General features: G+C 45.6%; 48 protein-coding genes, 1 tRNA gene and 3 pseudogenes. 10 read left to right on the forward strand and 42 right to left on the reverse strand.

Features of this window, described 5'->3' with window-relative positions:
• Window positions 1-76: pseudogene (locus J5I83_RS14510) on the reverse strand (IS66 family insertion sequence element accessory protein TnpB); the annotation flags it as partial.
• A gap of 70 nt (window positions 77-146) precedes the next feature.
• Window positions 147-443 carry an IS66 family insertion sequence element accessory protein TnpB gene (locus J5I83_RS05720; protein WP_304054062.1) on the reverse strand — a complete coding sequence of 99 codons (297 nt, stop codon included), beginning with the start codon at window positions 441-443 and terminating at the stop codon, window positions 147-149.
• Between the two features lie 72 nt (window positions 444-515).
• Here J5I83_RS05720 and J5I83_RS05725 point away from each other — a divergent pair.
• Both J5I83_RS05725 and J5I83_RS05730 read left to right on the forward strand, forming a co-directional pair.
• Window positions 516-823 (forward strand): annotated as a pseudogene (locus tag J5I83_RS05725) (IS5/IS1182 family transposase); the annotation flags it as partial.
• Window positions 824-892: 69 nt separating this feature from the next.
• Window positions 893-1,180 (forward strand): transposase, encoded by a 288-nt coding sequence (locus J5I83_RS05730; RefSeq protein WP_304054156.1) that lies wholly within the window; start codon window positions 893-895, stop codon window positions 1,178-1,180.
• 98 nt (window positions 1,181-1,278) lie between these two features.
• Here the strand turns inward: J5I83_RS05730 and J5I83_RS05735 are convergent.
• The 8 genes from J5I83_RS05735 to J5I83_RS05770 all read right to left on the reverse strand — a co-directional run bounded on the left by J5I83_RS05735 (window position 1,279) and on the right by J5I83_RS05770 (window position 8,885).
• A tRNA-Thr gene (locus tag J5I83_RS05735) sits at window positions 1,279-1,354 on the reverse strand.
• A 72-nt stretch (window positions 1,355-1,426) separates the two neighbouring features.
• Entirely contained in the window at window positions 1,427-1,858 is a 432-nt protein-coding gene (locus tag J5I83_RS05740; RefSeq protein ID WP_304054065.1) for a ClpXP protease specificity-enhancing factor, read from the reverse strand.
• A complete protein-coding gene (locus J5I83_RS05745) occupies window positions 1,855-2,454 on the reverse strand; it encodes a glutathione S-transferase N-terminal domain-containing protein (RefSeq protein ID WP_304054067.1) in 600 nt (199 codons plus the stop codon). Before J5I83_RS05745 ends, J5I83_RS05740 begins: the two co-directional genes overlap by 4 nt.
• 42 nt (window positions 2,455-2,496) lie before the next feature.
• Window positions 2,497-3,228, reverse strand: a complete 732-nt coding sequence (locus tag J5I83_RS05750) for a cytochrome c1 (protein ID WP_304054069.1) — start codon at window positions 3,226-3,228, stop codon at window positions 2,497-2,499.
• Window positions 3,225-4,472, reverse strand: coding sequence for a cytochrome bc complex cytochrome b subunit (locus tag J5I83_RS05755; protein WP_304054072.1), 1,248 nt, complete (start codon window positions 4,470-4,472; stop codon window positions 3,225-3,227). The genes J5I83_RS05750 and J5I83_RS05755 overlap by 4 nt, the downstream gene beginning before the upstream one ends.
• A 1-nt stretch (window position 4,473) precedes the next feature.
• Window positions 4,474-5,073: a ubiquinol-cytochrome c reductase iron-sulfur subunit gene (gene petA, locus J5I83_RS05760; protein WP_304054074.1), complete on the reverse strand. Its 600-nt coding sequence runs from the start codon at window positions 5,071-5,073 to the stop codon at window positions 4,474-4,476.
• A gap of 540 nt (window positions 5,074-5,613) precedes the next feature.
• Window positions 5,614-8,337 carry a preprotein translocase subunit SecA gene (gene secA, locus J5I83_RS05765; RefSeq protein ID WP_304054076.1) on the reverse strand — a complete coding sequence of 908 codons (2,724 nt, stop codon included), beginning with the start codon at window positions 8,335-8,337 and terminating at the stop codon, window positions 5,614-5,616.
• Window positions 8,338-8,654: 317 nt separating this feature from the next.
• The gene (locus tag J5I83_RS05770; RefSeq protein ID WP_304054079.1) at window positions 8,655-8,885 is read right to left on the reverse strand and encodes a hypothetical protein; all 231 of its coding nucleotides are present in this window, start codon (window positions 8,883-8,885) and stop codon (window positions 8,655-8,657) included.
• 360 nt (window positions 8,886-9,245) lie between these two features.
• Between J5I83_RS05770 and J5I83_RS05775 the strand changes: the two genes are divergently transcribed.
• On the forward strand, window positions 9,246-9,578 hold the full coding sequence (locus J5I83_RS05775) for a hypothetical protein (protein ID WP_304054081.1): 333 nt from the start codon (window positions 9,246-9,248) through the stop codon (window positions 9,576-9,578).
• Window positions 9,579-9,590: 12 nt separating this feature from the next.
• Here the strand turns inward: J5I83_RS05775 and J5I83_RS05780 are convergent, their stop codons facing one another.
• From J5I83_RS05780 to J5I83_RS05825, 10 genes are all read right to left on the reverse strand, one after another.
• Entirely contained in the window at window positions 9,591-10,904 is a 1,314-nt protein-coding gene (locus J5I83_RS05780; RefSeq protein ID WP_304054082.1) for an adenylosuccinate synthase, read from the reverse strand.
• Window positions 10,905-10,941: 37 nt separating this feature from the next.
• The gene (locus J5I83_RS05785; RefSeq protein ID WP_304054085.1) at window positions 10,942-12,114 is read right to left on the reverse strand and encodes an ATP phosphoribosyltransferase regulatory subunit; all 1,173 of its coding nucleotides are present in this window, start codon (window positions 12,112-12,114) and stop codon (window positions 10,942-10,944) included.
• Between the two features lie 62 nt (window positions 12,115-12,176).
• Window positions 12,177-12,362 carry a DUF2065 domain-containing protein gene (locus J5I83_RS05790; protein ID WP_304054087.1) on the reverse strand — a complete coding sequence of 62 codons (186 nt, stop codon included), beginning with the start codon at window positions 12,360-12,362 and terminating at the stop codon, window positions 12,177-12,179.
• A 71-nt stretch (window positions 12,363-12,433) separates the two neighbouring features.
• A complete protein-coding gene (gene hflC / locus J5I83_RS05795) occupies window positions 12,434-13,309 on the reverse strand; it encodes a protease modulator HflC (RefSeq protein ID WP_304054090.1) in 876 nt (291 codons plus the stop codon).
• A gap of 1 nt (window position 13,310) precedes the next feature.
• Complete coding sequence (gene hflK / locus J5I83_RS05800) at window positions 13,311-14,486, reverse strand: FtsH protease activity modulator HflK (RefSeq protein ID WP_304054093.1); 1,176 nt, start codon at window positions 14,484-14,486, stop codon at window positions 13,311-13,313.
• Window positions 14,473-15,684, reverse strand: a complete 1,212-nt coding sequence (gene hflX / locus J5I83_RS05805) for a GTPase HflX (RefSeq protein WP_304054094.1) — start codon at window positions 15,682-15,684, stop codon at window positions 14,473-14,475. The genes hflK and hflX overlap by 14 nt, the downstream gene beginning before the upstream one ends.
• Window positions 15,677-15,922 carry an RNA chaperone Hfq gene (gene hfq, locus J5I83_RS05810; protein ID WP_304054097.1) on the reverse strand — a complete coding sequence of 82 codons (246 nt, stop codon included), beginning with the start codon at window positions 15,920-15,922 and terminating at the stop codon, window positions 15,677-15,679. Before hfq ends, hflX begins: the two co-directional genes overlap by 8 nt.
• A 249-nt stretch (window positions 15,923-16,171) precedes the next feature.
• Window positions 16,172-17,683 (reverse strand): threonine ammonia-lyase, biosynthetic, encoded by a 1,512-nt coding sequence (gene ilvA, locus J5I83_RS05815; RefSeq protein ID WP_304054098.1) that lies wholly within the window; start codon window positions 17,681-17,683, stop codon window positions 16,172-16,174.
• 364 nt (window positions 17,684-18,047) lie between these two features.
• Window positions 18,048-19,046, reverse strand: coding sequence for a cytochrome-c peroxidase (locus tag J5I83_RS05820; RefSeq protein WP_304054101.1), 999 nt, complete (start codon window positions 19,044-19,046; stop codon window positions 18,048-18,050).
• Window positions 19,047-19,182: 136 nt separating this feature from the next.
• Complete coding sequence (locus J5I83_RS05825) at window positions 19,183-19,743, reverse strand: RNA pyrophosphohydrolase (protein WP_304054158.1); 561 nt, start codon at window positions 19,741-19,743, stop codon at window positions 19,183-19,185.
• A 233-nt stretch (window positions 19,744-19,976) separates the two neighbouring features.
• Between J5I83_RS05825 and J5I83_RS05830 the strand changes: the two genes are divergently transcribed.
• Entirely contained in the window at window positions 19,977-21,686 is a 1,710-nt protein-coding gene (locus J5I83_RS05830) for a proline--tRNA ligase (protein ID WP_304054102.1), read from the forward strand.
• Window positions 21,674-22,279 (forward strand): lytic transglycosylase domain-containing protein, encoded by a 606-nt coding sequence (locus tag J5I83_RS05835; protein WP_304054103.1) that lies wholly within the window; start codon window positions 21,674-21,676, stop codon window positions 22,277-22,279. Before J5I83_RS05830 ends, J5I83_RS05835 begins: the two co-directional genes overlap by 13 nt.
• A gap of 218 nt (window positions 22,280-22,497) precedes the next feature.
• Here J5I83_RS05835 and J5I83_RS05840 read toward each other — a convergent pair whose 3' ends face one another.
• The 10 genes from J5I83_RS05840 to J5I83_RS05885 all read right to left on the reverse strand — a co-directional run bounded on the left by J5I83_RS05840 (window position 22,498) and on the right by J5I83_RS05885 (window position 36,558).
• The gene (locus J5I83_RS05840; RefSeq protein ID WP_304054104.1) at window positions 22,498-22,956 is read right to left on the reverse strand and encodes a TlpA disulfide reductase family protein; all 459 of its coding nucleotides are present in this window, start codon (window positions 22,954-22,956) and stop codon (window positions 22,498-22,500) included.
• A 3-nt stretch (window positions 22,957-22,959) separates the two neighbouring features.
• Entirely contained in the window at window positions 22,960-24,492 is a 1,533-nt protein-coding gene (locus J5I83_RS05845; RefSeq protein WP_304054161.1) for a 2-isopropylmalate synthase, read from the reverse strand.
• 243 nt (window positions 24,493-24,735) lie between these two features.
• A complete protein-coding gene (gene pssA, locus J5I83_RS05850) occupies window positions 24,736-25,518 on the reverse strand; it encodes a CDP-diacylglycerol--serine O-phosphatidyltransferase (protein ID WP_304054105.1) in 783 nt (260 codons plus the stop codon).
• Between the two features lie 118 nt (window positions 25,519-25,636).
• Entirely contained in the window at window positions 25,637-26,284 is a 648-nt protein-coding gene (locus J5I83_RS05855; protein ID WP_304054106.1) for a phosphatidylserine decarboxylase, read from the reverse strand.
• 108 nt (window positions 26,285-26,392) lie between these two features.
• Window positions 26,393-27,409: a ketol-acid reductoisomerase gene (gene ilvC / locus J5I83_RS05860; RefSeq protein WP_304054108.1), complete on the reverse strand. Its 1,017-nt coding sequence runs from the start codon at window positions 27,407-27,409 to the stop codon at window positions 26,393-26,395.
• Window positions 27,410-27,515: 106 nt separating this feature from the next.
• Window positions 27,516-28,007: an acetolactate synthase small subunit gene (gene ilvN, locus J5I83_RS05865; protein ID WP_304054110.1), complete on the reverse strand. Its 492-nt coding sequence runs from the start codon at window positions 28,005-28,007 to the stop codon at window positions 27,516-27,518.
• Between the two features lie 3 nt (window positions 28,008-28,010).
• Window positions 28,011-29,714, reverse strand: coding sequence for an acetolactate synthase 3 catalytic subunit (locus J5I83_RS05870; RefSeq protein WP_304054112.1), 1,704 nt, complete (start codon window positions 29,712-29,714; stop codon window positions 28,011-28,013).
• A gap of 341 nt (window positions 29,715-30,055) precedes the next feature.
• Window positions 30,056-31,519: a metalloprotease TldD gene (gene tldD / locus J5I83_RS05875; protein ID WP_304054114.1), complete on the reverse strand. Its 1,464-nt coding sequence runs from the start codon at window positions 31,517-31,519 to the stop codon at window positions 30,056-30,058.
• A 137-nt stretch (window positions 31,520-31,656) separates the two neighbouring features.
• Entirely contained in the window at window positions 31,657-32,520 is an 864-nt protein-coding gene (locus tag J5I83_RS05880) for a carbon-nitrogen hydrolase family protein (RefSeq protein ID WP_304054115.1), read from the reverse strand.
• Window positions 32,521-32,679: 159 nt separating this feature from the next.
• Window positions 32,680-36,558 carry a YhdP family protein gene (locus J5I83_RS05885; protein ID WP_304054116.1) on the reverse strand — a complete coding sequence of 1,293 codons (3,879 nt, stop codon included), beginning with the start codon at window positions 36,556-36,558 and terminating at the stop codon, window positions 32,680-32,682.
• Between the two features lie 202 nt (window positions 36,559-36,760).
• On the opposite strand from J5I83_RS05885, the gene glnE reads away from it, so the two are divergent.
• Window positions 36,761-39,559 (forward strand): bifunctional [glutamate--ammonia ligase]-adenylyl-L-tyrosine phosphorylase/[glutamate--ammonia-ligase] adenylyltransferase, encoded by a 2,799-nt coding sequence (glnE, locus tag J5I83_RS05890; protein ID WP_304054119.1) that lies wholly within the window; start codon window positions 36,761-36,763, stop codon window positions 39,557-39,559.
• Between the two features lie 171 nt (window positions 39,560-39,730).
• Window positions 39,731-40,150 carry a prepilin-type N-terminal cleavage/methylation domain-containing protein gene (locus tag J5I83_RS05895; protein WP_304054121.1) on the forward strand — a complete coding sequence of 140 codons (420 nt, stop codon included), beginning with the start codon at window positions 39,731-39,733 and terminating at the stop codon, window positions 40,148-40,150.
• Window positions 40,151-40,822: 672 nt separating this feature from the next.
• On the opposite strand, the gene J5I83_RS05900 is transcribed toward J5I83_RS05895, so the two are convergent.
• The 6 genes from J5I83_RS05900 to J5I83_RS05925 form a co-directional block, all read right to left on the reverse strand.
• Complete coding sequence (locus J5I83_RS05900; protein WP_304054123.1) at window positions 40,823-40,981, reverse strand: hypothetical protein; 159 nt, start codon at window positions 40,979-40,981, stop codon at window positions 40,823-40,825.
• A complete protein-coding gene (locus J5I83_RS05905; protein ID WP_304054125.1) occupies window positions 40,959-41,489 on the reverse strand; it encodes a transposase in 531 nt (176 codons plus the stop codon). The genes J5I83_RS05900 and J5I83_RS05905 overlap by 23 nt, the downstream gene beginning before the upstream one ends.
• Window positions 41,490-41,573: 84 nt before the next feature.
• Window positions 41,574-43,958 carry a GspE/PulE family protein gene (locus J5I83_RS05910; RefSeq protein ID WP_304054126.1) on the reverse strand — a complete coding sequence of 795 codons (2,385 nt, stop codon included), beginning with the start codon at window positions 43,956-43,958 and terminating at the stop codon, window positions 41,574-41,576.
• A gap of 372 nt (window positions 43,959-44,330) precedes the next feature.
• Window positions 44,331-44,756, reverse strand: coding sequence for a universal stress protein (locus J5I83_RS05915; RefSeq protein ID WP_304054128.1), 426 nt, complete (start codon window positions 44,754-44,756; stop codon window positions 44,331-44,333).
• A gap of 45 nt (window positions 44,757-44,801) precedes the next feature.
• Window positions 44,802-45,527, reverse strand: a complete 726-nt coding sequence (locus J5I83_RS05920; protein WP_304054131.1) for a TerC family protein — start codon at window positions 45,525-45,527, stop codon at window positions 44,802-44,804.
• Window positions 45,528-45,539: 12 nt separating this feature from the next.
• The gene (locus tag J5I83_RS05925; RefSeq protein ID WP_304054134.1) at window positions 45,540-46,700 is read right to left on the reverse strand and encodes a patatin-like phospholipase family protein; all 1,161 of its coding nucleotides are present in this window, start codon (window positions 46,698-46,700) and stop codon (window positions 45,540-45,542) included.
• A gap of 315 nt (window positions 46,701-47,015) precedes the next feature.
• On the opposite strand from J5I83_RS05925, the gene pip reads away from it, so the two are divergent.
• Window positions 47,016-47,978 carry a prolyl aminopeptidase gene (pip, locus tag J5I83_RS05930; RefSeq protein ID WP_304054137.1) on the forward strand — a complete coding sequence of 321 codons (963 nt, stop codon included), beginning with the start codon at window positions 47,016-47,018 and terminating at the stop codon, window positions 47,976-47,978.
• A gap of 5 nt (window positions 47,979-47,983) precedes the next feature.
• On the opposite strand, the gene bioD is transcribed toward pip, so the two are convergent.
• Genes bioD through bioB form a run of 5 tightly spaced genes read right to left on the reverse strand, consistent with a single transcriptional unit; the run spans window position 47,984 to window position 52,526 of the window.
• A complete protein-coding gene (gene bioD / locus J5I83_RS05935) occupies window positions 47,984-48,661 on the reverse strand; it encodes a dethiobiotin synthase (RefSeq protein ID WP_304054139.1) in 678 nt (225 codons plus the stop codon).
• 13 nt (window positions 48,662-48,674) lie between these two features.
• Window positions 48,675-49,556, reverse strand: coding sequence for a malonyl-ACP O-methyltransferase BioC (gene bioC, locus J5I83_RS05940; protein ID WP_304054142.1), 882 nt, complete (start codon window positions 49,554-49,556; stop codon window positions 48,675-48,677).
• Complete coding sequence (gene bioH / locus J5I83_RS05945) at window positions 49,546-50,304, reverse strand: pimeloyl-ACP methyl ester esterase BioH (protein ID WP_304054145.1); 759 nt, start codon at window positions 50,302-50,304, stop codon at window positions 49,546-49,548. Before bioH ends, bioC begins: the two co-directional genes overlap by 11 nt.
• Before the next feature lie 42 nt (window positions 50,305-50,346).
• The gene (gene bioF / locus J5I83_RS05950; RefSeq protein ID WP_304054148.1) at window positions 50,347-51,513 is read right to left on the reverse strand and encodes an 8-amino-7-oxononanoate synthase; all 1,167 of its coding nucleotides are present in this window, start codon (window positions 51,511-51,513) and stop codon (window positions 50,347-50,349) included.
• A 5-nt stretch (window positions 51,514-51,518) separates the two neighbouring features.
• Window positions 51,519-52,526, reverse strand: coding sequence for a biotin synthase BioB (bioB, locus tag J5I83_RS05955; RefSeq protein ID WP_304054151.1), 1,008 nt, complete (start codon window positions 52,524-52,526; stop codon window positions 51,519-51,521).
• 112 nt (window positions 52,527-52,638) lie between these two features.
• Between bioB and J5I83_RS05960 the strand changes: the two genes are divergently transcribed.
• Both J5I83_RS05960 and trmL read left to right on the forward strand, forming a co-directional pair.
• Window positions 52,639-53,343: a ComF family protein gene (locus tag J5I83_RS05960; protein ID WP_304054153.1), complete on the forward strand. Its 705-nt coding sequence runs from the start codon at window positions 52,639-52,641 to the stop codon at window positions 53,341-53,343.
• 9 nt (window positions 53,344-53,352) lie between these two features.
• Window positions 53,353-53,823 (forward strand): tRNA (uridine(34)/cytosine(34)/5-carboxymethylaminomethyluridine(34)-2'-O)-methyltransferase TrmL, encoded by a 471-nt coding sequence (gene trmL / locus J5I83_RS05965; RefSeq protein ID WP_304054155.1) that lies wholly within the window; start codon window positions 53,353-53,355, stop codon window positions 53,821-53,823.
• Between the two features lie 30 nt (window positions 53,824-53,853).
• Here trmL and J5I83_RS05970 read toward each other — a convergent pair.
• Window positions 53,854-54,383: pseudogene (locus J5I83_RS05970) on the reverse strand (type IV pilus secretin PilQ); the annotation flags it as partial.

The following is a 54,383-nucleotide window of genomic DNA, read 5'->3' on the forward strand; positions in this document are numbered from 1 at the left end:
GATTGCCAGCACGATTGCTAAACACAAATGCTGATTCTGCACATGGTGAATGCGCTAACGCCTGTTGCACGATCATCGATAAACCATCGATACACAACGCATATCCACCGGCTTAACCACCAGCCAAACTTGCCCAGGATGAACAATCAATCCAGGCATTTCAACAATTCCCCCAACCATTGCGGTGAAACATTGGCTGGCAATTGCAGTGTATGACCCTTGGATCCGCGCAGATACAATGATTCCATTGATGAAGCTGTCGACTTTACTTTTACTGGAATTAGCATCGGCACTTCTGCGTTTATCCGTTCAGCACGGTAAATTCGCAGCCAGTTACCAAATGTTTTGGCATTCAGGCCATACCGCTGACAATAAGTCCTTTGCGATAAGCCGCTGACCTGCCAGGCTTCTATATGGTTATGTTTGTGTAGCGTTAATGCCATATCAATTATCCTCCTGAAATATGTCTGGGAATATAATGGGCTGGATTATCTGTGTTTAAATGGTCACGCTGAATGCTTACGCAAGATTCAAACGCAACGCCGAAGCAGGTGCGAATCTCGGCTTCCGGGGAGCGCATATTGATAATCCGAACATGGAAATCATCCATCGGGGCAAATACAAGTCACTGACGAAGCAGCAGCGACGATGGCTTAAGCGGGGCCAGGCCGTGAAGTCAGCAATCGGACACCTAAAATCGGATCACCGAATGGATCGTTGTTAGTTACAGAGCAAACTGGGCGATGCGCTCCATGCAATACTGTGTGCAACGGGTTACAACCTACGCTGGTTGCTGCGAGCAATGGTTCGTATGGGACTGAAGGCGGCTTTTTTGCACCTTTTATTGCTTCAGCTGGTCAGCTCTATAAAGGGTAAATTTCCAACTGTTGATATGAATTCTCGGCATGCTAAGCAGCCGTGTGAATTTTGCAGGGCAGACGAAGTAGCGTCGCGTCATCCAAATGACCGGATTACCCTAGTGCTCGATGGGGCAGGATGGCATCGTAGTCACACCCTTAAGCTTCCACATAATCTATGCTTGCTCATGCTGCAGCCCTACTCACCGAAACTCAATTCTGTTGAGAATCTTTGGGATAAGTTACGGGAGAAATCATTCCATAACCGTGTATTCGACAGCTTGGACGCACTTGAGAATCATCTGGAAGCAAGCAATGCGTGACATGGAAAAAGATCGTGAATGTGTTCAATCCATCGTTGCATGGCCATGGATTATCAATTCACTTTTGGAATAGCAATGGAGTAAGCTTTTAATTTACTTGGTGCCGACACCAAGAATCGAACTCGGGACCTTCTGATTACAAATCAGCTGCTCTACCATCTGAGCTATGCCGGCATGTTTAAATAAATATGTTAACAATAAATAATCTAAAATTATAAATATTAAATTATAACAAGTTAACCTATTTTATTTAACGATTTTTAAGTGAGTGCGTTCACACTCATCTTTATGGGATAAATAATCATCTGACAAAGGCCCCAAGCGATTTGCATCATCACTCTCAAAAACATAAGATGTTCTTTGCACAGTTTCAAGAGTAAAAAATAAGCTATGATTAATTTCTTTTGCAAATATGGCCTTGATTGCACTAATTGGTACAAATATCTTCCTTGATGCACCACTAAAACGTGCCGTAAATTGAATAGAATCATTGCTAATCAAAAGATCGCGTGCAGCCACAGGACTGATATCCAGAGTAATTTTACCATCTTTTACATACGCATGAGGGACAGATGTATTTTGATTAACTTCAACAGAAATATACGCAGTCAAGCTATTATCGATACACCACTCGTAAATAGCTCGTATTAAATAAGGTTTAGTCGTAGCAACCTTCATTTGCGCATTAACTTCTCGGAAGGTGTTAGCGCATCAATAAATAATGGTCTACTGAATAATCGTTCAGAGTATTTGAGTAATGGAGCTGCCTGTTTTGGCAGGCGAACTCCATAATGATCCAGTCTCCATAGTAAAGGCGCTATAGCCACATCCAACATGGAATACTCATCACCCAACATGTATTTTTGTTTATCAAATATGGGTGCGATCATTGTCAGACTATCAACAATTGCTACTCTCATTTTGTCAGCTATCTTTTGATCATTCTGCTCGATAGCTTCAATATGGCAAAATAGTTCTTGTTCAAATCGATGTAATAACAGTCTTGCACGGGCGCGCATTACTGGCTCTGCCGGCATTAGCTGAGGATGAGGAAAACGGTCATCGATGTACTCATTAATGATATTAGACTCATACAGTACAAGGTCTCGCTCAATCAAAACTGGAACACGACCATAGGGACTAATTACAGCCAAATCCTCTGGCTTATTGTGAGGATCTACATCAATGACCTGAAAATCCATATCCTTTTCATGCAGCACGATGCGGCATCGATGGCTAAAAGGACATGTAGCAGTGGAATACAGCGTCATCATGATGACTTATACGTCTTCGTAGTATTTTGATTTAATAGTTTACTAGTGTACATCTCTCCAATATTCACGTTTTAATAAATAAGTCAAACCAAGCATTGCAAGCAAGAAGGCCATAACAATAGCCCCAAGCTTCTTACGAAAATTCGCATGAGGCTCGCCCAAATAAACCATGTAGTTTACCAGATCTGCGGCAAATTTATCATACTCTTGCTTGGAAAGAGCACCAGGCACACTCAGTTTCAATTTCTTAATTTCTGAGCCACCTTTCCCATCATCAGCCGATTTAACATCGAGCACTTGCTGGCCTTGTAACTGATACAAAACATGCGGCATTGCAACTCTATCAAAAATCAAATTATTCCAACCTGAAGCGGTCGAATCATCCTTGTAAAAAGCTCTAAGATATGTATACAGCCAGTCCGCACCTCTGGAGCGAGCAATTATAGATAGATCGGGCGGAACAACTCCAAACCATTCTTCAGCTTCCTTCTTCTTCATAGCAGTTAACATGAGATCACCAACCTTTTGTCCAGTATGAATGAGACGTTCACTGATTTCTTGATTTGTTAGCTCAATATCTTGATGCCGGTTATAACGCATATAGCTAGCACCATGGCAAGTTAAACAATAATTAACAAAACTTTGCGCACCACGCTGCAACGAGGCATTGTCAGATGTATCAATTGGTGCCTTATCAAGTTTTATGTCAGCAGCAGCAAAAACAAGAATTGGAGCCAGGCCGATAAAAAAAAGCAGTAATTTTATTAATCTCATTTTGTCACTCTTTTTGGTTCAGGTTTTGTTTTATCTATCTTGCTATACCATGGCATAAGAATAAAAAATGCAAAATAAATAACCGTAAATATTTGAGCTAATAATGTATACAAAGGAGTTGGCGCTTTTGTACCAAGCCAGCCAAGCACAAGAAAACTTATTACAAAAAGTGTGAGCGCAAACTTAAAGATGGGTCCTTTGTAACGTATTGATTTTACAGGACTACGATCTAGCCATGGCAAGAAACAAAAGATAATTACTGCCGCCGCCATCAAGATAACGCCCCACAATTTTGCATCTATCCAGAGAAAATTAACTGTAACTGCCCTCAGCATAGAGTAATAAGGAGTGAAATACCATACAGGCGCAATATGATCAGGCGTTTGTAATGTATTTGCAGGAATAAAATTATTATACTCAAGAAAATATCCACCCATCTCAGGAACGAAAAATATAATGCCACAAAACACAATTAGAAAAGCTACTACTCCAAATATATCCTTTACGGAGTAGTACGGATGAAATGGTATTCCATCCACCGGGATTCCTGTTTTCGGATCCTTATTGGCCTTGATTTCTATTCCGTCTGGATTATTGGAGCCCACTTCATGCAATGCGATGATATGAACAAATACCAGCACAATAATTAACAAGGGCAATGTCACCACATGATATGCAAAAAAACGGTTAAGCGCTGCATCTGAGAGCATAAAGTCTCCCAAAATCCAGTTTGATAATGTTTCACCAATAAATGGAATTGCTCCAAACATGCTCACAATAACCTGGGCACCCCAATAAGACATTTGCCCCCAAGGCAAAATATATCCCGTGAACGCCAGACTCATCAACACGAAAAAAATTGCCATGCCTATCAGCCATAAAAGCTCACGTGGTTTGCGATAGGAGCCATACATCATTCCCCGGAACATGTGCAGATAGACAACCACAAAAAACATGGAGGCCCCAGTAGAATGCATATAGCGGATTAACCAGCCAAAGTTCACATCGCGCATGATGTATTCAACTGATGCAAATGCAAGACTCGCATCAGGCTTATAACTCATAGTAAGAAAAATACCAGTAATTAATTGATTAACCAGCACAAGCATCGCTAGTGAACCAAAGTAATACCAGAAATTAAAATTCTTAGGAGCATAATATTCAGAAAGATGCGCTCTCCAAGTAGCAGTCATTGGGAAGCGCTTATCAATCCATTCCATCATCGAATTTTCTTGTTTACTCATTTTATACAGATTCCTTGCTTTCAGAGCCGATTAGAAGCTGATTTTCGCTCAAATAAGTATGAGGTGGCACAATCAAATTGGTAGGAGCCGGAACACTCTTATAAACCCGTCCTGCCAAATCAAATTTTGAACCGTGACATGGGCAGAAAAAACCGCCTAGCCAATCAGCGCCTAAATCAGCAGGAGCAATATCCTTTCTAAATACTGGAGAGCAACCAAGGTGCGTACACACACCTTCTACCACCAGAATTTCAGGTTTAATAGAACGTGTCGCATTCTGCGCATAAGCTGGCTGCTGTTTTTTCTCCGAACTTGGATCAGCCAGTTGGTTTTCTATTTTCTTCAGATTTTCCAGCATTTCTTGTGTACGCTTAAGAACCCACACCACTTTTCCCCGCCATTCAACCATCAGCAACATACCTGGTTCCAACTTGCTAATATCCACTTCTACTGGCGCTCCAGCTGCTTTAGCGCGTTCACTAGGCATCATACTTAACACAAATGGAGTTGCCACTGCAACACCGGCAATTGTGCCTGCCACAGATGTGGCCAGTACTAGAAAACGACGCCGACTATTCATCTCACCACTACTGTCTGCCATTTTTTAATAATTCCATCCAATGAATTTTCTACCCAGAATCGACTCCTACTAAGAATCGACCAGCCTGTTATTTAACTTTATATTTACCTTCTAAAACATTCAAAGAACGTTATACACCTAAGAAGTATACTTTTTAAGTATAACATAGCCCTTTACATAACAGGGTAATATATAAACCTGCCAATCTAATATCTCTTATATCAATGGCAAATTACTCTACTCCATAGCGATGCGAATTGCACCCTAAAATGAGTACATTGTCAGCACCAGCATGGAGCAGGCTACAACCAAAAGTGTAGCTTATTAAGCGCGTCCTAATACACTTAACTGATAAACCCGTGATTCAAAGCATTGGCAGATAATTCGACTGGGGGCAAGCACTTGGGTGGTATTTCTTGAATAAAGAAAATTCGCTGAAGCTTCGATTGCTCACATGAATAACGGAGAGTTCCTAAGCTAGCCTAGTAAGCAACCTTTAATTAGCACCAGATCGTGATGCCGCCTTCAAAAGATAAAGATAGCCAGTATATCAATCATTTATTATTTAAGTTTACCATGACACTGTTTATATTTCTTCCCAGAACCACAGGGACAAGGATCATTGCGACCAACTTTATTGCTCTTACGGACAAAAGGTTGTGGTTTTTCCTGGCTGTCCTGTTGTTTCTGATCTATCACTTCTTCATAAGCCGCATGATGATATTGCATATTAAGAGGTGAGTGAGTCGCTTCGGTTGCTGTTTCGACCTGCTGCTCGTTCCTTATCTGAACGGTCATGAGTATTTTGGTCACATCACTCTTAATCTCTTCTAGCATATTAGCAAATAACTCGAAAGCCTCTCGTTTATATTCTTGTTTCGGATTTTTTTGAGCATAACCGCGCAAATGAATCCCCTGCCGTAAATGATCTAGCGAAGCTAGATGCTCTCGCCAATGAGTATCAAGACTATGCAGCATGACTGCCCGCTCGTACTGATGCATCAGATGACCGCCAACCATCTCTGATTTGCTTTGATAATGTGCACTCGCCGCTTCCATCACTCTTTCCAGCAAATTCTCCGCATGCAAATCAGATTCTTTATCCAGCCAATCATGAATGGGTAAATGAAGATGGTAATCACTTGCCAAAGCTTTTTCTAACCCGGCAATATCCCACTGTTCTTCTATACTCTGAGGTGGTATATAGCGATAAAAAAGATTGCTGATTACACTTTCTTGGATAGCCGTTATTGTCTCCGTAATGTCTTCTTCTGCTTCCAACAATTCATTACGCTGTTGATAAATCACCTTACGCTGATCATTGGCAACATCATCAAATTCAAGCAATTGCTTACGAATATCAAAGTTTCTAGCCTCAACTTTCCGTTGCGCATTTTCTATTGCACGTGTTACCCACGGATGCTCTATCGCTTCTCCCTCAGGCATTTTAAGCCGTGTCATGATGCTTGCCACTCGGTCGGATGCAAAAATACGCAGAAGAGGATCTTCAAGCGAAAGATAGAAACGACTCGAACCAGAGTCACCTTGTCGCCCAGCACGTCCCCGCAACTGATTGTCAATTCTGCGCGACTCATGCCGTTCCGTACCTATGATGTGTAATCCACCCAGTTTGATTACTTCATCGTGCTGTTCCTGCCATGCTTTTTGTATCTCAGCAACGCGCTTTGCTTTAGCTTCCTCATCAAGCGTTTCATCTGAACGGATACGATGAAATTCTGGCTCTGGATTACCCCCCAATACAATATCAGTACCGCGTCCGGCCATGTTAGTTGCAATCGTAATCATTTTAGGCCTGCCTGCCTGAGCAATAATATCTGCTTCACCGGCATGGTGCTTCGCGTTAAGAACCTGATGCGGCAATTTCTCTTTGTCTAGCAAAGAGGAAAGCAATTCGTTATTCTCAATAGAAGTTGTACCAACAAGCGCTGGCTGTCCACGCTGATAGCAATCCTTAATATCTTCTAAAATAGCCTGATGTTTTTCTTTCATGGTACGAAAGACTTGATCCATCCGATCTTCGCGAATCATCGGGCGGTGTGTTGGAATAACTACCGTCTCGAGTCCATAGATTTGCTGAAATTCAAAAGCTTCTGTATCCGCTGTGCCTGTCATACCAGCAAGCTTGTGATACATGCGAAAATAATTCTGAAACGTAATCGAAGCAAGCGTTTGATTTTCTTTCTGAATAGAAACATTCTCTTTTGCCTCAACAGCCTGATGAAGTCCTTCTGACCATCGCCTTCCAGGCATTAAGCGCCCTGTAAACTCATCAACAATAATTACCTCACCACTTTGCACCACATAATGCTGATCACGATTATATAAAGCATGTGCGCGTAATGCTGCATTGAGATGATGAATCAAATTGATATTGACAGGATCATAAAGACTTGAGCCAGGCGCCAGCAATCCACCCTTGGCAAGCAATTTCTCAGCATGTTCAAATCCCGCCTCGCTCAATAGCACTTGCTGGGATTTTTCATCAACACTATAGTCACCCGGCCCCTTCTCTGTTTCCTGACGGATAAGCTCAGGTATTAATGCATTAATACGTACGTAAATCTCTGTATCACCTTCAGCCTGACCAGATATGATTAATGGGGTACGTGCCTCATCGATCAAAATCGAATCGACTTCATCAACAATTGCAAAATTAAGCATACGTTGCACACGCTCAGCTCGGTTGCCAACCATGTTGTCACGTAAGTAATCAAAACCATATTCATTATTAGTACCATAGGTAATATCGGCAGCATAAGCAGCTTGCTTTGTGTCTTGCGCCATTTGCGAAATAATTACCCCTACTGATAGACCAAGGAACTGGTAGATTTGACCCATCCAGTCCGCATCACGTCTGGCAAGATAATCATTGACCGTCACTATATGCACGCCTAGTCCTGTCAAGGCATTGAGATAAGCAGGCAACGTCGCCATTAGCGTTTTGCCTTCACCGGTACGCATTTCAGCTATCTTGCCATCATGCAATACCATTCCTCCAATTAACTGTACATCAAAGTGACGCATGCCCAACACGCGCTTGCCCGCTTCTCGCACTACCGCAAATGCCTCTGGTAACAGCGCGTCAAGTGCTTCACCATTGGAAATGCGTTGCTTGAATTCATGAGTCTTGCTACGAAGATCACCATCGGACAAAGGTGCGATAGTCGATTCTAATTCGTTGATAGCACGTACAGTTTGGAAATATTGCTTGACCAAGCGGTCATTGCGGCTACCAAAGATCTTTTTAAGCAAATTGTTTAGCATAAAATATTTAGTTTGTTAATTTCAATCAGTTAATCACGAGAAATCTTCAGATTTCTGAACCTACAGCCCAGATAAAAAATGGCTATTGATTCCTGGCTGGCTTATTTTTCTCAAGATCAAAAATCTACAAAAATTGCTAATAGCATGATTTAGTTTCTTACTCTGATATTATCCGCGACACTACTAACTAAAAATACTTGCACCTAGTATCCTGAATGCAGCAATCTACCGAATAACTCATAGCCAAATGCGCTCATCTTACCATACTCAAAATAACAGCCAGAGCAATCAACTAACATAGGTTAGTAGCGCATAAACTATTTCGGTGCTGCAGGAATATAGGGTTTACAATAAACCCTTGAAGGAAAGAGTTCACTACGACGAGAGTTTTTAATTACATCACCACCGTTTTTAATACAAGCCATTGTTGATTTATCAAGGCTAGCAAAATATTCGTTAGTTCCAGGGGGAGAAGAGATTGGAGTTACTTCTTTTCGGATGCTTTTGCAGGTTTCTGGGTCATCTTCTGTAGCCTTGTCAGTAGTCATTGGAGGTAAAGGGCATAGCCGGCAAGGGTCACCCGGGCAAAGACATCCAGTGCATGATGCTTGCACTGTGTTAGCTAGCAAGCTTAAAGAAATACTCGATATCAGTATAATTAATACGAATACTACATTAATCCGTTTTAATGGCATTAAATAATCTCCCAAAATATTTCAGCATTTCTACATATATAAATAAATCAAATACTCTTCCGCAAAGCGGGAAATTTATCTCTCTGAGATATCAAAATAATGTGCAGTATAATCTCCCTAAGTGCAATTGCACTAACAGAATCAATTTTTTGTTAATCTGCTTACTTAAACACATATGATTTTTTGAACCAATCTGGTTGGTAGAGGTGAAGAATGAAGTACCTCACATTTTTTTTACTGAACTTTACATTATTACCAACAGTTTTTGCGGAAGATATTCTGAGTCTGCAGCAAAAAACTAGTTTTGCGTACAAACAGATGAAACAGGCTGAAAGCGAAGCAAAAACTGCCGAACAACAAACCGAAGCTAAAAAGGAACGATTGCAGCATTTTAAACAAATGGTAGCAGAGGCCGAAAAGGACCTCGAAATTGCATACGAGAAATCTAAAGATGCGAATGCGAGAATGGAGGCGGCTAGAAAAAAGTGGAATGAGCTTTCCAGTACTCTCCTTCAGGAATGGAGAACACAAGACAGCAACCAATAAAAAATGAACAGATTACTCGTCAAATGGATGCCTGAAAACAATAGTTTCTTCACGATCAGGCCCTGTTGAAATCATATCTATTGGCACTTCACAGATTTCTTCCAAACGTTTTAGATAATTTTGCGCAGCTTTGGGCAATTGCTTAAAATCTCTTAAACCTTGAGTATTCTCGATCCAGCCAGGCATTTCTTCATAGATAGGTTCACAAGCTATCAGTTCTTCAGCGCCTACTGGCAAGATGCTAAGAGATCCTCTTCTTGTAGTATTGCTACTGTTTAATCTATAACCCACACAAAGTTTCAAGGTCTCAACACCATCAAGGACATCTAATTTGGTAATGCATAAACCTGATACACCGTTTATCTGAGTAGAGCGCTTCATTGCTACTGCGTCAAACCAGCCACAACGACGGCGGCGTCCCGTTGTCGCACCAAATTCATTGCCACGATTAGCCAAATGCTCACCCACAGCATCATTAAGTTCGGTAGGAAATGGACCTGAGCCCACACGCGTGGTATACGCTTTAGTAATACCCAGCACATAATGCAACATCTGTGGCCCTACTCCACTACCGGATGCTGCCGCGCCAGCAATACAATTACTGGATGTCACAAACGGGTAAGTGCCATGATCAATATCTAACAATGCTCCCTGGGCACCCTCAAACAAAAGATTGTTACCTTCTCTATTGGTTTCAAATAGTAATTGTGGCACATCAGCTACCATCGGCCTGATACGCTCAGCCTCAATAAGACTTTCATCAATTGTCCTATTGAGATCTACTGTAGGCGCGTGGTAATAATTCCTCAGGATAAAATTATGATAATCGAGTATTTCCTCCAGTTTAACTATGAATCGTTCACGGCAGAGCAAATCTTGCAAACGTATTGCACGCCGCGCGACTTTATCTTCATAGGCAGGGCCAATACCCCGGCCAGTAGTGCCGATTTTGTCTAATCCTCTAGCTGTTTCACGTGCATTATCGAGCGCAATATGATGAGGTAATATAAGCGGACAGGCTTCGCTTATTCGTAGTCTTTGGCATACGTCAATGCCTGCTTCTTCCAGCATATCAATTTCTTCAAGCAAGGCTTGTGGTGACAATACAACGCCATTACCAATATAACAAATAACGTTCTCACGCAAAATTCCAGAAGGAACGAGGTGCAAAACAATTTTTTCATTATCAATTACCAGTGTATGGCCTGCATTATGACCACCCTGGAAACGAACAACACCGGCAGCATGATCAGTTAGCCAGTCGACTATCTTGCCTTTTCCTTCATCCCCCCATTGCGTTCCAATGACTACCACATTCTTGGTCATATCTCAGAATCCCTTTATCTTGATGTATATGGATATTTTAAATTCCCACTACTTCCCATACACCATTGTGTAAGATAAGTTTTCTGTCATAGTAGAGGGCATCTTTTTCGATTTCATTTCCCGGTAACTCGGTTATAACGATATGACCTTCATTTCGTAATTGCTCAATTATTTTTTCCAGTTCTTTGTCATTTCTTTTATAAGGCGCCAGGATCCCTCTGGGACAAGTATCTGGGCTGATCAATCGCGATAATTCCCGCAGATCCATACTAAATCCCGTCGCTGGCCTTGCCCTTCCAAATGCTTTACCTATCTCATCGTAGCGCCCACCCAAGGCAATTGCATTCGCACTTCCTTGCGCATAAGCAGCAAATACCATCCCAGTGTGGTAATGGTAGCCACGCAAATCGGATAAATCGAATGTTATTGTATCCACATATGCTTCCAATTCTTCCTCAATAGCCTCGAGTTGGCTTAGTGCACTTTCAATTTCTGGATGACTAGGAAGCATTTTTCGAGCATGCATAAGTATTTCTCTACCACCATATAATTCAGGAAGAAGCATCAGTGCATCCCGGACATGCTTATCCAGTCGCCGATCTAGTCCACTACATAACAACTCCCTCAGAGCAGCAGTGTCCTTAGTTTGCAATACATTGTACAAATCTACTTCAAACTCAGGAAGAATATCTGAATCCTTAATCAGACTTCGAAAAATAGTCACATGTCCAAGATCGAGGCGGATCTCGTCAATCCCTGATACAGCAAGGCATCTCAGCATTAATCGTTGAATCTCAAGATCGCTTTCCAAACCAGAGTGGCCATATAACTCAGCGCCTATCTGAAATGGTTCACGGGTGCGGGTAATTTCGCATGGAACAGTATGTAGTACGCTATTTGCGTAACAAAGGCGAGTTACTCCTTTAGCATTCATTAAATGCGCATCTATCCGTGCAGTTTGCGGTGTACTGTCTGCCCGCACTCCCATCATTCTACCGCTTAGTTGATCTAGTACCTTGAACATGCGTAGATTCATATCGCTTCCGCTACCCGACAATAATGATTCCACATATTCCAACAATGGTGGAATAACATACTGATAGCCATGCACAAGGAGCAAATCCAGGATGCTGCGGCGCATTTTTTCAATACGCAATGCCTCAGATGGCAGAACATCCTCGACATATTCAGGAAGAAGCCAGTTACGCATTTTTATAATCTAGCAACTGCTTAATTTATCGACTACTTAATAAAGGAAGGCATTACAAGAACTTAATTCACTAAATAGAGCACAATCAGCCCTATCACCATAGAAGTCAACCCAATAAATCGGATTTGGTTATCATCCAGCTCTATGATTTTTCTAAAAGTATCGCGCCAAGCATTAGGGAATGTAAAAGGAAGAATACCTTCCAACACCAACATTAATGCAATGGCCATCAGAAAGGTATCCCACATACAACAATATCTCCAATGAAACTCTTGATGATTTAGTGTTCTCCATAACACTATTTACCTTGCTAGCACTGCTATTTTTTATTTGCCGTACTATTCATATATTTAAAGAATTCTGAGTTGGGTTCAAGTACTAACATATCGCCCTTATTCTTAAAGGATTGTTTGTAAGCTTCCATACTTCTATAGAATGCATAAAACTCTGGGTTCTTTTCAAAGGTACCTGCATATATTGCAGCGGCTTGACCGTCTCCTTCCCCCATAATTTTCTGTGCCTCCCGATAAGCTTCCGCCAATATTACTTCACGTTGCCGATCGGCTTCTGCACGAATCTTTTCAGCTTCTGCAGCACCTGTTGAGCGCAACTCATTGGCTACCCGTTTCCGCGCAGCTTCCATTCTACGATACACTGATTCGCTAACTTCTTGTGGTAAGTCAACACGTTTTAAACGCACATCCACCACCTCAACACCAATTTTCTTGGCATCTATATTAGCTTTCTGACGCATGATTTCCATAATCTTGTCGCGCTCGCCTGAAACCACGTCGTGCACTGTTCGATTACCAAATTCATCGCGCATACTCGAATTTACGGTTTGCGCCAAACGTGTTTTTGCCAACGTTTCATCACCACGTACACTGATATAATATTGTTTTACATCAACGATACGCCATTTCACAAACAAATCCACCAGAACATTCTTCTTTTCTGAAGTAATAAAGCGTTCTGGTTCTTCTGTATCCAAGGTGAGAATACGTGAATCAAAGTAGCGCACGTTCTGCGCTATCGGAATCTTAAAATACAATCCTGGTGTAGTTTTTACGTCAACCACTTCCCCCAGTTGAAATAAAATCGCCTGTTCCCGCTCATCAACAATGTATATTGCTGAGCTTGCCACTAAAACTAGTACAACGACTATGCTTGATAATACTGACGATAATTTTCCCATTTTATCTTACCTCTCGTTCACGACTGCGGAATGACTCACGTGTACGCGCGCTCACATCAGGTGCTTCTGGAGCTGGTTGAGTTTGCATTGGCATGACCGGTCTTGGCGGTGTTCCGTCCATCTGGATTAATTTATCCAATGGGAGGTATAACAAGTTGCTTCCACTCTTCTGATCAACCAGAATTTTACTAGTATTAGCAAGCACTTGCTGCATCGTATCTAGATAGAGACGATCACGCGTCACGCCTGGTGCCTTACTGTATTCGGCGAGGACTTTCTCGAAACGGCTAACATCACCCTCTGCGCTAGAAATAACACGCTGTTGATATCCGCTTGCCTCTTCCAGTAAGCGCGCTGCACCACCTCTCGCCCTAGGAATCACATCATTAGCATAAGCTTGCCCTTCATTACGTTGCCGTTCTCTATCCTGTCCAGCCTTAACTGCATCATCGAATGCTGCTTGGACTTGTTCTGGCGGTTGTGCATTCTGCATCGTTACTCTATTAATAATAACACCTATCTGATAGCGATCCAGAATAGTCTGCATTATTTGCGTTGTGCGGGCAGTTACCTCCTCACGCCCCTCGTACAAAACAAAATCCATCTTGCTTTTACCGATAACCTCACGAATAGCCGTTTCAGCCACTTGCAGCACAGCAGTATCAGGATCACGATTATTAAACAGGAAGTTCTCAGGGCTATTTAAAATGTATTGTACTGCAAACTGAATATCGATAATGTTTTCGTCATCGGTCAACATCAACGACTCTTTCAGTACTTTGCTTCTAACATTGTTCCGGTAACCAATTTCAACTGTGCGCACCTGGCTAACATTGACAGTTTCCACTTTCTCGATCGGATAAGGCGTATGCCAACGCAATCCCGCCTGCGTGGTATCAACATGCTTACCGAAGCGAAGTACTACGCCGCGCTGACCCTCGTCAACAATGTAAAAACCGCTGCCTCCCCAAACAATCAGCAGCAGGAAGACGATGATCATGACATTTCCGGCACTTTGTTTTTTGGGACCTTCACCTCCAGTCCCTTCATCACCACCACCCTTCCTTCGGCCAAAAAGCTCGTTAATCCTTTTGCTGATGTTACGCAGTATGTCATCCAGATCTGGTGGACTAGAATTACCTTTTCTTCTCCCCCATTGCGGATCATTTAATCCCATGATAGTTTAATCCTTTCTCTCGTTCTAAAAAAGCTGTAGCACTACCATCGCTCACTCTCCCAACTTCCAAGAAGCTCTCTCTTAGGCTCACAGAATTCTGTGCAATCGCTTCTGCCAAAGCCTGTCTAATAAATTCTAAGCCTTCGCCCGTCCTAGCACTAAGCTGAATACACGTTATTCTACCATACTCATCCCGCACATAACTCGCAGTCCTGCTTGATTCTGCGCGATCAATTTTATTCAATATCAAAATTTGTGGAATAGCTTCGGCTCCAATTTCCTTAAGCAGCTTATTTACTTCCGCAATCTGCTCTTTGCGGCACGGGCTAGTTGCATCGACCACATGTAAAAGCATATCAGCCTGCACTGTCTCTTCCAACGTAGCACGAAATGCAGCAACCAGGGTATGAGGCAATTCACGAATAAATCCAACCGTATCTGAAATAACCAGATACCCGCTATTCGGAATAAATAATTTTCGTGTCGTCGTATCTAGGGTCGCAAATAACTGATCAGCTGCATATGCCTGAGCGCAGGTTAGACTATTGAACAGAGTTGACTTGCCTGCATTAGTATAACCAACAATAGATACAGACATAACTTTGGCGCGCTGTCGTGAGCGTCGCTGAACTTTTCGCTGACGCTGAACTTTTATAAGTTTTTCCTTCAAAAACTTAACTCTCTTAGCAAGTAACCGCCGATCCGTTTCAAGCTGCGTTTCTCCCGGACCACGCAAACCAATCCCTCCTTTTTGTCGCTCCAGATGTGTCCAACCCCGCACTAACCGTGATGCAAGATGCTCTAACTGAGCCAATTCAACCTGCAATTTACCTTCGCGACTTTTAGCGCGTTGCGCAAAAATATCAAGAATCAAACTAGTACGATCAATAACGTGGCACTGGAGTCGTTCAGTCAGATTTCGCTGTTGTATCGGGGAAAGATCATGATTAAATATCACCAGTGAGGCATTGGTTTGACTCAAAATTTGATGGATTTCATCAATCTTGCCACTACCAACATAGGTAGCAGGATCAGGCCGCAAACGCTTCCCTTCTACGACAGCCGCAACCGTAAGTCGATCACTTATGGCAAGCTGATGCAATTCTTCCAGGCTTTGTTTACCACTACCGCCTAGATCGAGACTTACTAAGATGGCAGTGTTATTCTTACTTGTTATGAACTCTGTGAGATCAGTCATCACGTCCAACGGATGTTTCAATTGGAATAGCAACAGCCCTCGCTGGAACCACTGTTGAGATAGCATGTTTGTATACCATTTGTGTAACCGAATTTTTCAATAGCACAACATATTGATCAAATGAATCAATATGTCCTTGCAGTTTAATACCATTGACCAAGTAAATCGATACTGGAATATGCTCCTTCCGCAGAATATTTAAAAATGGATCTTGCAGCAACTGTCCCTTTGCACTCATGAACAACCCTCCCTGTTTTATTTCTAATTATTTCTAATTTTAATTATTAGATAAGAGACTCTACTTTATTTTTTTAAGCAGATCCACATTCAACCAACAGGATTATTATCAAAATAAACAAATAGAAGAACTAGATATTGCAGCGTGACATTAACAAATGCAAGAAATGATTTAGAAAAAAGATCATATATTAAATTAAATAAAGTAGGAATGATGCAAATAGCGATCAAGTCTTAGGAATTCAAGTATTTATACTAAAAACAACTTATAGGCTGGGTTATTGCTTTCATCCCAATATCGATAACCGAGATTATCGAGAAAATTTTTGAAATCAGCTTTCTCATTAGGTGGCACCTCCATGCCCACTAATACACGTCCAAAATCGGCACCATGATTGCGATAATGAAATAAAGTAATATTCCAGAGATGACTCATATTATTAAGAAAATTCATTAATGCGCCTGGTCTATCGGGAAATTCAAAACGATAGAGAATTTCATTTTTGACCTCCCTTGAACGCCCTCCCACCATATGACGAATATGTAACTTTGCCATTTCGTTACCGCTCAGATCTTCGGTACTCAATCCACTTGCCTCCAGACTCCTGATCAGATTAAGCGCTTCCTCACGATTATGTATGGATACTCCAACAAATACATGCGCTTCTTTAGGATCTGCATAGCGATAATTGAATTCAGTTATGCTCCTAGTCCCCAACATAGCGCAAAATTTTTTGAAGCTGCCAGGTTTCTCGGGGATCGTAACTGCCATCACTGCTTCACGCTGCTCACCGAGTTCTGCGCGCTCAGAAACGTGACGTAAACGATCAAAATTCATGTTGGCCCCTGATGCTACCGCTACCAGGGTTTTATGAAGTAGCTTTTCTCGCTCGGCATAAGCTTTCAGTCCAGCAACAGAGAGCGCTCCAGAAGGCTCTAGGATGGCACGGGTATCTTCAAATACATCTTTAATAGCTGCACATATGGCATCTGAATCGATCAGAAGAATTTCATCGACCAACTCTCGACACAAGCGAAAAGTTTCCTTACCGACATGTCTCACTGCTACGCCGTCTGCAAACAATCCCACTTGCGCGAGTTTAACGCGCCGTCCTTTCTGCAGCGAACGGTGCATGGCATCGGAATCAACTGGCTCAACCCCAATAATCTTAGTATCCGGATATAACCTTTTTACGTATGCCGCAATACCGGAAATAAGGCCTCCACCTCCTACTGGCACGAATATGGCATGAATGCCTGCTCCATGCTGACGCAAAATTTCCATGCCGATTGTTCCTTGTCCTGCAATAACATCCGGATCATCATAAGGATGAACAAAAGTAGCGCGTTCTTGCTGTGTGATTTCCAACGCATGCTCATAAGCATCATTATATGAATCACCATAGAGTAGCACTGTTGCACCAAGCGCCATCACCGCATTAATCTTGATCTGAGGAGTCGTCACTGGCATCACAATCGTAGCAGAACACCCCAATTTCTGGGCAGCTAATGCGACACCCTGAGCATGATTGCCAGCCGAGGCAGCTATCACCCCCCGTTTGAGCGTGGCAGAAGACAACTTAGACATTTTGTTGTAAGCGCCCCGCAGCTTGAACGAAAACACCTGTTGCACATCCTCACGTTTCAAAAACACTTGATTATGAATGCGTGCTGAAAGATTGACTGCTTCCTCCAATGGCGTTTCTATAGCGACATCATAAACTTTAGCGGTAAGTATTCTTTCGAGATAATCATTCCTCATAAGATGACGCTCTAGAAAAGGTGTATGAAATTAAAATCATGAATTTACAAACGGGCACAGATTCTATCATGCTAAATAAATGAATTAGAGTTGACATGACGCCAAACCTCGTAATTATTCCCGATAAAGTAATATCGCCACTCATTGCAGATAGATGCTAGACCCAAGATGGCCTACTAGAATAATGCCATGAAAAAGAAAGACTTCACAAAGCAGCAGTCATGTCCGACAAGCTGACGTTCTTCCCGGAAATGGAACTGATAAATGAATACACAACTCACCCAAACCATCATGAGTCTGGGTGAATCACAGAGTATCTCAAATTCCAGATTACCCCTAATCTAAGTACATATTTTAAAGCTATTTATTCAAACGGCTGAGATCTTGGTGTTGCATTATTGGAAGGTGGCAAAATAGGTAATTTAAAATAAGGCTGCTTGCCAGTGAGTGTTTTCAAGAAAGCCACGATATTGGCAATCTCTTCTTTACTAAACTCCCGGTTCACTTGTATCTTACCCATGATGTCTACCGCTTCTTCTAAGGTTGCAGCACCACCATCATGGAAATAAGGGTATGTCAATTCTACATTTCGTAATGTAGGCACTTTAAAGACAAAACGGTCCTCTTCCTTGCCAGTAACATCCATCCGGCCTACTGCGGCATTACTTGTCTCATACGGTTTATAAACACCCATTTTTTCAAATGAATTTCCACCAACCGCTGGGCCATTATGGCATTTTGTGCAACCACCGCTTTTAAATAATCTATACCCATCCAATTCTGCTTTCGTCAGTGCGTCTTTATCTCCCTCCAACCATTTATCGAAACGGGAATCTGGTGTAACCAAAGTTTCCTCAAAAGCTGCGATTGCAGTAGTAATCCGATCTATATCTACTGCAGTCGAGTCAAAAGCCTTCTTAAATTGCTCTCGATATTGAGAAATAGAGCTAATCACTTTTACTGCCATATCGTGCGTAGAAGCCATCTCACCAGGGTTAGCAATTGGTCCACCGGCCTGTTCTTTGAGATCCTTAGCGCGTCCATCCCAGAACTGTGCAAGATTCATACTCGCATTCAAGACAGTAGGCGCATTAATCGGGCCTTGATGCCATTTATGACCAATAGATGTTTTGATATTGTCAGTGCCTCCCATGCTTAGGTTATGGCAAGAATTACAGGAAATGAAACCAGATTTGGATAATCTAGGATCAAAAAATAACATTTTTCCAAGCTCAACCATTTCCGCATTCTCGGGTTTTACCGGTTTAATGGGTTGTATCGGCTCATTGGCAGCAAATACATGCACGGACGTGATCATTATGCCAATCGATAATAGCGAGGCAGTTAGCGTACGCATCATCATTGAGAATCTCCTAAAAAACACGGCTGTAATGGCGCAGCCGGTTACGCCTGAATTTATCTTGTCAAAATATAAAATCTCAAAAAAATAAATAATTAACTAGAGCTGGCTACCACCTCATACTACAGGCAGGAACAAATTATTTTTGTGTTTTCACAGTAGTAGCAGTAATCTTTGAAGTAAATTGATCATCTTTCCCATAACCATAATCACAGCCCTGTCCAATGTTACAACCAAGTAAATGAGACAGTTCCATCAGCGCTTGCCGATAAACCTGACGTTTAAATTCAACCACTGAGTCAAGTTCTACCCAATATCTATTCCAACGCCACGCATCAAATTCAGGATGTGGACTTTTCCTGAGCGACACATCACTATCACGCCCAAGCAAACGCAGCAAAAACCAAATCTGTTTTTGTCCCTTGTAGCTCCTGCGCCATTCACGCCTTATCCAGCATTCTGGCACCTCATAACGCAACCACTCCCGGGTACGTCCCAAAATTTCTACGTGATAGGGCTGCAGCCCTACTTCTTCAGTTAATTCTCGATACATCGCCTGTGTTGGGGTTTCACCTGATTTGATGCCCCCCTGGGGAAATTGCCAAGAGTCTTGCTTGACACGTTTCCCCCAGAAAACTTCATTTTTTGAATTCAGTAGAATAATTCCAACATTAGGACGATATCCGTTACGGTCGATCATTTGATTCATCCGTCATTTGATACGTCAATTATTAGCCATTTTTCCATACTTTTTCCCAGATTAAAAGTCATCATCAAATAAATATCCGGGCGTACTTTTCTTTAATTTTCCCATTTCCCTCCTTCTTAACTATACATGATATGCCGCAATGAAATTAAACCGCATGGATAACTACCTTTTTCAAGGTAAAATTGTTCTTTCTAATATATCGATAAAATAGACGGAATCAATATATGCGTGTCTCTCAATTCTTTATTTCAACGCTCAAAGAAGCACCAGCAGAAGCTGAACTAATTAGCCATAAGCTAATGCTACGAGCAGGCCTCATCAAACGCCTTGGAAGTGGATTGTATAGCTGGATGCCTTTAGGTTTGAGGATACTTCGCAAAATCGAGCACATTATCCGCGAGGAAATGAACAAAAGTGGCGCGATTGAACTTTTAATGCCTGCAGTTCAACCTGCAGAACTATGGCAAGAAACTGATCGCTGGGACGTATTCGGCCCGCAAATGCTGAAAATCCAGGATAGACATGAACATGATTATTGTTTTGGTCCTACTCACGAAGAGGTGATTACCGATATTGCTCGCAAGGAAATAAAAAGCTATCGTCAATTACCTTTGAATTTTTATCAGATCCAAACCAAATTTCGCGATGAAATCCGGCCTCGTTTTGGCGTCATGAGAGCCCGTGAATTCATCATGAAAGATGCCTATTCGTTTCATACTGACCTGAAAAGCTTGGAACAGACCTATCGTTTAATGCATGACACTTATAGTCGCATATTTACTCGTATCGGCCTGAATTTTCGTGCCGTGGCAGCAGACACCGGGGCAATGGGTGGCAGCAATTCACATGAATTCCATGTACTCGCAAATTCAGGTGAAGATGCAATCGCTTTCTGTGCTAATTCAGATTATGCCGCCAATATCGAGCTGGCCGAGGCTCTTTTCTCTGAAAGATCTCGCGCTGCACCCAACGGCATCATGCAAAAAATTTCAACACCTGACCAAAAAACATGCGCAGAAGTTGCCAGCTTCTTGGATATCCCCATACAGAAAACCGTAAAAACACTAGCCGTTACTGCAGATAACCAATTTTACCTCTTATTGCTGCGCGGCGATCATCAATTAAACGAAACAAAAGTCAGAAAGATTCCTTTCCTAAACAATTTTGAACTGGCAACGGAAGAAAGAATTTTAGCAGAAACCGGTTCTCGACCAGGCTATATCGGGCCAGTCGGATTAGAAAAATACATTATTGCTGACAAAACTGTCATGACAATGAGTGACTTTGTCTGCGGTGCGAATGTGGAAGGGTTTCATCTCACGCATGTTAATTTCGAACGCGACCTGAAATTACCTGATCATGTTTTTGATATCCGTAATATTGTTACAGGTGATCCTTCTCCGGACGGGAAGGGCATACTGGAAATTTGCCGAGGGATCGAAGTGGGTCACATTTTCCAATTACGCACCAAATATTCTGAAAAGATGAAAGCCACCTACCTAGATGAAGCCGGCCAGACAAGAGTCATGGAAATGGGGTGTTATGGTATCGGCGTATCACGTATCGTCGCTGCGGCTATCGAACAAAATCATGACGAACACGGTATCATCTTTCCAATTGCCATCTCCCCCTTTCAACTCGCTATCATTCCTATCGGTCTAAAAAAGAATCCACAAGTCCAAGCTGAGGCAGAAAAACTCTACCATGAACTTTCTGCTGCTCACATTGAGGTACTCATGGATGATCGTGATGAACGTCCCGGCGTCATGTTCGCAGACATGGAATTAATCGGTATTCCACATCGAATCGTTGTTGGTGAGCGCGGCCTAAAAGAAGCCATTATTGAATATCGCGGTCGACGTGATGAAACATCCCAAATGATTCCACTAAAAGACATTACTCCATTTATCATTTCAAAAATATGTGGAAATTGATCAGTCTCATACTATCTTTAGCACCCCAAATTGCTCAGGCAGGCGCTCAGATTTATGAGCTAATGTCTGCCAGCACCCGAACTGTTTTGCAAAAAGCTGTCAGTGATCAGGCTATTTCGCATTTTATTACCCTCTCCACAGCAGACAGCAAAATTTGGCTTGTTACCATGTCTGAACGATTGAAAAGACACATGCCTAATCAAAGTGAACGTGAAGCGTTTCTTACCACCGTTCATTATGAAGCGACTCGTGCCGGCCTCGATCCACAATTGGCATTGAGTCTTATCCAGGTTGAAAGCGGTTTCAGAAAATACGCCATATCTACCGCAGGTGCGCGCGGCTATATGCAAGTCATGCCGTTTTGGGTCGATACCATTGGCAGCAAAGAGCACAACCTTTTTCATCTACGTGTCAATCTACGTTATGGTTGTACTATTCTGCGCCACTATCTTGATATCGAGAAAGGTGACTATTTCCGTGCACTCGGTAGATACAATGGTAGCCTGGGACAGGCCCGCTACCCACAGCAAGTATTTAGTGCCTGGCGCAAATATTGGCACTATCCCGTAAACCAGGAGATGGCACAAAATTAGCAAAATCTCTACTCAGGATAAAAATCAGTTGTATTTTCCAAACCAACACTCTCTAACCCAAATATTTCATAAATTCGCGTGATGATCACACAGAGTTCTGATTAATAGGAAGGTTTTGAGAAGGAGTGGTGTAGTGATTCATACACCCGATGGAGCAAAGTCTTTCTTATTAATCAAAAGGCAAGTGAGAGCACGTGTCAATTTATGAAATATTCGGGCTAATAGCTTTGAATGAATTTCTCAATATCCTCACGCGTGAGCAATCCAATCTTTCTCGCTGCAGGCTTACCCTCAGGGTCAAATAGATAGGTGCTAGGCAACATCGATAACTCATCAAGCTGCGAAGCAATCCATCTATCTCCCAATACGATTGGATAAGGAATCGACAAAGCCTCAGCATATTCCATCACAGTCTTACTATCTTCATAATCCATCGCAATACCGAGGATCATGATATTGTTCCGGTCTTTGTAAAGCGAGATGAGATCAGGAATCTCCTTCAAGCAAGGGGGGCACCATGTTGCCCAGAAATTTACCAGTACCCACTTTCCTCTATAATCGCTCAATTGATGTATTTTTCCTTTACTATCCTCAAATTTGAACTGGAATTCTTCTGCCTGCACGCAGAAAGATAGAAAATTCATTACAAGAAATAAATAAAGGAAAAAGTGTTTCATTTCTCACACCTGCGGATGGGCTCTCTCAAGCTTGCTATACAGTTTATTCAATGCACTTAGATAAGCTTTGGCGGATGCGACAACAATATCCGTATCTGCTCCGTGGCCATTCACAATTCTACCGGTCTTCTGCAATCTGACAGTTACCTCCCCTTGCGCATCTGTCCCGCTGGTAATGTTATTAACCGAAAATAATTGTAAATCAGCACCGCTATTCAATATCTTTTCAATTGCACGGTAGGTTGCATCAACCGGGCCGCTCCCATCAGACTCAGCATGCAGCTCATTATTTCCATCAGCGATCACCACGCGTGCAAAAGGCACCTCCCCTGTCTCACTATGTGCTATCAGTGAAAGCAAGCGGTAATGCTCCTCTGGAGCGTGTACTTCATCTGAAGCCAGTGCATGCAGATCCTCATCAAAAATCTCATGTTTTTTGTCTGCTAAATCCTTAAAGCGCATGAACATGATATTCAGCATTTCTTCCGATTCAAGTTCAATTCCAAGTTCCTTCAACCGAGTGCGAAACGCATTCCGGCCTGAATGCTTGCCAAGTAACAATTTATTTGTCCCCCAGCCAACATCTTCAGCACGCATGATCTCATAAGTTTCACGATGTTTGAGCACACCATCCTGATGAATTCCCGATTCATGGGCAAACGCATTGGCGCCAACAATAGCTTTATTAGGTTGTACTGGAAAGCCAGTGATTCCTGAAACCAGCTTACTGGCCGGAACGATATGAGTGGTATCAATTCGCGTATCGCATGTAAAAAAATCCTGCCGGGTACGCACCGCCATGACAATTTCCTCAAGCGCAGCATTTCCAGCACGCTCACCCAGTCCATTGATAGTACATTCCACTTGTCTGGCACCATTCATGACTGCCGACAGCGAATTGGCCACAGCCAAACCTAGATCATTATGGCAGTGAACGGAAAAAACCACTTTATCTGAGTTAGGGATACGCTCACGTAATGTGCGGATAAGCTGACCAAACTGATCTGGCATGGTATATCCCACGGTATCGGGAATATTTAGTGTCTTTGCCCCTGCATCGATCACCGCCTCCAAAACACGACAGAGAAAACTGATTTCAGAGCGACCCGCATCTTCAGGAGAAAATTCAACGTTGTCGGTATACTGGCGCGCCCATTTTATTGCTTTAACTGCTTGCTCGATTACTTGCTCTGGCGACATACGCAATTTATTCTTCATATGTATTGGCGAAGTAGCAATAAAAGTATGGATGCGCGCCACATTGGCGCCACGCAATGCTTCGCCAGCGCGGATGATATCCGCTTCAATCGCACGAGCAAGTCCACAAACTGTACTATCCTTAACTGTGTCGGCTACTGCCTTGACTGCCTCAAAATCTCCATTGGAAGCCGCTGGAAAACCTGCCTCAATAACATCTACGCCCATACGCTCAAGTTGACGAGCAATACGCACTTTCTCTTCTTTTGTCATGGATGCGCCTGGGCTTTGTTCACCATCGCGCAAAGTTGTATCAAAAATTATCAAATGATCTCGCATCATTTTCTCCATCAAATGGGGTCTAAAATAAAGATTAAAAAATTCAGATTACGAATTTTTTAGATTATTAATAAGAGAGAAGCGGAAGAAAATATTGAATTTAGCGCCCAAGGCGCAGCAGATAGCCTATTGAGTGCAGCAAGGCTAAAGAAAAGAAGTCTCGGAAAATTGAGTAGTAACTTGTAATCCTGTTCATAGAAGAAAATATAAAGCGTTTTTTATATTTCTGCAACAGTAAGATCGCTACGTCATATTCTGATTTTGGATTTCATCACTCTTTTTTCTTTTACCTAGCAACCATAGCTTCATGAAATAGCCCGAAAGCGCATAGAGTGAAAACAGACCGAATAGCACAACTGGCGGGTGACTCGGTATTAATACAAAAAAGAATAATAGCAATAATAAAATCGAGAAAAAAGGCACCCGTCTACGCAGATTAAATTCTTTCCCACTATAATATGGCAAGTTACTTACCATGGTAAGCCCAGCAAATAAAGTTATTGCCCACGCTACCCACTTGATGTCCGCACCTTGTATTTGAAAATCCAGTGCCACCCATATCAATCCAGCAATGAGCGCAGCTGCTGCCGGACTGGGTAATCCTTGAAAAAATCGCTTATCAACTACTTCTATATTGGTATTAAAACGTGCTAGCCGTAAGGCAGCACAAGCGCAATAAATAAATGCTGCTATCCAACCCAATTTGTCCATGTCTTTCAATGCCCACTCATAGACGACCAGCGCAGGTGCAACTCCAAAAGAAACCATATCCGACAAACTATCATACTCTGCGCCAAATTCACTTTGGGTATGAGTTAGACGTGCTACCCGCCCATCAAGACCATCCAGTACCATCGCAATGAAAATAGCGATTGCAGAATGCTCATAGTTACCATTCATCGCCTGCACGATGGCAAAGAAACCCGCAAACAATGCCGCTGTAGTAAATAAATTTGGTAATAGATAAATCCCTCTCCGTCTTAGACGGGATTTAAGCACAAAGCGAGCTGAGTTTGGTTCATGCATTTCAGTATGAACTACTTAAAAACCCCTGTGAATGGGTATAGAAAATAAATGACAGGAAATAATATAGCTCCTCTAGCAAAATCATTGTGCAACCAAGTAAATACGATAAGCAAGGTTACTAACCGCGTAATTCGGCGAGTATCGTTGTTGTCGCATAGACTTTGTCGCCAATATTGACATTGATTTTAGTATCAGTAGGAAGATAGACGTCTACGCGTGAGCCAAAACGAATAAATCCAAAGCGCTGCCCGCGTGACAGGTGATCTCCAGGTTGAGCATGGCATATAATGCGTTTTGCAACCAAGCCTGCTACCTGCACACATGTAATATCAATACCTTTATCTGTTTTTATCCAAAGTGCATTACGTTCATTCTCTAATGAAGCCTTGGACAAGCTGGCATTAATAAATTTACCCGGAAAATACCATCGCTCGGTTACCACCCCATCAACAGGACTGCGATTGGAATGAACATTAAACACGTTCATGAATACACTAACTTTAATCGCATCATGCTTAAGATAAGGATCTTGCGTTTTCTCCACAGCTACAATCCGCCCATCCGCAGGCGCTAATATCACATTTGCCTGTAACGGGATGATACGTGGCGGATCACGGAAAAACTGCAGCACGAAAAGTGCAATTAACCACAAAGGCAACGCCCACAGCCAGCCTAGAAATATATGAACAATTAACGCAAGCAAAAACGCGCTGGCAATGTGAAACCAACCTTCACGGGCGATGATGGGATGAGGATAAGATGACATAAATAACTCTGAGAGAAGATAAACCCGATATTTCATAAAAATATCGGGTTAGCACAAAACTGAGTATTTTAAATCAATCCCAGCAAAAATGCGTAGATTATTTCTCCACTAATTTTTTACTTGATCGACTAATTTGTTTTTCTTAATCCATGGCATCATATCACGCAATTTTGCACCTATTGTTTCGATCGGATGCTCAGCTGCAAGACGACGACTCGATTTGAGCATTGGCGCACCCGCACGATTCTCAAGTATGAATTCACGCGCATACGCACCTGTTTGAATTTCATGTAGGATCTTACGCATTTCCGCTCGCGTTTCTTCAGTGATGATACGAGGGCCACGCGAGATGTCGCCATATTCCGCATTATTGGAAATAGAATAGCGCATATTGGCAATGCCACCTTCGTAGATTAAATCGACAATCAATTTCACTTCATGAAGACACTCAAAATAAGCCATTTCCGGCGCATAACCCGCCTCCACTAGTGTCTCAAAACCAGTTTGAATTAATGCAGTAAGACCGCCACACAATACCACCTGCTCACCAAACAAATCTGTTTCTGTTTCCTCACGAAAGGTTGTCTCGATCACTCCGCCGCGTGTACCACCATTAGCAGCAGCATAGGAAAGTGCCAAATCGCGCGCCCGACCCGATTTATCTTGATGAATCGCTATCAGTGAAGGCACCCCTCCACCTTGCGTATAAGTTGAACGCACAAGATGCCCAGGCCCCTTCGGGGCAATCATTATGACATCCAGATCCTCGCGTGGCGCCACCTGTCCATAGTGAATATTAAAACCATGGGCAAACGCCAGCGTTGCATTATTTTTTAAATTTGCTTCAATCTCTGATTGATAGATAGCGGCAATCTGCTCATCAGGAAGCAGCAACATCACTACATCTGCGTCCTTAATTGAGGAAGCGATTTCTTTTACCGTAAAATCAGCCTTTTTTGCCTTTTCCCAAGACACACCACCCTTACGCAAACCTACCGTAACCTTGACACCCGAATCACGCAAATTGTTAGCATGTGCATGCCCTTGTGATCCGTAACCGACTATTGTTACTTTCTTCTTTTTAATGAGAGATAAATCGGCATCTTTATCGTAATAAACTTTCATCATGCTCCTTTGTTAATATGTGGACAGCTGGCGCAAAAATATCAAAACAAAATGCAAAGAACTAACTCCACATAGAATTAGTTAGTTTTCTTTATTAAATCAGCCATTACACCTTGAGAATCCGCTCTCCGCGCCCCAAACCAGAAGCGCCCGTTCGAATTGTTTCCAGAATCATGTTTCGTTCTATTGCCTCAAGAAATGCATCCAGTTTCGAGCTTGTTCCTGTCAGCTCGATAGTGTATGACTTGTCAGTCACGTCAATAATATTGCCACGAAATATATCAGCCAGTCGCTTCATTTCCTCACGATCGTCACCGGTGGCTCTTACTTTCACCAGCATGAGCTCTCGCTCGATATGATCACCTTCACTCAGGTCGACGACTTTGACAACCTCAATTAATTTATTCAGTTGTTTAGTAATTTGCTCAATGACTTCATCCGAACCGATTGTGACCAATGTCATACGCGATAAAGTCGGATCCTCTGTAGGCGCAACACTGAGTGATTCAATATTATAACCCCGCGCCGAAAACAGTCCCGCGACGCGGGATAATGCACCGGCCTCATTTTCCATCAATAAAGAAATAATATGTCGCATTCTCTACACCAGAATCATTTCAGATAACCCTTTGCCACCCGGCACCATAGGGAAGACATTTTCTGTTTGATCAGTAATAAAATCCATAAAAACCAATCGTTTCTTAAGTTTAAAAGCTTCTTTCAGGGCACCTTCGACGTCTTCCGGCTTTTCTATTTTCATCCCGACATGTCCATAGCTCTCAGCCAGCTTAACAAAATCTGGCAGCGCATCCATATAAGATTCCGAATAACGGTTTCCATGAAAAAACTCTTGCCATTGCCGCACCATCCCCATATACCGATTATTAAGATTAATGATTTTAAGCGGTAATTGGTACTGTTTACAGGTTGATAATTCCTGTATGCACATCTGGATACTGGCCTCACCTGTAATGCACGCAACGGTACCATTAGGATTAGCAAACTGTACACCCATCGCAGAAGGCAGCCCAAACCCCATGGTGCCAAGCCCACCCGAATTAATCCAGCGACGCGGCTTATCAAATTGATAAAACTGTGCAGCCCACATCTGATGCTGTCCAACATCCGAGGTAATGAATGCATCTCCTTTCGTTACTGCATAGAGCTTCTCCACAACCATCTGAGGCTTGATAACCGCACTCGTACGATCATACCTTAGGCAATCTCGTTCGCGCCATAAATCAATTTGCTTCCACCATTCCTTGAGTGCATGCGCATCCGTTTCTTCTTTACTGGCTTTGATCAATTTGATCAACTCATTCAATACCTCCGAAACACTCCCCACTATTGGAATATCTACTTTGACACGCTTGGAAATTGATGAAGGATCAATATCGATATGGATTATCTTGCGCTCTTCACTATAAAAATGCTTGGGATTGCCAATAACACGATCATCGAAGCGTGCACCTACCGCAATCAATACATCGCAGTATTGCATCGCCATATTTGCTTCGTAGGTCCCATGCATGCCTAACATACCAACGAAACGCTTATCTGTCGCAGGATAACCACCCAGCCCCATCAACGTGTTAGTACATGGAAAATTCAGTAAACGCACCAGTTCAGTTAATGCCTCCGATGCATTATCCAAAATTACCCCGCCTCCTGTATAAATCATCGGTCGCTTCGCGCTCAATATCAGTTGGGCGGCTTTTTTAATCTGCTGGGAATTTCCTTCGACAACCGGATTATAAGAACGCATACTGACATTGCTGGGGTAAGAAAATACCATTTTTTGCTGTGTGACATCCTTTGGAATATCAACCAAAACAGGTCCAGGACGACCAGTCGACGCGATATAAAAAGCTTTTTTCATCGTAGATGCTAACTCAGTAACATCTTTCACCAGAAAATTATGCTTCACACAAGGACGCGTAATCCCAACAGTATCGACTTCCTGAAAAGCATCTTGACCAATCGCTGCAGTAGGAACCTGCCCGCTAATGATAACCAGCGGAATAGAGTCCATATAAGCGGTTGCGATGCCTGTCACAGCATTTGTTACACCAGGCCCGGACGTCACCAAAGCAACGCCTACTTTATGGCTGGAGCGAGCATAGCCATCAGCAGCGTGAAGCGCTGCTTGTTCATGGCGAACCAAAATATGCTTTACTTTATCTTGCTTAAAAAGTTCATCATAAATAAATAGCACTGCGCCGCCAGGATAGCCAAATATATAATTTACGCCTTCTTCCTGCAGGCAACGAACCGTAATCTCGGCACCTGTTAATTCTACACTCATACTTTGCGTACCCTGGTATCAAAAAAATCAAAATTCTAAAAATAAGGATTTCTAGTTCAGCTAGATGCACCTTTACTCTGCTGTTTCCTCTCATACCTATATTCCAACTATCACACCATTATAGTGCTTAGTTTATCCTCAGGTTTTCCCAACTCAAGCTAGCAGGCGTTTTCACTGTTTATGAACGATTACACCAGAAATCAGTAGATGATGCATAGTGTGATTTTGCAATGTAAAAGCACGTACGCGTCCGCTACATATATTACTAGGAATCTGGGTTTTATTCCCAGCTAACTGACACTGAAAAATATTCTGGATGATTGAGTTAATCCACAGCAAGATTACTTAATTCTGTCAGAGCCACCTGTTCCACCCACGGTTAATCCATCCACTCGTAATGTTGGCTGCCCTACGCCCACTGGCACGCTTTGGCCTTCCTTCCCGCATGTACCAACCCCTGGGTCAAGTGCCATATCATTACCTATCATGGAAACACGCGTCAGCACATCTGGGCCATTACCGATCAAAGTCGCGCCTTTGACTGGATAAGTGATTTTTCCATTCTCTATCATGTAAGCTTCCGCAGCAGAAAATACGAATTTACCACTCGTAATATCTACCTGCCCACCGCCAAAATTCGCGGCATACAATCCCTGTTTCACTGATGCAATAATTTCTTCTGGATTTTTATCCCCATTGAGCATATAAGTATTTGTCATGCGCGGCATGGGAATATGCGCAAAAGACTCTCGTCTGCCATTACCTGTAAGGGGCTGATTCATCAGCCTCGCATTCAGACTATCTTGCAAATAGCCTTTCAGTACACCATTCTCAATCAATACAGTACATTGGGTAGGGTTACCTTCATCATCAATATTCAAGGAACCACGACGCCGGGCAAGTGTCCCGTCATCCACCACCGTTACGCCATCAGCAGCAACCCGCTCACCCACACGCCCAGAGAACGCTGAGCTGCCTTTGCGGTTAAAATCACCCTCCAATCCATGTCCAATGGCTTCATGCAGCAATATGCCAGGCCAGCCATTTCCCAGAACCACTGTCATGCTACCTGCCGGCGCAGGTTTTGCATTCAGATTCACGACAGCCTGGTGCACTGCCTTTTGCGCATAATCGCTCAATATTTCATCGGTGAAGTAGGTGTAATCAAACCGTCCGCCTCCACCAGAAACACCTTGCTCACGCCGGCCTCTTTCCTCTGCAATCACCTGTAATGACATTCGCACCAAAGGTCTCACATCAGCAGCTAGCACGCCATCACTGCGCGCAACCATGACAACCTCATACTCGCCAGCAAGTGACGCCACGACCTGAATAACGCGCTTATCGATTGCGCGCGCAAAACTTTCCAGTTTTTCCAGCAGCGCCACTTTGTCGCTATCTTTAAAGTTTGCGATAGGATCCTGCGGAAGGTAAAGCGACCGGCTATTAAATTGCGCTACTTGCTTCGCAACATGAACCGGATGGACGTTTCCCTGGCTCGCAATGGCGCGCGTTGCTTTTGCTGCAGATACTAATGCAGCAAGACTGATATCATCCGAATAGGCGAACGCAGTTTTTTCACCACTGATGGCACGAACACCCACACCCTGGTCAATATTAAAGCTGCCCGATTTTACGATCCCTTCCTCGATCACCCAGCCTTCGGAGCGATTGTATTGGAAATAAAGATCAGCATAATCGATCTGATGAGTCAGTATTTGCCCAAACACTTGATGTAGTCTATTTGCATCCAGCTCATAGGGCATCAGCAGGCAACGGTCAGCAATTGTAAAAAACTCGTTCATCTTAGATTATATTCACCTACCACAGCAGTAGCTTTGTCAGCTTACAGTTAAAAAAACACACCAGCCTCATGCTCTCCCACGAGACATCAAACCACCCAATTCTCCCTGTTCATAGTAAACAGCTTTCTCTGCTACATTTAACCTGGGTAAAGGCACCGATGTTCTAACGCAGGCAAGCTTGCACGTACGCTGGATTGGTACGCATGATCCAACATCGCCACTACTACTCCTGGTCCACGCGCCAGCCGGTCAATCACAACACCCCACGGGTCAACAATCATACTATCTCCATTGGTTTCACGCCCGCTGACATGAAATCCTCCCTGTGCCGGCGCTATCACATACGCCTGATTCTCTATCGCGCGCGCGCGAATCAACGTTTCCCAATGCGCTTTACCGGTAATGGCAGTAAAAGCAGACGGTGCCAGAATAATATCAACTTTCCCCATCAGACGATAAAGTTCGGGAAATCTGAGATCATAGCAAATAGACAAACCTATTCGCCCGAAAGGAGAATCCAATGCAACAACTTTATTGCCGGCCTCGATTGTTTTTTCTTCCGCAAAACGCTCATTACCCAATGCAAAGCCAAATAAATGAATTTTATCGTAACGCGCCACCTGCTTGCCTGTATCATCATAAACCAGGCAGCTATTATAAATCTTATCAGGCATATGAGACACCAATGGCACCGATCCGCCCACCAACCAAATCCCAAAACGCTTAGCCGTCTCACTCAAAAATGATTGAACCATGCCTTCGCCTGGCTGTTCACGAACACTTAATTTATCCGTATCCTGCAGCCCCATAATACAGAAATATTCCGGCAGCACAACCAGCTTCGCTTCCTGTGATACTGCCAACTCAATTAAGCGTAACGCCTCTTCCAGATTTGCAGATACACTTGGCCCTGACGCCATCTGGATAGCCGCAACACACAATTGACTATCACTTCTCTTTTCTGACAAATGCTCCGAGAAAATGTTCGAATGACTCAACATGATTTCCCCCAGCACAACCACTTATTGCTGCTCACTCCAGGCAAGCAAGAAATCATACTTACAAAAGCAACCAGGCAATTCATAAAATTTGTCCCTCCCCAAGAAAAGCAATCAACAGCGGTCAATTTCATCTTATTCTTGTATTCTGGCTGTGATCCCTTAATTTTTTTGTGAACTTTGCGATTTAACGACGATGGGTTCAGCCCATGTGCCTGTTATAGCATATTCGTTAAACAAAACACGATCAAATGGATCTTTCAAAGACTGGCTTGCAATCATGGAAGCAATCCCTGCTACTGGGGTAGCCAGTCCAAGCGAAGGAAACATTTTAACCAGGAGTGCCTGAGTTTCTTCCACCAGATCAATTTCTCCGCTGACAGCAAGATAGGCTGCGCTTCCCGCAATCTGCAGCTCATCTGTTACCGCCACACCTCTGGTGATTCTAACATCGCCCAATATATCATCGAAACCAAAACCTTGACTGAATACATCGTAAAAATCCAATGTCAGTCTGCGAGGAAGTGATTTTAGATCAAAAATCCCAAGCAATTTACTCACCCCCGGTTTGAATTTGGTAAATTGTCCGCGCTGCGCAGTTACTTGCAGATCGCCAGACAAAGAAGGAAAATCGATGGAGAAAGGCTTTCCTATCCATGCCAGTGAACCTTCCAGCTTGCCTTTCCCACGTGCAATACGTCCCGGGTAGCCCAAACGCGTTAAGAATTTGCCTATACTCCTTGCTTGCAGTTTAACTTCAGCCTGCATCTGAAATGGTGCAATGCGATTCTGCCATACACCCTGCACTAAAAGGGAACTGTCAGCATGCATGATCTGCAGTTTATCGATATGCCAGCCATCTTTTTGCTGATGCGCCAACAATTCCAATTTGCCTAATAATTTTTCTCCGGCAAGAAACTTGTCAGCATGCAGATCCATGACAGGCCAATCCCTGGGTTGATTCTTTTTTTCTGCTGCCAGGTCAGATTCTGGAATGGCCTCTGGCATGACTAACTTTTTTAATCGTGCATATGCCTTCTTCCTGCCCGCATCCCAATTGATATCACCGGTAACTTCTTTGCTTGCAACAGAGGTACGCCATATCCCACCCTGTTTACTGGCATCCAAGACAAATTCATTGAAACGGCTTCCTAAAAAATCAAGTCTGCCGATGTGCAGGTTAAAATCGATCCGATCTGTCAGCAATGCTGCTTTGATACCCCGGCCAGATTGGCCAGATAGTGCAGCAATTTCATCATGCCGCTCGAAAAGTTCTTTCCACCGATCCCATTCCAGCACAGAAATCGTACCATGCGCCAATGTAACAGCACTTGCAGGTAATTCAACAGGTGCTGTACCAAAACTCAGCACACCACGCACTGGAGAATAGCCGCTATTCCCCTCCCGTACGCGTTGAATTTCTGCCGTAACGACCTCCCCGTAACGAAAGCGCAACACTTCATGCTCTGAATCAACGGATTTCTTCACAAACCTAAGAGGAATCGTTTCTTCGGCGAATTTGGAAAAAGGTTCGGGTAATGATGAAGTCGCTCCCGCTAACGTTGATTCAACCATCACATCTATCCCTTTTTCGCCGATGTCAAGCACTGCCGACCAATCAGTCGCTCCCTGCATAAATTGTGTCCACAACTGCAAGGTACCTGTCGCTTGCTCAGATTTGGATGAATACAAACGATCGAAATCAGCCCTCCCGCTCGCCTCAATGCGCATACTGCCGTCCGGCAAAGCAGTTGAGCTCATCGTCAGTGGACCACCCATCATTTGCCCATTCATCTTCTCAATAGCCCAACTAGACTGAGTGAAAGCAAGCAAACCATTGATTTTACTCAAAGCAGGCAAACCATGACCTAAATCGATTTTATTATCGATAAACTGATAACGGCCCGTGAGTTCAATACCCCTATCATTGTCGCGTTTTGCACTTATTGGCATCGCTAATTTCAGCTGCAATTTGCCGTTACCGTCAACATGGCCTTGACGGGAAAAATCAGCAGCATAAGGATACAGAGGACTTTTTTCGAGCAAGTTAATAATTTTTTGAGTAGCTCCCTCTGCCTCTCCTGTCAGGTATAAAACAGAGTCCGGGGCATGCAAATTTGCCATCTGCAGCCGGCCATTCTTCAATACAATACCCGCCATCTTTGCACGCGAAACCATCATTTCGAGCTGATTATCCTGGAACGTAAGGGCGGCCTGCATGTCGGTCACGCCCGGCCACCCTTCTGGCAAATTCACTGTCGTGTCAATGATTTTAGTTTGCAGCTTTAAAGCAAGTGTATTGCGCTGATCAGAAAAAAGCTTATCCACATCACCGTGAATATGAAATTTAGCTTCATCCAATCGACCTGCCACGATGGTCTTCCCCAGCCAGTTTTGCGCAGCCTCCTGATCAATCAGGGATGCCATATAGCGCTTGATATAATTTACATCTGCAGTCGCCAGTTCTCCTGACAGATCAATTGTGTCTGCTTGGTCTGAGGCATCCTGGTAGCGGCCATGGATCATTCCGGACATATGGCGGTTAGCAAAAGCAATACGATTGAATTCAAACAAGGTCTTATCCTGCCCAGACGATATCTTCCAATTGATCTGCGCGAAGAGTCGGTCAAACTCAAGCGGCTCATCAAATGTTTCGCTCAATTCCATACTGACTTCAGCAGAATCGAGGCCGAGTGTGCCGCCTCGTTCAGTTACATCGACGCTCCCGCTCATCCCGCTTACTGAGGAAACTTTACCAAAATCATTTATAGTCAAGTCATGGAAGCGCCCTTCCACACTAAAAGATAAAGGTTTTGCCCAATCACCATGCCAATAGATTTGCGCATGCTCGATTATCCCCTTAGGAGACAATTCACTGAGCTGGTCGAGCTGCTTACGCAACGAACTATCAATCGGCAGGTAACTTGCCAGGGAAGCAACCATATTCAAATCAAGATCATCCAGCCAAAGCCTGTTCTCCCCGTGCACAACTCCCTGCAATTCATGCCTTTGCCATAAGATACTCACCGGTTTGGTGAACAATTCATTTTCAATAGCGATACTTAACTGACGGGCAAACCACACATTTCCCTGCTGCTTTGTACCATCGCTTCCTTTCCATCCCACGCGGCCGCGCAAATGCTCAAGCTCAAGCTTCGGCAGATCCTTTGCCCGATGCATCCGCGCCCGATGAAGATTCACATCAGCCGTCCAGTAAGCGACAGATTGGTCTTCCCATCCAATCCAGGCACGGAAAGCGCCGCTGCCGTGATCAAATTCCAGCTCTTCAGGGAACGATAACCAGGTTTGTAAAGTGGCCAGATCCACATGATTCAATTGGGCGAATAACCGCCCGCGCCACTGGCCCAATGTATTGACCGATGCGCCGGTGAAATCACCGCGGATATCCACGGGCGCAGCCACTTCATCTGGCGGCGTTGCCCGCAACCCGAAACGGTGCTGGCCATCCTTGTTATGCATACGTAAATCTACTTTTTTCAAATTTAGCACGGGAGCAGCACGCAGTTCATCCAGCCAATGAATGTCTGCGCCATGAACAATGAGCTGACGCTGACGTAATAGCCAATCGAAAAAGCTATTGCCAGCCTCCGCTTGTTCAAAGGCGCCGCCCGCGATATGGATCACCCCTTCTGCGTCACGGCGAATGATCAGCGTGGGCCGTTCAATTCTGATTTTACGAAAACGCAATTCGCCATGCAGCAGCGACAGCCAGGAAAGTGTTCCATCCAACTCGGTCAGAATCAAAACAGGGATGCCGCGCTCATCATGTACGCGCACCCCGTGCAACCGTAAGTACGGATGTAACCCGTCCCAGTTTGCGTCAATACTTTCTATGCTGATCTCTTGCCCGGCAATCTGAGAAATGGCCGCGGCAATGTGCGGGCGATACTGCTCAATATTGGGCAGCAGCCAATAACGCAAGGCCAGCAGCAATAAAGAAAAAAACATGGTGAGCGCAAAGACAGCTCTCACAAACCAGCGCAAGGTGAACATGCTATGCTTAACAAAGGAATGCTTCATGGCGCAATTTAATAAGAAACACAGTTTTATCCCGCAAAACTGTTGAATACTTAGAAAGTAAAAAAGGAGAGTTGGATAACAATATATCTAATAGATATGGCACTTCGTCATGTCCGCAACCCGGAAACCTAGCACAGCACACTCCTACGGATACGCATGACAGGTGTTAACAAACCAAGAATATGTTATTTTAACCTTGAATATGTTTTTACACACCATCCAACCATCCACCGAATCAACGCTGGACAGCATTCTTCCCTTCAACCGCTACGCGCAACGCCTATTAGAGGGCGAACCTGAATTACGCACCTATCTTCTGGAAAATCTGCATCGTCCCTTTTTACGCGAGGAAATGCGGGCATTCCTGGAAACTGCCTGCCCAACAAACCCAATTCTAGATGAAACAAGCTTGCATAGCGCTTTGCGCAAACTGCGCAAACGGGTCATCCTGCGCCTGGCTGCGCGTGATCTGGCCGGCATGGCGGATCTGACCGAAGTCATGGTTACCATGACCAATTTAGCGGAGATCGCCATTCAGTTTGCCCTCACGCATCATCAAAACTGGCTGACTGATCCCAGCCAGTTTGGCACACCTATTGGTGAAAAAAGCGTATCTGCCCAGCAATTATTAGTAGTCGCCATGGGCAAACTGGGAGGAGGCGAGCTCAACGTCTCATCCGACGTCGATCTGATTTTCATCTACCCGGAAGATGGTGAGACCAATGGTAAAAAATCTATTTCCAATCATAATTTCTTTGCTCGCCTGGGACGCAAGCTGATCGCCAGTCTGAATGATTATACCGTGGATGGTTATGTGTTTCGGGTCGATATGCGCTTGCGCCCCCATGGGGAAAACAGTCCGCTGGCAATCAGCTTTGCCATGCTTGAAGACTATTTCATCAGCCAGGGACGGGAATGGGAGCGGCATGCCTGGCTTAAAAGCCGTGTCATTGCCGGCCCTGCTGCAGCGACAGCGATTCTGATGGAAGAAATCACCCGTCCGTTTGTCTTTCGCAAATATCTGGATTTTGAGGCTTATGAAGCCATGCGCCGCCTGCACGCGCAACTGCGCAAGGAAGTCGATCGCCGTGAAATGCATGACAACATTAAACTGGGCCCTGGCGGCATCCGAGAAATTGAATTTATCACACAGGTTTTCCAGCTGATACGCGGCGGGCGGGATGCAGATCTGTGCATTCGCCCTACCCTGACTGCCTTGCAGCGCCTGCAGCAGAAACAACCCATACCTGCTCAAGCCATCACTGAACTGATTGATGCCTACCGCTTTCTGCGCAAGCTGGAACATCGCCTGCAATATCTGGATGATCAACAAACCCAGAATCTGCCCGACGATGCTGAAGATCAGGAATTAATTGCCGCAGCCATGGGCTATGCCCACTTTGCCGACTTTCTGCAACAACTCGATATTCACCGCAATAATGTCACCCGTCATTTTGAATTGATCTTTGCCGCCCCGCGCACCTCTCCAGCCCATGACATCCTGGCAAGCTTCTGGCAGGCACAGAGCGGAGACAGCACCCAGGTGGAAGCCGCCACTACCCAGCTGACTACACTGGGATTTGCCGAACCTGAAAAAATCTCGGTGCGCATTCAGCAATTCTATGGCGGTTATTTTTTCCAGCAATTGCCGCCGGCTACCCAGCAAAAAATCAAGTCGCTGATGCCCATCCTGGTGGAAGCAATTGCCCAGTTTCCACCAGTGGAAGTCACGCTCGAGCGCATGCTGCAACTACTGAAACTTATCAGTCAACACGCAGCCTATCTGGCCCTGCTGCGAGAACATCCGCAAACCCTGCCGCGAGTCACCAAGCTGGTCAGCTCCAGCCAATGGGCAAGCGATTATTTAGGCAGGCACCCCATTCTGCTGGATCAACTGTTAACGCCACGCGGCCTGTATCAACTGCCAGACTGGCCTGTGCTCAGACAAGAACTGGCACGCCAGCTCAACCATGCCGATAGCCCCAAAAGCAATATTACCGAATGGCAAATGGACGTACTGCGGCATTTCCAGCATGCGCAGGTTTTCCGCTTACTGGCGATCGATCTGGAAGGAAAGCTGTTGCTGGAAACACTCAGCGATCATCTGACTGAGCTGGCCGATCTGATGCTCGACAACGTGCTCAACCTTGCCTGGCGTGGGCTCAAGAAAAAACATCGCGAGCAGCCCGCCTTTGCCATCATCGGCTATGGCAAACTGGGCGGCAAGGAACTCGGTTATGCCTCCGATCTCGACATCGTCTTTCTGTTCAAGGACAGTCACCCCGATGCGCTGGAGATCTACACCAAGCTGGGACAAAGCATCAACACCTGGCTCACCAGCCACACCTCAGCCGGTGTCCTGTATGAAACTGATCTGCGCCTGCGTCCCGATGGCGCCAGTGGTCTTCTGGCTTGCTCGATCGAAGCGTTTGCTCAATACCAGCATGAACAGGCCTGGGTATGGGAACACCAGGCATTGACGCGCGCGCGCTTCGTCACAGGCGATCGGCAGCTTGGCAAAATCTTCGAGCAAATCCGCAAGGAGATTTTGTGCGAACAGCGCGATCTCACCCAGTTGCGGCAGCAAATTCTGTTGATGCGCGAAAAAATGCTGAATGCCCACCCCAACCCCACCGCACTGTTCGATATCAAACATGACCGCGGCGGCATCATCGATGTCGAATTCATGGTGCAGTATCTGGTGCTGGGTTATGCCCACGTCTATCCGCAACTCACCGGCAATATCGGCAATATCGCCCTGCTGAAACTGGCGGGGGAACTGGCGCTCATCCCGGCCGAAGCCGCGCAACAGGTGCTCACCGCCTACCGTGAATTCCGCCGCCTGCAGCACCGCTTGAGATTGAGCGGTGATCCCGAATTGTCCGGCGCAACCGCTTCCCAGGAAAAATCCGCCGGCTTTGCGCGCATCGAAGCCGATGATTATCTGAGTCATGCGCGCCTGGCGGTATTGCAACTGTGGGAACAGGTATTTGGCGGATAGGCGCCAGCCAGACCTCTAATGCAATATTCATATTTTTTTACTAAACTTTTTTCCATAGACAACCGTTATATTCCTTGCAACATTTTTTTAGCAAAAGATAGGGCGTAAATTCTGCGCATAAGATTTCCACCCGTCAGGCGGGCCATTTTTTAACTCAAAGGAGAATGATTCATGCAACAAATGCAAAAAGGTTTTACCTTGATCGAATTGATGATCGTGGTGGCGATTATTGGTATTTTGGCGGCAGTGGCGATTCCGGCTTATCAAAATTACATCAAGAAATCAGCATATACTGAAGTGACTGGTGCTATGGCACCATATAAAATGGCCGTTGTTGAATGTTTCAATGCTACTGGTACAGTAACTGGTTGTGACACTGGAGCAAATGGTATACCACCTGTTCCATCCGCAGATGGAACTAAGGCATTCAAAAATCTCTCAGTTAAAGATGGCGTAATAACTGCCACAGCAAACGCCTACAAAGGAATTGCAGCAACCGATCAGTGCATCCTCACACCTACTCCCTCTGCTGGCCGTCTCATTTGGGCGTATAGTGACAAATGTCTAGATAATGGTTACGTTACCAACTAACCCGCGTAAGGCGCAATAACCATCGGGCATTGCGCCATATGTGCCCATATCGAACTTCCGGTGCTACAAGCTGCACTCTACAACCCGCGTAAGGCGCAATAACCACCGGGCATTGCGCCATATGTACCCATATTGAACTTCCGGTGCAATGCGCTGCGCTTATTGCACCCTACAAGCCGCCCCCTACAAGTTGTATCCCACTGCCTGAGCCACCCTCGGAAAACCCTGGGTGGTTTTTTATGGCTATTTTTCCTTTTCTGCTTTTACACCAACCCGCGTAGGGCGCAATAACCATCGGGTATTGCGCCATATGTGCCCATATCGAACTTCCGGTGCAATGCGCTGCGCTTATTGCACCCTACAAATTGCACCCTACAAGCTGCACCTTACAAGTTGTATCCCACTGCCTGAGCCACCCTCGGAAAACCCTGGGTGGTTTTTTTATGGCTATTCTTCCTTTTATGCTTCTACACCCGCCCGCGTAAGGCGCAATAACCATCGGGCATTGCGCCATATGTGCCCATATCGAACTTCCGGTGCAATGCGCTACGCTTATTGCACCCTACAAGCTGCACCCTACAAGCCGCCCCCTACAAGTTGTATCCCACCGCCTGAGCCGCCCTCGGAAAACCCCTGGGTGGTTTTTTTATGGCTATTTTTCCTTTTATGCTTCTACACCCGCCCGCGTAAGGCGCAATAACCATCGGGCATTGCGCCATATGTGCCCATATCGAACTTCCGGTGCAATGCGCTGCGCTTATTGCACCCTACATGAAACATGCTGGGTAATGATAGAGGGGCACAGATATCAATCTTTATAATCCAGTTCATTTTCTGCACCACCCGCCCAATCCGCTGGATAAACACCTTGCGCCAGCCATCGATGAAATGTTGAATAGGGCCAATCCACGACACGCTCTACTAATCCATGCTTCACGGGATTGATATGAATATAATCCATATGCGCCCTGTAATCTGCTTCATCCCGAATCAAGTGCTCCCAATAACGCCGCTGCCAAATGCCTCGCTCACCTCGTCTGGCTCGCACTGTGGATAGTCGTTCCGTCTTGGGCAGCGCCTTGGAGAAACCCATCTTGATCAAACGCCAGCGCATGGCAAAATCTGCATCGCATAGCGGCAATTCGATCACACAGTGTAAGTGATCAGGCAACACGACCCAACCATGAATTTGAAAAGGATAACGCTTACGAACCAGACCAACGACGTGACGCAGGATGTCAATATGCCGGATCAGCAAATCGCAGTTATGCCGTTGCAACAAATTAACAGTAAAGAAATAGGTTCCGCCCGGATGCCAAATGCGGCGATAATTAGGCATGGTATCGATATCCCAATATACGGCGCAATGCCCGTTGGTTATTGCGCCCTACTTATACTGTGCCTACTTGATGCTATACTGTGCCTACTTGATGCACACCGCCCTCACCTGATGAATATCGGTAATACCCTGCAGCACTTTACCGATGCCATCCTGCTTCAAGGTGTACATGCCATCATTAAGCGCGGTTACCAACATCTCCGCCACGCGTGCATGTTCCTGGATATTCTTTTTCAGCGCATCGGTTGCGGTCAGCAGCTCATGTAACGCTACCCGTCCGGCATAGCCTGTGCCATTGCACTGATCACAGCCAACCGCTTCATACAGCGTGATCTGCTTTTGCTCATCACCGTATTCCTGCAGCCAGCGGTTTTCGATTTCCTGGTAAGCCGCTTCAGGGTTCGCCTTGAAATGATCGGTATGTTTCAATTCCTCGCAGTATTCCATCAGTAGCATCTGCATTTCTTCCTGACTGGCGATATGCGGTTTCTTGCACTTGCACAGATGCTTGGCCAGGCGTTGCGCCAGAATACCCAATAAGGCATCGGAAAAATTGAACGGGTCCATGCCCATATCCAGCAGGCGGATAACCGACTCGGGCGCGCTGTTGGTATGCAGCGTGGCCAGTACCAGATGGCCGGTGAGAGAGGCTTCGATCCCGATACTGGTGGTTTCCTTGTCACGCATTTCACCCACCATGATGATATCCGGATCGGCGCGCAGAAAAGACCGCATCACTGCGGCAAAGGTCAGACCGGCCTTGACGTTGACTTGCACCTGACGCAATCCTTTCTGGGTGATTTCAACGGGATCTTCCGCCGTCCAGATTTTGGTTTCAGGGGTATTGAGATATTTCAACACTGAATGCAGCGTCGTGGTTTTACCCGAGCCGGTCGGGCCACAGACGAAAAACAAGCCATAGGGCTTGCTGATGATCGATTTAAGTTGCTGCAGATTACGTGCGGTAAAATTCATTTTCTCCAGCGGAATCGGCTCCCCTGCTGACAGGATACGCATGACCACGTCCTCCAGCCCACCTGCCGAAGGCAGGGTGGCCACCCGCAATTCGATATCGAGTGGAGCAAATTTCCTGAATTTTATTTTGCCATCCTGCGGCTTGCGTTTCTCGGCAATGTCCAGGTCACACATGATCTTGATTCGCGTCACCAGCGCATTGCGGTAACTTGCCGGAATTTCGATATAAGGCAGCAGCGAACCATCCTTGCGAAAACGGATTTTGGTTTTTTCCTTGCCAGGGTAAGGCTCGATATGGATATCGGAAACACCCATTTTATGGGCATCCATGATGATTTTGTTGACCAGCTTGACCAGCTCATTTTCAGAAGCTGCAGAGGTTTCATCTATTTCGACTGCCGCTTCTTCCTCGTTCTCCTCAAGATTGGAGAGCATGTCATTGATGTTACTGGTATCTTCTTCGCCGATACTCTTTTTATCACCATAAAATAAATTCAATGTCGCTTCGAACTCGTGCTGGCAGCAGACCGTGTAAATGATGTGATGCTTGGGAAAAACCTGATTGACGATGCGCAGCACTTTGATTCTTTCAGGATCAAGCGTCAGTATCACCAGACCTTCTTTAGCCTCATCGATCGGCAGCCACTGGTTACTTTCAGCGAAATCCCGTTTGAGATGCTTCAGGACTTCTACCGGTTTAATCCGGTCAGGCCGGTACGGCTCATAGCGCACATGAAAGTAATCCGCTAGCGCCGCGCCAATTTGAGCCGATTTGATCTGAAACTCATCGATCAGCACATGCTCCAGATCACATCCTTTCTCCCGGGCAGCGCGTGCCGCCAGCTCAAGTTCAGCCGCCGACAGGATTGCCGCTGAGACCAAATAACCATATTTAGATTTTGCCAATAATTGCTGCTTTTGCCGTTGCTTGAGCGCAATGGCCAACGCCTGGCAAATCTCGCCTACGCCCTCCACTATCATGTCCGGGAAAGGTTTATCATCCTTGTGATTGATGACTTGTACCATCCCCAGCAATTCGTTATCTACAGCGTTCAGAATCGGCACCACCAGCATTTGCTTGGTGCGATACCCGGTTCGCTTATCCGCTTCCTTAAGAAAGCGTAATTGAGTGTCCAGCTTCATCAATTCATGCTGATCGTACACATCCCTTAAATTAACGGTTTTTTTGTTCAAGCTGACAAAGCCTAGAATGCTGTGTTCGGTAATCGGCAGTCGCAAGTTTTGAAATGAATGATGCCCGGTCTGCACGCGTGAAATAATAGACGACTTGTCTTCACTCATCATATAAACAGTCAGACGATCTGCGCGGAACAAAGTACAGGCATCCTTACTGACTTCCAGCATAATTTCATCGAGATTGCTGGCGACTTGAATCTTGCTGGTGATCTCTTGCAATCTCTGCATGAAACTCAATTGATCATTCATTTCAGCGGGATTGCCTGGCAACGGTTCTAATGCAATTTGCATGCTCATAGCGATATTTATTCAATAAATCAATATTTGACCCAGATTCCTCAGTTGAGCGCTCGTTCTGACGTTAACATTGTGAAGATTCCAACCTTTACCATAGTCTCCACCTTCACCTGCCGGGTATCACCGCCCGCTCAACTGAGGGATCCAGGTTAAAAGCTTATCCATTAGCCTGCTGGAATTGCCTCTGGCAAACCACGGCCAGGTGCAATCAGCAGCGTATTCTTTAATTACGAGCAGATAGTCAGCTCGCCCCAGGTTATTACTACCTGATATTCTGACCCTCAAGGCGTGATTACCTCCTTGCCCTGATATTTAACCTGATTTACAGTCAGGGCATTCTGGGTAACAGCAGAAGAATTACAGCCGATTCCTTTATTTGATCAACAGGATTGGAATGGGGGAAAGATGGATTAATTTACTCGCAACTGAGCCGAGCAACAAACCTTGCACCGAGCCAAGGCCGCGTGGTCCAATGACAATTTGATCACACTGCTTTTCTGTCGCAAATTGAACGATCGCTTTGGCGACATCGCCGACAGTCACGTGATGCTGATAGGGGACGCCTGCCTGATCCAGCAAATCACGTGCTTCTTTCAAATCTTTCAGCCCTTCTTCCTGGTGATATTGCCTGATATTTTCCTGGCTGATAAACATGGAAACATCACCACGTAACGGAAACTGTACATTGAGCAGATGAATTTCCGGTACATCCTTGTACCAGCCAAGCAGCTGAATAAATTGAGTAATTGCCTTATGACAAGCAGTGGAACCATCTACTGGCAACAGTATTTTCAACATGATGCGCTCTCCTCTAAGTTGTGTTTTTCATCGCATTCCCGATGGTTACATCGGTTTATTGCTATCGTTGGTAAGATCGATCAAAGTCATGGTATGTTTCTGTGCTCTCACCGCCAGCCATTTGCCGGTAACAATCACAACCAATGCGGTGCAAACCGGCATGAACCAATGCAGGAAAGCGGCATGAGTATCGACCCATTCTTTGGTCACTGTATCGGTGACGGTCATATCACCCGCGATCCATCCCAGCAAGCCAGCACCAATAAAAATGGTCACGGGAAAACGATTCATCAATTTCATGACCAGTTTACTGCCCCAGACAATGATCGGCACGCTCACAATCAGGCCAAAAATGACCAGAGTGAGATCACCTCTGGCAGCGCCGGCAATACCAATCACATTGTCCAGACTCATGACGGTATCGGCGATGATAATCGTTTTAATGGCTCCCAGGAGGGTTGTGCTGCTATCGATTTCATGCGTGCCACTGGCCGATTCCGGCAGCAGCAGCTTAATTCCTATCCACAGCAACAGCAGCGCACCAACCAGTTTCAGAAAAGGCAGCGTCAGCAGATTAAGTGCGAAAAACACCAGCAAAACGCGTATTGCTATCGCACCGAATACTCCCCAAAATATGCCCAAATTACGTTGCTTCTCAGGCAATCGCCGGCAAGCAAGCGCAATGACCACCGCGTTATCCCCCCCCAGCACGATGTCAATCGCAATAATCTGTAATGCCGCAACCCAGAATTGGGGATCAGAAAAATCCATAGTTTCTTTCTCTCAAGACATAGTAATAAATTTAACAATTTCTTCTTGCTGTTGCATCGTGTCCCGATAGCCAAGATCGATCAATGCACGGCAATAGCCAGCTTCAAAGAGCACATAACTCAGCATTCTCGAACCGCTCGCTCCCATCGCGCCTACTGCACGGTATAAAAAGCGCATGGTACGCGGTAAGGAGTAGGCATGCTGCAGCGCAATTTCATTGATTCTTTCGCTCGGTGTAATCACCAGCGATTTGATTGGACGCAGTAAAATACCCCCTTCTTTCCTGGCCTCAGGCGGAATCAGCGCCAAGGTTTCATTAATACGCTGCAAACGCTCCAGATCGACTTCCAGGCTATCGACAAAAATACTGCTCAGTACATGACCAGAAATTTGCGCCACTGGCGGATAACTGGTTACTTTGACCCGCTCGGCGGGTGTCTCTTTTTTCTTGTTGACCCCAATCACCAGCACGCGATCTGCCCCGAGATGCAATGCTGGACTGAGTGGCGCAAGCTGTCGCATGGAACCGTCACCAAAATATTCGCGGTTGAGCCGAATTGCTGGAAAAATAAGCGGAATAGCCGAAGAAGCCAATAAATGCTGAATGCCAATACGTGCTGCCACACCTACGCGCATGACGCGATGCCAGGGAATGATATTTTTATCACCTTGATAAAACGTTACCGATTGCCCTGAAGTATATCCCCAGACAGTCACCCCCAGCGCACGCAGCGCACCCATGTGGATACTCCGCTGAATACCGCGAAATGGCAGACGGCAACCGAGCAATGTCCTTAAAGGGGCATTATCCAGCAGTGAAAAAGGCCGCTTGACTAACTCACCCAATAATAAAGAGCCAACACAATGAATCGTGTTGCGTATTACCCCTGGCAGATCTGCCCGGTGCACCTGATCAACATGCAAATTGCTCCACACTGCCTCCAGTTGACGCACACCTGTGGCGAAATGGGTAGCCGACATAGCTAAACCGGCTGCATTAATTGCACCAGCCGATGTTCCGCAAATTATGGGAAAAGGACTATGCGCCTGATCAGGCAGCAACTCAGCGATAGCACGCAGGACGCCCACTTGGTAGGCAGCACGCGCACCTCCACCCGTTAACACCAAGCCTAATCTGGACACTGGTGCGGCAGTATTATTCGATTCATTCACTGGCAATCGGCTTCTTTCTCACCTTTTACTGTATCAATCATGCCTGCGCTTTAACAGCAGGTTGTTGAAAAACTATCTGCGTTACCGCGGCGATGTTAGAAACAGACTCAAAATAGTCATTTATCAAACATGAATCACATTCTTTTGCTTGTTTTTACCTGGCATCGATTGCCTTGAATACGTTCTTTGCAACGACCTGTTAACAAAATCATTTCTTGAACAAATAACGAAACGTTCAACAATCGGTTATGCTTTTCCTGCACCAGCACAATCAGTAAACTGCAAAATCAATCTTATCAATATCTAGAGGATGTCATGACACATACTGAACTTTACCCGGAAATCGAACCCTATCAGCAAGGCATGCTATCACTTGATGCACGGCATACGATGTATTGGGAACAATCAGGCAATGCTAACGGTATACCCGTATTATTCCTGCATGGCGGCCCAGGTGCAGGATCCACACCTGGTCATCGTCGTTTTTTTGATCCTGCTTATTACCGCATCATCATCCACGATCAGCGTGGCGCTGGCCGTTCCACGCCGCTCGGTGAAATTCAGGATAATACTACACCTCACCTTATCGAGGATATCGAAGCATTACGGCAGCATCTCGGCATCGAAAGATGGTTGGTATTCGGCGGTTCATGGGGCAGCACGCTGGCACTGGCGTATGGAGAAGCCTATCCGGCATGCTGTCTCGGCTTTATCCTGCGCGGCATCTTTCTGTGCCGCAAAAGCGAGATTGATTGGTTTCTCTACGGACTACGCCATTTCTTTCCCGAAGCCTGGCATGATTTTGTTGCACCATTATCCCCACGCGAGCGAAACGATATTCTTGCAGCCTATTATCAACGTCTACTGAACCCTGATCCTGCCGTCCATATGCCTGCCGCCCGCGCCTGGAGCCGTTATGAAGGCCGCTGCTCCACTCTACTGCCCAGCCCCGAAACAGTCAATTATTTTTCAGGTGATATAGTTGCGCTGGGACTTGCGCGCATGGAAGCACATTATTTCAGTCACAATATCTTCTTGCCGGAAAATACCTTGCTGGACAATATCAACAAACTTCATGATCTTCCTGCCGTCATCGTGCAAGGCCGTTATGATGCCGTTTGCCCGATCGTCAGCGCGGATGATCTGTACCGTGCATGGCCCCAGGCTGAGTATGTCATCATCGATGATGCGGGTCACTCCGCATGGGAGCCCGGCATTCGTGCTGCGCTCGTTCAAGCGACAGAAAAATTCAAGACCCTGCTCAATCCAGTAAAATAACCCTGCTAGCTATCCTGTTGCAAAAGCTGCGGGATATCGAGCAAGCCAGCAAATTCTCTTGCATCCGCGTCTTCGCGAAACGGCATAACACCAAGCAAAGGACAATCAAGGCGTTGCTGCAATGCGTGAATGTTTTCTGCTTGGCTCTGCATATGCGGGTCGATCTGGTTGGCGATCCAGCCGGCCAGTGATAGTCCGCTGGCATGAATTGCGCGCGCAGTTAATAACGCATGGTTGAGGCAGCCCAAGCGCAATCCTACCACCAGAATCACTGGCAATCTCAAGATGCGCGCCAGTTCACTGGTATCGTACTGCTCATCAAGCGGTACCAGAAATCCCCCCGCTCCTTCGACAATGATGATTTCCGCTATTTCCTGCAGTGCTTGAAAGGCCCGTTGAATGACTGTTAGCTCGATAACGATACCCGCTTGTTTGGCTGCGAGATGCGGTGCAATCGGCGGCACCAGCGCATAAGGATTGATTAACTCATACGCTGCCGATCTATTACTGGCCGCAGCAAGCTGTTCCACATCCATCCATTTACCCTGCTCGCAACCTGCCGCGATAGGTTTCATGCCAACCACGGCTTTGCCCGCTCTGGCGTACGCATGCAGCAGCGCACAACTCGCAGCGGTTTTACCCACCCCGGTATCCGTTCCTGTCACGAAATAGCCTGCTGGCATGGTGATTAATGCCTTATTCCAACCCGAGCTTACGCCGGGTTTCAGGCTTGAGCACAGCCTGCCGTGCCTCCGGCTTCCAGGCATGGCCATAGACTATCTCATAGGTAGCCGGCAGCTTTCCTGCCTGACGCAATGATTCATAGTGAAGCATCATCTGCCGCCATGCGCCTTTGCCGGTCAATCCCCGCCGCCTGCCATGCGTCACATTACGCGCCCCGATCGCTTTGAGATCGCGCATGATATCCATGACGTCATCGTAAGTGAGGGTAATGTACTCCATGTCCATCACTGGTGTGGCAAAACCGCTATGTACCAGCAGATCGCCAATATCATGCATATCAGTAAAACGGTTGATATGGCTGTAGCCATCTACTGTTTTAAAAGCCTGTTTCAATTCTTTCAGGGTATCAGGCCCGAAGGTACTGAACATCAGCAGTCCTCCGCTTTTTAGCACACGCCGCGCTTCCGTGAATGCCTGCTTGAGATCGTTACACCATTGAATTGTCAGATTCGACCAGATCATGTCTACGCAGGTATTTTGCAGGGGAAGCTGTTCGATATCGCCTCCCACATAATACGTTGTGTGGCGCTTTGCCAGCGGCAGCCACTGCTGCCAGCGAGGGAGCGGCGGACGCGCTTGCAGATGCATCGCAAGGGCGATATCCACTGCCACCAGTTGACTGCGCGGATAGCGCTCGCCAAGCTTACGGCTGCCATAACCGGTGCCACTACCCATGTCCAATATCCGGTCAGGAATGTATTTGATGTAATCGAGGCGCGATAGCATGCGTTCGCATACTTCGCGCTGCAGCACGGCCGATTGATCATAGCTGACTGCTGCGCGTTCAAATGCCTGACGTAGCTGGCGCTTATCTAAAATGTGATCATAAATCATACAAACTGGCTACAAACTGATCTGGATACGATAAAAATGGCGCATGGCCACAGTGTGGAAAAGCGATAAATTTTGCATGGGGGACATGCCGATGCATCCATCGGGCTGCATCCACTTGTGTAATGACATCGTTTTCACCATGCAGGAGCAATACCGGTTGAGTCACATTGGCCAAATCTTCACGCAGATCAGTAGTCAGCAGAATTTGTAAACCTGCTCTGAGTGCATCACCATCAGGTTGCGCATGCTGAAAGAAATGGCTGCGCAGCTGCGCCAGTACATTGGTCATGTCATGACTGCCATTTACCTGCAAGGTAAAAAAGCGATTTAAGGTCTGCGTATAATGACGCCGCAGATTTTCCATGAACAACTGCAATGTTGGCTCATCCATTCCCCATTGCCAATTATCCCGCTTGACGAAACAAGGTGTGGTCGCCACCAAAACAAGCTTGTTTACCCGCTGTGGCACAGACAAAGCTAGCCTGATCGCGACTTGCCCCCCCAGCGACCAGCCGCATACAATACTCTCCGCCGGCAAAATCTCTGCCACCCTCTGCGCGATGCGGTCAAGAGAATATGCTTCATCTGCCGGACTTCGGCCATGTCCAGGCAAGTCGACCAGATGCAGCCGGTAACGTTGCGCCAGCTGATCGCGAACACTGCTCCAGATACCGCTGTGCATGGCCCAGCCATGCAGCATCACCAAATCAGGTCCCTGCCCAGCTGTTTCTACATGCAATCGGCTCATGACGCGCGGTTATTTTTCATAAAATGTTTCTACTCGTTGCCGTCAGAGAATATCCGCCAGATCGTGCAATGCTTCGACTAATCGCCTGATATCTTCTTCGCTGTGTGCAGCCGACAAGGAAATGCGTAGTCGGGCTTGATCCTGTGGAACGGTAGGTGGACGGATTGCCGGCACGAGGATTCCTTTATTCCGCAATCCTTCACTTAAACGCACGGCGTCCTCACTCCCTCCCACCATCAATGGCTGAATCGGTGTGATTGAAGGCAATAACGGCCATCGGCACAATTCCAATCCTGTTCTCAATTGCATCATGAGTGCTTTTAATTTTTCCCGCCGCCACGCTTCTTGTTCGATCAAAGTCAGGCTCGCCAGCACGGTATGCGACAGTAACGGCGGTGTGGCAGTGGTATAGCCATAAGTACGCGCAAACTGGATAAGTGTTGCAATTACTTCTGGCTGCGCTGCGACGAAGGCGCCGAATACTCCCGCCGCCTTGCCAAGCGTGGCCATGTAAATGAGGTGCGGTGAATGCAGCTTGCGTCCGCCAAATGCATGCAGCACACCTTTGCCGTTTTTGCCAAGCACCCCGAAGCCATGGGCGTCATCGAGTAATAACCAGGCATTGTATTGTTCACACAGCGTCAATAGTTCAGCAACAGGAGCGATATCGCCATCCATGCTGAATACGGCATCGGTCACCACTAGTTTACACGCTGCTTGTGATTCAGCCAGGTACCGTGCTAGTTTTGCCAAATCAAGATGCGGATAACGTGTAAAAGTTGCCCGAGAAAGCAAAGCGGCATCATTGAGTGAAGCATGATTAAGCTTATCAGCAAAAACAGCATCTGCGCGACCAGCCAATGCCGTGACTACCGCCTGGTTGGCCATGTAACCAGTAGAAAACAACAATGCCCCGGGCAAATCGACAAAGCGGGCCAATGCTTCCTCCAGCGTATGATGCGCTGAAGAATGGCCACAAATCAGATGGGAAGCTCCTGATCCCACGCCATACCGGCGCGCACCTTGGCAGGCTGCTTCAATCAACGCCGGATGATTAGCAAGCCCGAGATAATCATTACTGCAAAAAGCGAGATAATGTTTGCCTGCTACTGTCACCTGCGTCGTCTGCGGGCCTTCGAGCAGCAACCGGCGACGATAAAGTCCGGCATTTTCCCGCTCCCTCAGCTGGACTGAGAGATCTGTCAGCATTCCGGTTATAAGGCGCGTAATCCTAGTTTCTGAAATAGTGCTTTGTCGTTGTCCGTTTCAGGATTGCCAGTCGTCAGCAATTTATCTCCATAGAAAATGGAATTGGCCCCTGCCAGAAAACACAATGCCTGGACAGCTTCCGACATTTGCCGTCTGCCAGCAGATAATCTGACCATCGCTTTGGGCATGGTAATGCGCGCAACTGCGATGGTGCGCACGAATTCGAATGAATCGAGCGCTTCGGTACCGTAAAGGGGCGTGCCCTCAACCTGCACCAGATAATTGATCGGTACCGATTCCGGATACGGATCCAGGTTTGCCAACTGTGCAATCAGTCCTGCGCGTGCAAGCCGGGATTCGCCCATGCCCACAATCCCGCCACAACAAACATTGATGCCTGCCCTGCGCACTTCCTCGAGTGTATCGAGGCGATCCTGATAATCGCGCGTGGTAATGACTTCGCCATAAAATTCCGGTGATGTATCCAGGTTATGATTGTAATAATCCAGCCCAGCCTGTTTCAGTTGTTCCGCCTGACCTGGTCTCAACATGCCCAAAGTAGCGCAAGTTTCCAGTCCGAGTGCTTTGACCGCACCGATGATTTCAGTCATGCGGTCGATATCACGCTGTTTGGGCCCACGCCAGGCCGCTCCCATGCAGAACCGTGTCGCGCCTTCCGCCTTGGCTGCCTGGGCAGCCGTCACAACGGTGTCTGGCGACAGCATGTCCTGGCTATCAACACCCGTATGATAACGAGCAGCTTGCGGACAATAACCGCAATCCTCTGGGCAGCCGCCTGTTTTGACCGAAATGAGGGTGGATAATTGAATCGCACTGGCATCATGGTATTGGCAATGAATGGTTTGCGCCTGATGCATCAGATCAGTAAAAGGTAAATCCATTAAAGCCTGGATTTGTGCAATACGCCAAGGCGTCACATGACAACGATCATGCTGATCGCCGTTAGCTTTCTCTGTTTCGCTGACAATAGATTTGGTATTGGATTGAATCATGACTTAGTCAAAGCACTTCGCTCTATTTATAATACGGTACTGGAAATCATCAAGGATCAGGTCGTAATTGTCAAATTTTCTATTAAAATTTCTGAACAGGCGATTAAATATTATGCAAATGCTGTTACCAGGAAATTGCGTGCTATGCCTGGCAACTTGCAAAGGCGATTTATGCCGCGCATGCCATGATGGCTTACCGCAATTACCCGCTGTGCATTGCCCTTTGTGCTTATTGCCGACAGTTGATTCCCGTATCTGCGGCGCCTGCCTGGCTCATCACCCCGCTTGGACACATGCAATCGCAGCATTACGATATGCCTTCCCGGTCGATGCCATGATTCATTCGCTGAAATATCAGGAAAACTTAGCCCTAGCCCCTCTTTTAGCCAATCTATTAATAGCAAAAATGAATTATTCTGCTCCTCCGGATGTCATCATCCCTGTTCCGCTCCATCCGGCTAGATTACAAGCAAGAGGATTTAATCAAGCGCTAGAAATTGGCCGGCATGTATCCAGGCAAATGGGCATTCCCCTGTTGCCACACGTTTGTGTCCGTACTCGGAACACGCTTTCTCAAACTGAATTGCCCTGGAAGAAACGGCGCAGTAATCTGCGCAATGTATTTAAATGCACAGCGAGTTTTGCCCGGAAACATGTGGCCTTACTGGATGATGTCATGACGAGCGGCGCAACATTGAATGAACTGGCAAAAGCAGTATGCCAGCAAGGCGCAAGTGAGATCAGTGTATGGGTAATCGCCCGGGCGATGCCATCAACCACTTCAATCAAGACAGCCGGGCAGCAAGGCATTTTATAGAATCACCACATGTTTGATGTCATTCTCTATCAGCCTGAGATTCCGCCTAATACCGGTAATATCATACGGCTTTGCGCGAATACCGGTGCAACGCTGCATCTTATCAGGCCGCTGGGTTTTCTCCTGAATGATAAGCAACTGTTGCGCGCCGGGCTGGACTACCATGAATTTGCCAATGTGGTATTACATAAAGGCTGGGAAGAATGTATTCTCAGCTTGTCAGGGCGACGTATTTTTGCTGTATCCACCAAGGGAAAGCAACGCTATGATCAAGTTAGCTATGCCAGCCAGGATGTCTTTCTTTTTGGAGCAGAAAGCCGCGGCTTGCCGATGGAGATCATGGCAAGCTTTGCAGACAGTCAACGTATCCATATTCCGATGCTGCCTGAACGCCGCAGCTTAAATCTTGCTAATGCCGTTTCCATCGTCGTCTATGAAGCCTGGCGGCAATTAGAATTCATCGTGCATGAAAAATTTTAACCTGACAATGACGTTTTTAGGCTAAACCCTTTAGCGTATACTTAAGTTCTCATTCCAGATTCGTGGTGTGACAAAAATCAGCAATTCCCGTTTATCATCCCGTTTTGCGTTATTCCTGAAAATATTGCCAAGTATCGGTACATCGCCCAGCATGGGTACTTTATTGGTAGTTTGCCGTTCCGCCCGCTCGAAAATCCCGCCAATTACAATTGTGCCGCCATTCACGACTAATACTTCGGTTGTAATTTGTTTCGTATCAATCGCTGGCCCAGCCGGTGTATCTGTGCCGCGTGTATCCTGATTGACTTGCAGTTTCATAATAATATTGTCATCTGGGGTAATCTGTGGCGTCACTTTGAGCGCCAGCACAGCTTTTTTGAATTGAATCTGCGGCCTGCCTAGCTGGCTGACGATCTGAAAAGGAATTTCAGTTCCCTGCTCAATAGTTGCTTCTACCCGGTTAGCTGTTACCAAGCGCGGACTGGCAATTACTCTGCCTTTACTATCGGCTTCCAGTGCAGACAATTCCAGATTGATCAGCGAATCGTCATTGATCTTGA

This window comes from Nitrosomonas communis (genome assembly GCF_024102715.1).
Classification (GTDB): Bacteria; Pseudomonadota; Gammaproteobacteria; order Burkholderiales; family Nitrosomonadaceae; genus Nitrosomonas; species Nitrosomonas communis_B.

Excerpts from the sequence above, each read along its gene's own strand:
- J5I83_RS05720 (WP_304054062.1), bottom strand. The coding sequence starts at position 443 with ATGGCATTAACGCTACACAAACATAACCATATAGAAGCCTGGCAGGTC.
- J5I83_RS05730 (WP_304054156.1), top strand. The coding sequence starts at position 893 with ATGAATTCTCGGCATGCTAAGCAGCCGTGTGAATTTTGCAGGGCAGAC.
- J5I83_RS05740 (WP_304054065.1), bottom strand. The coding sequence starts at position 1,858 with ATGAAGGTTGCTACGACTAAACCTTATTTAATACGAGCTATTTACGAG.
- J5I83_RS05745 (WP_304054067.1), bottom strand. The coding sequence starts at position 2,454 with ATGATGACGCTGTATTCCACTGCTACATGTCCTTTTAGCCATCGATGC.
- J5I83_RS05750 (WP_304054069.1), bottom strand. The coding sequence starts at position 3,228 with ATGAGATTAATAAAATTACTGCTTTTTTTTATCGGCCTGGCTCCAATT.
- J5I83_RS05755 (WP_304054072.1), bottom strand. The coding sequence starts at position 4,472 with ATGAGTAAACAAGAAAATTCGATGATGGAATGGATTGATAAGCGCTTC.
- petA (WP_304054074.1), bottom strand. The coding sequence starts at position 5,073 with ATGGCAGACAGTAGTGGTGAGATGAATAGTCGGCGTCGTTTTCTAGTA.
- secA (WP_304054076.1), bottom strand. The coding sequence starts at position 8,337 with ATGCTAAACAATTTGCTTAAAAAGATCTTTGGTAGCCGCAATGACCGC.
- J5I83_RS05770 (WP_304054079.1), bottom strand. The coding sequence starts at position 8,885 with ATGACTACTGACAAGGCTACAGAAGATGACCCAGAAACCTGCAAAAGC.
- J5I83_RS05775 (WP_304054081.1), top strand. The coding sequence starts at position 9,246 with ATGAAGTACCTCACATTTTTTTTACTGAACTTTACATTATTACCAACA.
- J5I83_RS05780 (WP_304054082.1), bottom strand. The coding sequence starts at position 10,904 with ATGACCAAGAATGTGGTAGTCATTGGAACGCAATGGGGGGATGAAGGA.
- J5I83_RS05785 (WP_304054085.1), bottom strand. The coding sequence starts at position 12,114 with ATGCGTAACTGGCTTCTTCCTGAATATGTCGAGGATGTTCTGCCATCT.
- J5I83_RS05790 (WP_304054087.1), bottom strand. The coding sequence starts at position 12,362 with ATGTGGGATACCTTTCTGATGGCCATTGCATTAATGTTGGTGTTGGAA.
- hflC (WP_304054090.1), bottom strand. The coding sequence starts at position 13,309 with ATGGGAAAATTATCGTCAGTATTATCAAGCATAGTCGTTGTACTAGTT.
- hflK (WP_304054093.1), bottom strand. The coding sequence starts at position 14,486 with ATGGGATTAAATGATCCGCAATGGGGGAGAAGAAAAGGTAATTCTAGT.
- hflX (WP_304054094.1), bottom strand. The coding sequence starts at position 15,684 with ATGACTGATCTCACAGAGTTCATAACAAGTAAGAATAACACTGCCATC.
- hfq (WP_304054097.1), bottom strand. The coding sequence starts at position 15,922 with ATGAGTGCAAAGGGACAGTTGCTGCAAGATCCATTTTTAAATATTCTG.
- ilvA (WP_304054098.1), bottom strand. The coding sequence starts at position 17,683 with ATGAGGAATGATTATCTCGAAAGAATACTTACCGCTAAAGTTTATGAT.
- J5I83_RS05820 (WP_304054101.1), bottom strand. The coding sequence starts at position 19,046 with ATGATGATGCGTACGCTAACTGCCTCGCTATTATCGATTGGCATAATG.
- J5I83_RS05825 (WP_304054158.1), bottom strand. The coding sequence starts at position 19,743 with ATGATCGACCGTAACGGATATCGTCCTAATGTTGGAATTATTCTACTG.
- J5I83_RS05830 (WP_304054102.1), top strand. The coding sequence starts at position 19,977 with ATGCGTGTCTCTCAATTCTTTATTTCAACGCTCAAAGAAGCACCAGCA.
- J5I83_RS05835 (WP_304054103.1), top strand. The coding sequence starts at position 21,674 with ATGTGGAAATTGATCAGTCTCATACTATCTTTAGCACCCCAAATTGCT.
- J5I83_RS05840 (WP_304054104.1), bottom strand. The coding sequence starts at position 22,956 with ATGAAACACTTTTTCCTTTATTTATTTCTTGTAATGAATTTTCTATCT.
- J5I83_RS05845 (WP_304054161.1), bottom strand. The coding sequence starts at position 24,492 with ATGCGAGATCATTTGATAATTTTTGATACAACTTTGCGCGATGGTGAA.
- pssA (WP_304054105.1), bottom strand. The coding sequence starts at position 25,518 with ATGCATGAACCAAACTCAGCTCGCTTTGTGCTTAAATCCCGTCTAAGA.
- J5I83_RS05855 (WP_304054106.1), bottom strand. The coding sequence starts at position 26,284 with ATGTCATCTTATCCTCATCCCATCATCGCCCGTGAAGGTTGGTTTCAC.
- ilvC (WP_304054108.1), bottom strand. The coding sequence starts at position 27,409 with ATGAAAGTTTATTACGATAAAGATGCCGATTTATCTCTCATTAAAAAG.
- ilvN (WP_304054110.1), bottom strand. The coding sequence starts at position 28,007 with ATGCGACATATTATTTCTTTATTGATGGAAAATGAGGCCGGTGCATTA.
- J5I83_RS05870 (WP_304054112.1), bottom strand. The coding sequence starts at position 29,714 with ATGAGTGTAGAATTAACAGGTGCCGAGATTACGGTTCGTTGCCTGCAG.
- tldD (WP_304054114.1), bottom strand. The coding sequence starts at position 31,519 with ATGAACGAGTTTTTTACAATTGCTGACCGTTGCCTGCTGATGCCCTAT.
- J5I83_RS05880 (WP_304054115.1), bottom strand. The coding sequence starts at position 32,520 with ATGTTGAGTCATTCGAACATTTTCTCGGAGCATTTGTCAGAAAAGAGA.
- J5I83_RS05885 (WP_304054116.1), bottom strand. The coding sequence starts at position 36,558 with ATGAAGCATTCCTTTGTTAAGCATAGCATGTTCACCTTGCGCTGGTTT.
- glnE (WP_304054119.1), top strand. The coding sequence starts at position 36,761 with ATGTTTTTACACACCATCCAACCATCCACCGAATCAACGCTGGACAGC.
- J5I83_RS05895 (WP_304054121.1), top strand. The coding sequence starts at position 39,731 with ATGCAACAAATGCAAAAAGGTTTTACCTTGATCGAATTGATGATCGTG.
- J5I83_RS05900 (WP_304054123.1), bottom strand. The coding sequence starts at position 40,981 with ATGAACTGGATTATAAAGATTGATATCTGTGCCCCTCTATCATTACCC.
- J5I83_RS05905 (WP_304054125.1), bottom strand. The coding sequence starts at position 41,489 with ATGCCTAATTATCGCCGCATTTGGCATCCGGGCGGAACCTATTTCTTT.
- J5I83_RS05910 (WP_304054126.1), bottom strand. The coding sequence starts at position 43,958 with ATGAGCATGCAAATTGCATTAGAACCGTTGCCAGGCAATCCCGCTGAA.
- J5I83_RS05915 (WP_304054128.1), bottom strand. The coding sequence starts at position 44,756 with ATGTTGAAAATACTGTTGCCAGTAGATGGTTCCACTGCTTGTCATAAG.
- J5I83_RS05920 (WP_304054131.1), bottom strand. The coding sequence starts at position 45,527 with ATGGATTTTTCTGATCCCCAATTCTGGGTTGCGGCATTACAGATTATT.
- pip (WP_304054137.1), top strand. The coding sequence starts at position 47,016 with ATGACACATACTGAACTTTACCCGGAAATCGAACCCTATCAGCAAGGC.
- bioD (WP_304054139.1), bottom strand. The coding sequence starts at position 48,661 with ATGCCAGCAGGCTATTTCGTGACAGGAACGGATACCGGGGTGGGTAAA.
- bioC (WP_304054142.1), bottom strand. The coding sequence starts at position 49,556 with ATGATTTATGATCACATTTTAGATAAGCGCCAGCTACGTCAGGCATTT.
- bioH (WP_304054145.1), bottom strand. The coding sequence starts at position 50,304 with ATGAGCCGATTGCATGTAGAAACAGCTGGGCAGGGACCTGATTTGGTG.
- bioF (WP_304054148.1), bottom strand. The coding sequence starts at position 51,513 with ATGCTGACAGATCTCTCAGTCCAGCTGAGGGAGCGGGAAAATGCCGGA.
- bioB (WP_304054151.1), bottom strand. The coding sequence starts at position 52,526 with ATGATTCAATCCAATACCAAATCTATTGTCAGCGAAACAGAGAAAGCT.
- J5I83_RS05960 (WP_304054153.1), top strand. The coding sequence starts at position 52,639 with ATGCAAATGCTGTTACCAGGAAATTGCGTGCTATGCCTGGCAACTTGC.
- trmL (WP_304054155.1), top strand. The coding sequence starts at position 53,353 with ATGTTTGATGTCATTCTCTATCAGCCTGAGATTCCGCCTAATACCGGT.